Genomic DNA, 57,671 nt, shown 5'->3' with positions numbered 1-57,671 from the left:
TCAGCAAAATGGCCGGCAACCAGCGCGCCAGTGTGCTCCACGCCTTCGGCATTCTCAAGGCGCGCAGCTCGGTGTACGGGTATCTCTTTTACTGGCCGCTGTTTGTCCTGTTCCAGCTCTTTGCCATCGGCTTCAATCTCGGCCTTCTCACGGCAACACTGGTGAAAATTTCCACCAGCGACCTGGCTTTCGGCTGGCAATCGACCCTGCAGTTCAGTGTCGAGGCCATCCACCGCGCCATCATGCTGATCGCTCTGCCCTGGTCCTGGTTTGTCCCCAGCGGCGGTTATCCGACACTTGCCGAGATCGAGGGCAGCCGGATCATCCTCAAGGAGGGTATTTACCACCTGACCACAGAAAATCTCATCGCCTGGTGGCCTTTTCTCGTTTTCTGTCTGCTGTTTTACGGCCTCTTTCTCCGCCTGGCCCTCCTCATTACCGGCAAGGTGATGGAGAGAAAGTCGCTGCAGAAACTCAAGTTCGACACCCCGGCCTGCCTCGATCTGCTCAGGCGCATGCAGACCCCTCTGGTCTCGACCCAGGCCGCACCGGAAGCGCAGCAGCCAAGCCGGAAAAATCACCCCGGACCAAGGCAGCAGCCACTCCCGCCTTCAGCTCGAAGCCAAAGCGAGCAGAGCGCCCAGGCCAGCCAGACCGTCCTTATTCCCGACGATATTGCCGCCCTCTGCCCGACGGACGAGCTCGAGGCGCTGCTGCAGCAGAGGGGCCTGGCCATAGAGGCAGTACACAACTTCATGAGCAGTTACGATGCCGACCGGCAGCTGCTGCAGCGTCTGGCGGAAAAAAAGTGGCAGCCCAGCGAAGGCGTCTTTATTGTCATGGAGGGCTGGATGGTTCCCCTGGTCGATTTCCTCAGCCTGGTCAAAGAGCTGCGGGAAATTTTGCCCAAAAACGCCATCATTCACATCGGGTTGGTGGGGCGGCCGCAGGCGACCGTTTTTACCCCGGTTGCCCCGGAAGATTTTACCATCTGGCAGCAAAAGATCGAGGCCGTCGGCGACCCCTATCTGACCCTCTTTTCTCTCATCTCCTGACAGGAAGATTTCATGACACCTGAATTTGCCATACTGGGCCACCCGAACGAAGGAAAATCCTCCGTTCTCTCCACCCTTGCCGAGGATGATTCGGTACGCGTCAGTCCGACCCCCGGCGAGACCACCGAATGCCGCAGTTTTCCGGTGGTGATCGATGGCCGGGAGGTAGTGCGTTTCACCGATACCCCGGGCTTCCAAAATCCGGGCAGGGTGCTCAGTGAATTACAGAAACGGGCGGAAAATGAAGAGAATCCGCTGAAGACTTTTCGTGAATATGCGGCAACCATCCCTGAACTGCACGATGACCGGGAGCTGCTCGGCCCCGTCGAGAGGGGGGCGGGTATCATCTATGTGGTCGACGGCTCGCGGCCGGTGCGCAACGTCGACAAGGCAGAGATGGAAATCCTCCGCCTTACCGGCAAGCCGAGGATGGCCATCATCAACTGCAAGGAAGATGCAACGGAGCACCTGCCGGCCTGGAAAGCCGAGTTTCGCAAGAATTTTAATTCCAGTCGCCTGTTTAACGCCCACCGGGCCACCTATGCCGAACGAATCCTTCTGCTCGAAGCGCTGAAATCCATCGATCAGGACTGGCACCAGGTTCTCTCCGAGGTGGTCAGCGCCTTCAAAAAAGACTGGGCCGGCCGCAATACCGCCACGGCGGATATTATCACCGGCCTGCTTTCCGCCAGCCTCTCCCTGCAGCTGACCGATGACGTCAGCTCCGAAGGACAGGCAGAGCAGTGCCGGCAAAAACTCTTTGCCCGCTACAGCGAAAAAATCAGCCAGATGGAAAAGGACGCCCACCATCGCATTCGCAACCTGTTCAAGCACAATATCTTTCGTTATGACCTGCCGCCCCATTCGATTCTCAACAGGGATCTCTTTGATGAACAGACCTGGCAGCTCCTTGGGCTGACTCGGCAACAGGTTGTCATTGCCGGCGGACTCGGCGGGGCAGCCATCGGCGCCGGGCTGGAGATGGCCACTTTCGGCCATGGCCTCGGCGTGTTCACCGCCGTGGGCACCATTGCCGGGGCACTGAGCGCGTTTTTCGGCGGAGAGAATATCTCCGACAAGGCCAAATTCCTCGGTCTGCCCCTCGGCGGCAAACGGGTCCAGGTCGGCCCGGCCAAATCCATTGATCTGCTCTTTATCCTGCTCAACCGCTCCCTGCTCTACTACCAGCACACCATCAACTGGGCCCATGGCCGAAGAGACTACGAAAAAGCGTCGCAAGTCCTTCTGCAAACCGACTCGCCGCAGGGATTTACCAAGAACTGGTCGACCGGAAACATAAAAATCTGCCATGACTTCTTCAAAGTCATCCGCGATGAAAAAGGCGACAACGGCAGGAAAGCCACGGAAAAATTTAAGCAGCTGCTGCTGACGACGATGCAGGAGATATCAGAAAGCGAATAATAAGGGATCGGCTGCCACTGGCCAGGCTTCGCTTCCTGCATTAGAATAAGTGCCTGATCAGTTGAACAGCACACGGCAAAAGAGACAGGCAATCAGTGTACGGCGATAAGGAGGAGCGAATGGCTCAGGTTATTAAAGGTGTTTTCCCTGAAAGCAGCAAAAGCGAAACGAAAAAAGACGACAAGCAGGTACCAAGCTATATCCTGCATATTTCCATAGCCTTTTCCGACCCACTCATCTGGCGACGCATCCAGGTGCCGGGAACTTTCACCCTGGCGCAACTGCACGAGGTCATCCAGCTGAGCATGGGCTGGAGTGACTCCCATGTCCATCAGTTCCACGTTGGCAAGATCAGCTACGAACCGACCATAAAAACCAACGCTCCCCGGGAATCGAAGCGTTTCGACGAGCATAAATACCAACTGCACACCCTCGAAGAAGGCATGCGCTTCATGTTTACCTACCTCTATGACGCCGGCGAGGGCTGGGAACATGAGATCCATCTGGAGGAGGTCATTCCACCGACCAGACAGCTCAAACATCCGATCCTTCTGTCGGGAGAAATGGCCTGTCCTCCGGAGACGGTAGGAGATATCCATCACTATCTGCAGCTGGTATCCGCCCTTGAATCCCCCGGCAGCAAGCATCACAACAGCCTTTTTGAACTCAGCGGCCGCGCCGATTTTGATCCAGGCTATTTTGACCTTGAGGCGGCCAAAAAAAGGGTGAACATGGGCCGATAAACGTTACATCTGCAGCAGCACTGCCGGAATGGCGTCTTTCTTGGTGTCGATAGCGGTATCGCAGATCAGTAATCGATTGTGGGCGATATCGTATTTCTCTTTGAGCAGATTCTGTATCGCCTCAGCCCGCTGTTGACCGAGATGCAGTAAGTCGTTCTTTTTTTCCTCATCGACGGCGACTACCTCGCCCTTCACGGCGGTCTTTTTCTTCTCGGTCAAAAACTCCCAGGAGGCAACCCGGGGACAAATCTGCATATCGGTATCGGGACGATCCTGTAAAATTTTGCCGATCCTCTCCAGATATTTGATATGTTCGTCAGTCAAAGTCGTTTCCTGCTGCGCAAACACCACCGGCGGCAGCTTGACCTGCAGCATATTCTCGCCAACCTTCATGCCGACATAGGCCAGTGCCCCATAAGGCCCCAGGGCGTACATGAGATAGCCCGAGGCGGCGGGCACAATTGCCTTACTGAGCGCGGTGATCAGGACATCGGAGATGCCGACATTCAGTTCGCTCACCGGCCCGCTCAAGGGGACATCAAGGGTAATGTTCCGTTTGTTGTCCCTGAGTAATGACAGCGCCGCGTCAAGCGGAATGGGCAACTGATTGTTCAGCTCCGCCGCGAGCTCCGGGGCGATGGTCTTGGTTTCCAGTTTTTTCAACAAAATGTTATTTTTCATCTTCAGTTTGTCGTCGGCGAGGGCAATCGACGATTTTACCTGCAGCTGTCCGCTGGCCAGCGCCGTGCCAACGGACTGGACGGTGTAGGCCGACAGACTGGAAAGCGGATAGTTTTTCAGATCCAGCTTCATATCCACGGCCGGCTTGGCTTTGAACGGGAAAATATGCCCAGTCACTTCCAGAGGCGCGCGTTTTTCCAGCTCCCCCTGAAAGACGATTTCGGTTTTCTCATCGGGCCGACTCGAATCAACACCGGTTACCTCCAGCCGGGTAATATTCAGGTCGGTTTTATAGGGGACCGCCAGGGTATAATCTTCAAAAAGGACCGAACTGTTGCCGGCGACAATAATTTTCTTCAGGGCAAAGGGCGCACTCGGCGATTCTTTGCCGGCAGCTGCGGGTGCCGCCGGCTTGGTTACCGGTGCACCTGACTGAGCCCCCGGTTGCTGCATCTCGACCATTTGCTGACTGATATTGATATTCCCCTGCTTATCCCGCACGACTATTGCCACCAGGTCGTCAAAGTGCAGGGTATCGCCCTGAAATCCTGCATCGCCGCTCCAGCTGACTACATTCAGAGTGGCGTCACGAAAGGACACCGCCGTCTTTTGGGCCGCATCATCTTTGGCAGCGAGAAAGGCAAAGTTCTCCAGCTGCACTTTTTCGGCCTCGAGTCTGGCTGTAGCGTCTATCGCCAGAGTACTAACCGTCAGGTCATCCAAACGGACAAGCTCGGTATCATTATGCACCGCGGTTATAAGAGGATTCTTCACCTGCAGCTCGCTGAGTTTATATGCCGCCAGGTCCTCGGTGAAAAAATCCGCCAGCCTGACCTCGGGGACAGCAATATGCAAGGGGAAATTGCCGGCCACCGCCGCCTGCACCCCGGTAGCAACAAGCTCCTGCCAGGCAATCGTGTTCCCTCCCCGCCCTTCCAGCTCCACCAGGCTCAGCTCATCAAAAGAAAGGCTCGGCTCGCCATTTTTACCTTCGAAAAGGGCAAACTTGGTCAGCCCAAGCGAACTCAGCCCTTGGATATCGAGGGGTTCCCCCAGGGTGATTGCGGTTTTGGATTTCAGTTCCACCTTCTCCTGCGCAAGACGAAGAGCAGGTTCCGGTAGGGTCTGCTGCAAGCCGCCGCCGAGAAGCGTGCCATCGAAGGCCAGGACGGACTTTTTGCCGGAGTCCCGCTGACTGAAATCAACCGCCCCCTGCCAGGAGAGAGACTTGCCTTGCGCGGCAAAAGGAGTCGACGGTTCGCCGCCGTCAACTTGAAACGCAGCGAGGTCAAGTGCACCATCGGCGTGAACCAGCAGCCCCTCCTGCTTATGATTGGAATCGTATTGCACGATGCCCTTATAGGAAAGGCTCTCTTCCACAATGCCATAGGGCGGCGCCTGCAGATCGACATTGTTCAGCAGCAGCCGACCATCATGTTCAAGGAGAATATTTTCCGCAAGGGTCAGGGTGGTCTTGCCACTCACCTCAATGGTTGTTTTTTCGACGACCAGGCCTGACGCCGGATTGCGCAGATTCAGGGCACGGGCCGCGAGCAGACCATCGGTGGTAATTTCCTGCGGGCTCTTTGCCGCTGCGGCATAGTGTATCTTGCCCTTCCAGGTGAAATTCTCCGCCGTGGCAGTGAAGTCACTGTTGCCGAGATCCGGTGCTGTCAGACCGAACGTACCGTCATAGTTGGTCTCAATCCCCGTTTCCGCTCCCTGACTGAAAAGAAGCTTGCCATCGAGGGCCACCTCGCCGGCCAGGGTCGGCAGAACATCACCCAGCAGCTTGGCAATTTCTTTTAATTGAAAGCCGGCAACCGAGATATTGCCGCCAATGCGCAGCTGAGGCACCAGCTGCACCGTATCCAGCTGCAGGGCAATCGGGCCGTCATTGAGTTGCCCCTTAAAGGTAAAACTCCCGGCGGGATGGTCCTGACGAGTGGACAGGCGAGCCAATTCGGCCTCATCGATGACCAGTGTCAGATCGAGTTCAGGGGTTTTCAGGTGGACACGGCTCTCCGATAAAATGACATGGTCGGCGAGAAAGTGCCAGGTGGATGCCATTTCCTTGCCGAGCTCCTCTGCATTCTCCGGCTCCTGCCCTTTCATGGTAAACGAACCAAAACGCCAGCTGCCGTCTTCATACTGTTCAAGATCAATGAATACGTTGTGATATTCCGCTCTTTTCACCTGGACATTGCGCTTAAGGAGCGCGATGAGCCGCATGTCCAGGACCATGCTGGCGTTGTGCATTATTGACTGCCCCCCGCGCTGTACATCCAACCCGCCAAGATATATTTTCCCGGCAAAAGGATTGTATCTGAGCTTTTCGATAGTCACGGCATCGGCACCACTTTTTATGAGAAGGTCGGCAAGATAATACTTGACGCCAAACGGCAGCAGCACCAGGAGCAGAGCCAGGGCGACGACCACCCCGCCCGATATTTTCATCCAGCGTCTGACCCGGAATGGCTTTTTGTTCGTCTCAGTCATTGTTTTCTCGTTCCTCTTTGTTCATCGGCTAATTGATATATCCGCAGGTGCAAAGCTGTCAGGCATCCGGCGGTAAGTATGTGCTACAACAATTGCCCTTCATAGATAACGCATATCTGATGGTACGCCAATTGAAAATTGCCAAATTCATACATATTGACGCAGGGTTGCTGCATGAGTGGCCTTGCATTTTTATTTGGATTGCCAACCTCTTTCTGGCATAGGCAAGGTTAGAAGAGATATTGCTGTGGGGTTCATGGATCGTTTCATCTTGATACCTGACAATGGTCGGTAGATGATGATAAAGAGATGGACAGATGCGCTTCAGCTGTTTCCGGGAATTTTTCCACCGGGGTTAATTATGGTTATAATATAAAATTAACTCATTAGTTCTTCAGTGTTTTTATCCTTGTCGTCCTGTTCAGCAATAGCTATATTCCATACCAATAATATGAACGTTGATACGCGAACGGAGATGGGCATGGAAAGGCTGCAGATGAGCAGGGTATTCACGCTAATAGAACCGGGGCCGGTTGTCTTGGTTACTACGAATGACGGCCAGAAGGACAACGTGATGACTATCTCTTGGACCATGGTATTGGACTTTGCAGCACAGTTTGCCATTACCACCGGACCATGGAATCATTCATACATCGCCCTTCAAGAATCGAGGGAGTGTGTAATTTCCATCCCAACGGTGGACCTCATTGATACCGTTGTTGGAGTGGGAACATGCTCTGGAGCTGATACGGATAAGTTTACAAAATTTAACCTCACTCGTTTGAATGCGAAATACGTTCGGCCACCAATCATCAAGGAGTGCCTGGCAAACATCGAATGCAGGGTCGTCGATATCGTGACCCAATACAACATCGTTGTGCTTGAAGGTGTTGCGGCATACTTTGACAGTACTCGAGAGGAGAAAAAAACTCTCCATGCTGTTGGTGACGGCACATTTATAGTAGATGGACGCAAAATCGACAGAAAGAAGATGATGCAGGCCAAACTGCCAAGCGGAATCTAGCTGTTTGTTAGCTGAAAAATTGGTAGGTAGTGATTGAAAATATGTTCATTTTGGAATCAAAATAAACCTAAAAAAGGAGGATGACAATGGGCATTCTATCTTGGATCGTAATGGGGCTAATCGTAGGTGTGCTCGCAAAATTTATCATGCCGGGCAAAGACCCTGGAGGATTTATCGTTACCATCTTGATAGGAATAGCGGGTGCTTTTGTGGGTGGGTATATTGGATCCTTTTTAGGACTAGGGGCATTTACAGGATTTAATTTTGGGAGTCTCTTGCTAGCTATCGGTGGCGCTATCATCCTTTTGATTCTATATCGTGTGGTAAAAAGATAGCCTCCTTTTTTACCCAGCGAACACAATACCCGAATACCAGCAAGAAAATGCCCTTGGTACATTATGATTCTTCCGGTGTAAAGATACTATTTATTCAATCCAGCTCAAGTCTTGATTGCTTCATTCCGCGCCGGGTATGTCATTCCGGGCTTACCCCTAAATATGCAAGTTATCGGACACATTTGGATTCCGGGTCAAGCACGCAATGACGACATCAAAGTACGCTTTAGCTGGATAAACCGTTTTCTTCTCCTTCTTTTTCACTGCACGTACGCATAAGCCGTTGTCAAAAAATAACATGGCCAAGGGGAATGCTCGGAACGGTCTAAGGTGCCGTAACGAAATGGATATAAATGGCCGGGTTATTTCGCAACGGCTCCTTCATTCGGAAGAATCAATATTTCCGCCTATATCCTGTTCATTTCGTCGAGTTGTTTATCCATAGCCTCTACTTCTTCGTCTCGACCTTTTTCACGAAGCTGCTCGCGGAGTTGGTCGATTTGCCTGCTTAGTTCCGGCAGCACTTCATCTCGAAGGTGATCTCGCACATTCTTTTGCGTCTTGTGAAATTCATCGGCAAATTGTTTGATGGACTCTTCGAGTTGTTTTACTTCCTGGCTATCCGGCACCTGACTCATTTCATTGCTGAAGGTTTGAAATTGCCGGGAAAGATTATCGAGTGCGTCAACCATCTCTTTGTCTAGTTTCAGGGAAGTCGATTTCAGTGATTTTTCCAGCTGTATCATCGCCTGCCGCATTTCAGATTCAATAACAGTGGCATTACGTTTGATACCATTCATCATCTCATCCAGAAATCCGGTTTTAACAGAACCTTGAACCAGTGCCCCTTTTTCCAAAACTTCTCCGCCGGGCTTTTCCTGCAAAATGGTCACAGCTTTGCCTTGCTGCTCGTTTGGATCTAAATCAATGAAAAACTTCGAATCCACCGTAACCGCGTTTTTAAATTCCGAAGAAATTGTAATTTCAACCAGATAATCACCTTGTTGGGTATAAGTGACTTTTTGCACTTTTCCGATATTGTTTTTTTCAAAATATACGGGATCGTCTGGTATTAATCCTAAAACATCGTCATAACGCACCTGAATGTTGAAAGAACTCTCCCCACACCCCCATAACAGCAGGAGTAGTGGAAAAATGATTATACGTGCAATGTGTTCTTGATTCATACATTATTTCCCTGGACAATTGCCTGGTACCTCAAATCCATCTCTCTTACACCTTCCAATGTACACTGACCTTCCTCACTTCCATCATTTTTCCGGCATTTCTCGGGGGATTTTCATCTTGAATACTGCCCCGCCTTTTTCATTTGGTTCGTATAAAAGATCGCCTCCGATGTCGACAAGGGCTTTTTTCCCAGAAGAAAGAGAGAGTCCATAACCGTCGGTTTTCGTGGTAAAAAATACGCTAAACAGCTTTGCTTCATTCTCTTTTGAGACCCCTGGACCGGAATCGGACACTTCAAATAGACAAAAGTCTGCTCTCCGTCTTGATCGCAATAGTATGGATTGGCCTTTCTCTGAAAAATCGATAGCATTGTCAACCAAAGAGTCGATGACCCTGGGGATAGGCTCAGCTATGACCATGGAAGAGCACCCCCCTTCCTGCAAATCGACGACGACGTTTATTCCTTTTGCTGCGGCTTTTTTATTATATTCCGGAAGCCTCTGTTCAAGCAGCTCGTTGAGGTCAGGAGGCAAAGGAAAGTCACCCAGGGTACCCACCGGTGTACTAAATTTAGCCAGGGCCTCAAGAAGTCTTTTCAGACGATCTATTTCAGATATCATATCGTCCTTTGTCGATCCACTTTCACTGACACTTGCCTGCTGTTGTATCTCCTCGATGTGCCTGACGATGTTTTGCACTTCTAGACTGACTGCAGTGGCAGCTTTCCCAAGAGCGGCGGCCCTCTCATTTTTAAACAACATAATCTGATGTTTCCGTTCTCTGTCGGATAACCAGCCGATGAGTAGAGCCACTAAAAAATACAGGCCGCTTTGGGTTAAAATAATCAAATGGCCACTGGCTTCATGGTCGCGAAACACCATGGGAAGCCCATACAGAAGACTTATAACAGTTGCCAGAAGCAATCCTGGTCGCAAACCGAACCAAAAACTGGTGAGAATAAGTGGTATGAAGAACAACTGCTGATGCAGTATATGAAATCCCGGATCGGAACCATGATATAAAACATGTACTGCCGAAATGGATCCAATTAGTAAGGCGATCGTTACTGCTTTTAAAATCATGCGCCCCCTCCTTCTCTTGAAATTGACTGTCATCTTTGCAGATGAAATAAAACCTCAAGCGAATAATTGTGCAATATGCCTTTAATATATTGATTACCTTAAGCGTTACTCCAAAAACTTTGCTTATTCTTCTTCCGGCTCGGGCCATCAATTCAAGCATCAACCGGTTTCTGTTATGCAGTGTCCTGAAGATGCCTCATCAATGGTATCTTTATCAAACTGACCATTGGGAACTACAGATCTTTTCAGTTTGCCAACGAGATACAAACCGCAGTGAAAATACCCCTCTATTTTGACTCGTCGGCGATGCGGGTTTGGTACTTAGCGACTTCAACCAAGGTTTCCAGGCGGACCACTCTTTTATCAACATCAATGACATGAGACTGCAAACGATCAATGTCCGAGTTTAACCGTTTTGTTTCGTCGGTGAGCTTTAAAACATCTATGAGTAATTCTTTCCAACCGGCCATCAATTACCCCTCGCGGCTAATATTTCCAGGGTCGTTTTCAAGCGACTACGTGTTTTCTGGGTATCTGCGATAGCCTCTTTCACTCTTGCTGCAACAAGGTCTAAAAGTTCGGATTCTTTGATGTCCATGGCAGCATCAGGGTTAAAAGCGTCGATAGCGGTTCTCACCATTTCGGCGGCGGATGTATTGTGTTTTTTTGCGAGAAGTTCGATTTTCTTAACCTGTGAGGGGGAAATCAAATATTGTTTTCTCACTAAATTTTCAGCAGCTTGCATATGTATCCCCTTTTGCGCATGGGTTAATCGGTACTAATTCACCTACAAAATATACACATACACAACGCCATACACAAGTTTTTTTCCTTCTTTGCCAGACGGATTATTTTCAGAAGTCAACCTTGCCCCTCTATACCAGGATAGGGTCGGAGGTGGGCTGGTTGTACTTCCCCTTCCCACCCCCCTTCTGCTGGTCGAGAAAACTTTCTAACACATTCTCAGGATACTACGCTCTGATCAGTCTTCTATAGCCAGCAGTACATTCAATTCGTGAATTGCCCAGTAAACTGCTTTTTGTTCGTTGCAGGTACGCAGCCAGTCATTCCTATCGACGCTTCCCGCGTTGATACAGCCATCTACTTTGTCCACGAGACTATCAAGCTGCATCGCAACCGGACGCTCGTGCCCTTTTTCCAGTTGACGCTGCATCAGCGACATCCGTTGCAGCAAAATCGGTCTGGCCGAATCGTTTTTAAATACAGAACTGTCCATGTCACGCAGAATATCCTGCAATGCATTCATCTTTGACAGGATGGTGTCGGTGGGATCAATGGCGCCGTACAAGAGGATTTTTTCTTCATCCACATAATTCCAGCCGGCCTCGAGGATATCGACATCGGTGGTGCCGGCGGGCAATGGTTCGACCTTGATCATCGTGGCCGATCGTGTTGCGTAGCCAGCGTTATGATCGGCATCGTTGTCGAATGGCCAAAGGACATCTTGAGCTTCGGAGGTTGAACTCTGATCTGGAGGACCTGGCACCTTTTGTGGAGGCACCACTCGAAAAGGACCTTCACCATCGAGTTTATTGGATTGTGTAAGCTCGCCCGGTTCAAGATAAAAACCGTCCCGTGCAAAAGCCAGAAGCATCTGCAAACCACCCTGCACTTCAATAGTATCACCATGAGACAGCCCGTCGACGAAGGGTGACGAGTAATTGCACCAGCCGTCTACGTTCAGACTATCATCAGCAGACTCGTCGTAATAAAACGTTGCTTGCGGATAAGAGCCATAGACATGATACAACAGTGGATCGCCAGCCGGATCCAGCGGATGATATTGCGCCCAGCCATCCGGCGCATATACGGTTATCCCGGTCGCCGATAGCAGCATTCCACTGTCGTTGAGCAGATCCGCCATTGGAATGCCTGAGTACTCTGCATAAAAATCACCTGATTTGTGCGTATTCATAAGCATCAACTGGGTGTGCAGCGGCATGGTTTCGAGCTCTTTCAGGCTAACCACCCGATAGGGAGCAACTACCTTGGTTGGATCATCGTTCGCATCGCCAGGATAGCGCAGCGCCGCAAATTCATCGCCGTTGACAAACCCATCACCGTCTGAATCTTCGCCGACAATGGTTGCCAAGGCCGCCGACGTACGACCATTCATTCTATATGACCTGCCGTAATCATTGAGTGTATCGTCGATATCCCCAGTTTCGTCGTAACCATAAGAATAATGACACCACTGACAGCTGCCCAGTTCAACCCACACCCCCTTTTTCTCGTATTGCCCACCGGAATGACACAAGGCACAGCTGTCAAGCTTGGTTCCTTCGATTGCCGGATATACCTGCAAGACAATAACTGAATCTGTATCCGCGCCATGATGATAGGCTGCAAATGCTGCAAAAGGCATCATCAAATAAACTACAAAAAGCAACACTGTTCGTCTCATAATTCCCTCCCCATTGATTAGTAACACAGAACGCCCACCACAGATCTGTACCGAGCAGCACTGACAATTGCCTGTCTGACACTGCATGAGGCAGGTACTAGTAAACCGGTTTTAAATTGTCAATATTGGGTGGAAAAATGAGAAAACTATAACGACGGCAGACAAGTAGTAACCTCATTACCCGAAAGACACCTTTTTCAAATGACTTGAGAAAAAAATTTGCAGAATAGAGAAAATTTTATTTATTTGATGATTAAGGTCTGTCACTACAGCGTATTTGCAAGGCGACAGTAATAAAAGCTATCACAAACTACGGAATTCGCAATGGATCAACCAGCGGAACAAAGAAAGCCCCTCAGGGTTGCTCCCGACCAGAGCAGGACCAGCAAAGCCAACAAAACCTTACTGGTCGGGCTTACAGCAGGAATCATGCTGGTTGCCGCTCTCCTAACTCTTTTCCAGCACCAGGACGCTCAGCTGACAGCTCCCCGGACGGTGAAGGCCGCTGCGGTCGAGAAAATACCCGATCAGACGGTCACTCCATCTGCTCAGCCCCCTGCACCTATTTCTCCATCTTCGGTGAGATCCCCGGCTGAAACATCGGGGGAAGAGTTGTACCAAAAAGGCATGTTCGCCCTCATCGACAGACAATACCAGGAAGCGGTCAACTCCTTTGCCAAACTGCAGACCAGCAATCCGGAGATGCGCGATAAAATCGACTTGCCCTATGCCGAAGCCTTGCTGGGGCTCGGTGACAACCTGCGTAAAAGCGACCCACAACAGTCTATTCGACTTTTAAAAAAGGCTACCCAGCTCGATCCGCACAGTTTCCGAGCTCATTTCCAGCTGGCCATTGCCCTCACCGGGCAAAAAGATTATGCTGCTGCAATAGTAAGTTACCAAAGAGCCATTGAAATAAATCCACAGTCTCCGGACACTTTTTTTAACCTCGGCTTTGTTTATGCCGCATCAAAAAATTATGCTGGAGCGGTAGAAATGTATACACGAACCATAGCGCTCGCCCCGGTTTATGTCGATGAAGCACTTTTCAATCTTGCTCTGGCCCAAAGCAAACAGGGTGAAAAAGAACAAAGCATTGCCAACCTGAAGAAGGCCTTGTCAGTAAATCCGGACAACCAGGCGGCCCAAAAATATCTTCAACAAATACAAGGTAGCTCGGAACAATGAGGGCAGCACAGCGTATACATCTTGTCTATTTTCTCAGCCTGATCACCGCTCTGGTCTGCGCCGGCTGTGTGCCTCAACCCAAGACTGTTACCGATGTGGCGCCGGCACCGACTACGGAACACCCGGTAGAGGAATATTCCGATAGCGCCTATGCAGCAGGCGATGAGGTCTATCCGGCCGGTTATTATATCCATACGGTGAGCGTGCCCAACGAAAATATCTCCATCATCGCCAAATGGTATACTGGGAGTCAGAAAAACTGGGTGGTTCTGGCGGAATGTAATCCGACCATTAAGCCGAACCGCATATTTTTAGGCGATAAGATCAAAATCCCACGCAGTTTAATGACCAGACAAACCGAACTCCCGGCAAAATTTGTCCATCAAACATATTCCCGGGTAAAAAAGAAGAAAACTGCAAAGGCCCCGGTTCGCCAGGTTCAGACTAAAACCCAGGCGGCACCACCGGCGGCGGAAGAACAACCGACCAAACCGGCGAAAGAAGAACCCCTGTTTTTTGGTCCGAAAGGATACTGATGATCAAAATTGCCAAAGCGTTCCCGTAGCAGCCGGGTTTGCACCATACTGATGACTCCTTGATACATTTTCTATTGAAGCCTGCCGATACTATATTTGACAGTACTCCCGCAGACAACAGTTGTATTCGCTTGCGGAGCTTGCTGTGTCAAGACCTGGTCACCTTCTGTACGCACTCCAATCTGAGGAACCAACCCTGCTCTTTGTATCATCGACCGAGCCACATTTTCCGTTTTACCATAAACATCCGGCACTCTACATGTAGCTTGCATGTGCAGCGTTGGAGGCCTGATAACCGGTGGCACGGGTAGCGGCACCGGTACTACGGCAACCGGCTTTTGGGAAATGTCCAGATGGACATTGGTTCCCTGGCGAACAAGCGTGCCCGCATTTGGCGACTGCGAAATAACCGTATCCGCCGCCATATCTGCTCTTGGATGTCTCGTTGGATTGCCGGTGCTTAACCCCGCACCCCGTAAGATTTCCATGGCTTTTCGATAGGGCATCCCTGTAAGATATGGCACCTGTACCCCAGCCTCGGCAATGGTCAGGGAAACCGGGCTAAATTTTCGCACCCGTTCCCCGGGTGGCGGATTTTGACCGACGACGGTTCCGGCTGCTCTATTGGGGACAAGTTGTCGTTGCTGGGAACCGACTTGAAGCCCTGCCCGGCCAAGCAGCTCATGTGCCCGGTCTACCTGAGAGTTCCGCAGGTCAGGCACCACCACCGATTCAGCCTCAACGACAATATCGACCACACTTTCCACCGCCAATAAAATGCAGGCAATTATATGTTTGCTCCGTCAGTTTGTCAAACAGCTGTCCCAGCGTGACATTGCCTTTCAAGTAGCGGACATGCACCTGTTTTAGTACATCCTGCAAGGCTGTATCGAGATGGGCTATTTCTGTTGCCGAATCAAGTTCAGGATAGGGCGATACGCTGTTGGGGATCACCACCAGCATACGCAGGGGTAAGGGTACGGAGAGTTCCGCAATCGGGCCGGCGATTTCCAGATAGCGCACCAGGGGACTGTTTATCGAACTGCCCATGAAACATCTTTTTGCCGGAAAATACATGGCTTCCCAGGGCAGCGCGGCAATTTCCGGCGGCCGGATTTTCAACCGTATGCGCAGCCCGGTATCTTTGCTTGCCAGGGCATGGCCGAAGCTTCGCTGAAAGATGGTGTCGATTTCGCCGGTAAACAGGTAGTGATACAGTTCGGTGCCGAAAGGGACCAGGGTTGCCATGTCCGTCTGACATTCTTCCAGGCGGTGCAACGCTTCGAGAAGAGCAGGATGATCCGGGTCAAGCAGAAGTGTCACCCGGGCTTCACCGAAATATTCCGATTCAGCCCGCACCGGGTAACCGCCGATGCCGCGTTCGTCGATGGCAATATCGAAATTATGATAGAGCATGCAAGAGCCCTACTTTTGTTTTCGCTTTAAAACGAACTAGAATCCAGTCTCAACTCTACATAATTATCAGGTTAGGCAAAGTTTTGCAAATTTTTTTGTCTTGCCTGTTCTGCTCACTGTCTTTTCACCCGGGTCTTTTTTAGACGTTTATCGAGATCGGTGATCAGCACATGCAGGGCCTTCTGGTCGGTCAACCACTCGAACCGGTCAACGCCGAACTGGCGGTGGCACCGGCTATTCAGCTTTTCCATGGCATAACCAAGCTCATTCCACATTGCCAGCACCTTGCGTTGCTGGGCCGCCGTCGGTCCCGGTTTGATAGTGATATACGTCTTTTTGGGCCGTGGTATGTGTTCCGAGGCGGACTTTGGGGCCTGCGGCCGCCAGCCCTTGGCACGAAAGATTTCGAGCAGTTGTGCTGCCTGCCGATTTGTCAGGTCTTTTGCTGATTCTACCTTAAAGTTCACCGCGAGGATGTCTCGATAGATTTCGTCTGTCAGCTGCAGCTCTTTTTTTGCGATATGGATTTTTGCCAGTTGAGCCCTGGTTGGTTTCATAGCAATCTCCTCAGTGGCGATCAACATGAGGCAAGCTAATGCATACCTTGCGCATATCCTGCGCATAAGGCGCATCGCCGCATTTGATCGATCTGATACCTTGCAAACCTCCTTCGCCTGTCGATTAATATAAGTATTATTCTGCCGGCCGGCTCTGCATCTTTTTCCCTTGCAGAGAACTGCAGGATAATTCAGCGCGTACAACCTCCCCCTTGCATAATTCAAACATACGTTTTACATATCGTTTTAATCAAAGGTTTCATACGGGGGAACCATGTCCGAACAGACAATACCAACCAAGGAACGCATACTCCGGTCGGCCGGAATCATCTTCGGCAAGAAGGGTTTCAAGGATGCCACCATCCGCAAAATCGCCGAAGACGCCGAGGTTAATATCGCCGCCATCAATTATCATTTTCAGGGCAAGGAAGGGCTGTATGGCGCGGTTCTCGAGGATGTTTTCCATACCGGTTTCAGCCGTTTTCCGCCAACCCTCGGACTGGGCGAAGATGCCGATCCGCAGCTGCGGCTTCGGGCGTTTATCAGAGCGATGTTTTACCGCCTGCAGAGCCGCGAGGGCTGGGGCGGCATGGCCGGACAGGGGCGGCTTATCGCCCGGGAACTGCTTGACCCCAGCCCGGCCTTTGCAAACCTGCTGAACAGATATATCAAACCGCACAGAGACCTTCTGGCCGGTATTATTGTCGATATCATGCAGATCAACCCAGGACCGGCGAAGCTTATGCCCTGCGCCCTGAGCATTTTCGGCCAGTGTATCTACTACGCCCTGGCTTCCACGGTCATCCGGACAATCAGCGCGGACATCGCTCCGACGGAAGATAATCTCGATCAGCTGGCGGACTCCGTCTGGCTCTTTTCCCTCGGCGGCATCGCCCGGATCAAAGAGGAATTCCTTGCACCATCAAGGGCCTAATTATGAAGAAAAGGTTACGCATCGCCATCCCGCTTCTGCTGCTGCTTTTTGGCACCATCTTTGCTTATAACACCCTCAATCATCGCAATGACGACACATCCCTGCGCTTTTCCGGTAATATCGAAGTCACCGAGAGCCAGATGAGCTTTCGCATCCCCGGCCGTCTCGAGGAGCGGCTGGTGGAAGAAGGAGAGAGTGTCGCCGCCCGGCAGACGCTGGCCAGGCTGGACAAAACCGATCAAATCATTGCCCTCGCCCAGGCAACGGCCAATCTGTCCTATGCCGAAGCGGTCCTGGCCGAGCTTGAGGCAGGCAGCCGCAAAGAGGATATCGACCGGGCCGAGGCCAAGGTCATGCAGGCCCGCCACAGTCTGACGGAGCTGCGCAACGGCACGCGTATCCAGGAAATAAAGAGTGCCAGGGCGGACCTGGACAGTGCCATGGCCGCCGAGCAATCGGCCATCGTCCGGCTGAAACAGGCAAAAATCGATCTCGATCGCTATGTCAATCTGTACAAGGAGAAGAGTGTCAGTAAGAACGCCCTCGAAACCTACCAGATCCTCCAGGAAACATCGGAAAACCAGGTAAAGGAAGCCAGGGCGCGAACCAGGGCGGCAAACCAGAATCTCGAGCTGCTGCAGGCCGGTCCGCGCATCGAACAGATCGACCGGGCGGAGGCGGCCCTGCAGCAGGCGGAAGCGGAATACGCCCTGATCAAGGCCGGCCCGCGCACGGAGACTATCGAGCAGGCGCGCGCCAAGGTCCAGGTCGCAGCGGAAACGGTGAAACAGGCCAGGCAGCAGCTGCACTATACTGAGTTGTCCGCCCCCATGGATAGTGTGGTGCTGAGCACCGCCGCCGAGGCGGGAGAATATCTCAATCCGGCCTCTCCGGTGCTTACCCTCGGCCGGATGGATAAACCGTGGCTGCGCGCTTATATCCACGAATCCGATCTTGGCCGGATTAAGCTCGGCCAAGAGGTCAGCGTGACGACCGATGCCTTTGCCGACAAAAAATATGTCGGACGGGTAAGCTATATCAGCAGCCAGGCCGAATTTACGCCAAAAACGGTGCAGACCTTTGAAGAGCGGGTCAAACTGATGTATCGCATCAAGGTCCTGCTCGACAATCCCGACCATGAACTCAAGCCGGGCATGCCGGCGGACGGGGTCATCGACCTCGGTGCGCAGTAAGATGCAAAAGACACAACAGGCTGCAAACGGGGTAAACCCGGCCATTGCCGCCGAGGGATTGACCAAGAAGTTCGGTCCCCTCACCGCCGTCGATGACTTGCGGTTCACCGTCTTGCCGGGGGAGATTTTCGGCCTGGTTGGCCCGGACGGCGCGGGCAAATCGACCAGTCTGCGCATGCTGGCGACGATCATGGATGGTGACTCGGGCACGGCGCAAATCGCCGGTTGTGATACCGCGAGTGAGGCCGCTGCGGTCAAGGACCATCTCGCCTATATGAGCCAGAAATTCGGCCTGTACCAGGACCTCACCGTCGGCGAAAATATCGATTTTTATGCCGACCTGTACGGCATGAGCCGCAAGGGCCGGCAGGGGCGCGTCGAGGAGCTGCTCGATTTCAGCCATATGCGCCCCTTCATCCGGCGGCGGGCCGGGGACCTCTCCGGCGGCATGAAACAGAAGCTGCAGCTGGTCTGCGCCCTCATCCACACCCCGAAGGTCCTCCTGCTTGACGAACCGACCAACGGCGTCGATCCGGTGAGCCGCCGCGATTTCTGGCGCATCCTCGACAAACTTCGGCAGGAGCAGGTGGCGGTGCTCATCACCACCGCCTATCTCGATGAAGCGGAGCGCTGTGACCGGGTCGGCCTCATCGCTCAGGGCAAACTGATGGCCGTCGGAACGCCAGGTGAAATAAAGGAACTGATGGATGGCCGGATACTGGCGATCAGGTCCAGCCGGGCGAGAAAAATTGTCGACCTGCTGCGCGGCGAACCTTTGAGCAAAAGCGTCAACCTCTTCGGTGATACGGTGCATCTGGTTTGCCAAGACAGCGAAAAGACCAGGGAACAGGTGAGCGGGCTTCTTGACCGCGAAAAAATCGCTTACGGCCAGATTCGCGAGATCCAGCCGTCGCTGGAAGATATCTTCGTCAGCCTGCTGGGCAAAAATACCCAGCAGGTACCGACTCCCCCGGAGACGATGCACCTGGTAGCGGCTCCGGCAGCAACCGCTGATGCCCTGGCCGTACAGGTCGAACATCTGACCCGCCGATTCGGCACCTTCACCGCTGTTGACGATATCAGTTTTCAGGTAAAAAAGGGCGAGATCTTTGGCTTTCTCGGGCCAAACGGCGCCGGGAAGAGCACAACCATCCGCATGCTCTGCGGCCTGCTGCAGCCCAGTTCGGGCAGCGGGACGGTGGCTGGATTTGACATCCTGCGGGAAACCGAACAGATCAAGCTGCATATCGGCTATATGAGCCAGAAATTTTCCCTCTACGAGGATCTCACCGTCAGGGAAAACATCCGTTTTTACGGCGGCATCTACGGCCTGACCGGCAAACGTCTGGACAATCGGCTCAACTGGGCGCTGGCGCTGGCCGGGTTAGAGAAACATCGCTCCTCGCTTACCGCCATTCTCAGCGGCGGCTGGAAACAACGCCTGGCGCTCGCCTGCGCCATCCTGCATGAGCCGCCGATCATCTTCCTCGACGAACCGACCAGCGGCGTCGATCCCTTGAGCCGCCGGCTATTCTGGGATCTCATCTACAGCATGGCGGATCAGGGCATCACCATTTTCGTCACCACCCACTATATGGAAGAGGCCGAGTACTGCGACCGCATCGCCCTCATCTACGACGGCAAGATGATCGCCTCGGGCTCGCCCATGGAACTGAAGACCCGGTTCATGCACGACAAAATCATCGACCTGCGCTGTGCCGAGCCCCAGACACTGATCGGGCCGCTGAAGGCCCTGCCGGAGATCCGCGATGCGGCACTTTTCGGCTCGGGGCTGCATATCGTCACCCCGGATGATGTGGCAGCCACGGCGGCGATCAAGCGTCTGCTGGAAACCCGAGGCCTGAGCCCGGCAGACGTCACCATGGAGACCATCCTGCCGAGTATGGAGGATGTTTTCATCTCGCTTATCGAAGAAGTGGACAGAAAGGCGGCTAGATGATGAATCTCAGACGTCTTCTCGCCGTGGCCCGTAAAGAGACCCTGCACCTGATTCGCGACTGGCGCAGCCTGACCCTGGCCCTGGCCATTCCGCTGATCCTCATCCTGCTTTACGGCTACGCCCTCACCCTCGACCTGCGCCTTGTGCCCACCGTGGTCTGGGACCAGTCACGTACGCCGCAAAGTCGCGAACTGCTCAGTCTCTTCCAGAGTTCACCCTATTTTGCCATCAAGGGCTATCACGACGATTACCGTGGACTGCAAAAGGCCCTCGATAAGGGTCAGGCCATGGTCGCGCTCGTTATCCCCGGCGATTTCGCCGCCAGGGTGCAGGCCAACAAGCCGGTGAAGATCCAGATTATCGGTGACGGCAGCGATGCCAACACCTCCCGGCTGGCCATGGGCTATGCGGCGAATATCGGCGCCATCTACGTCCTGCAGGTCACCTCGGAACAGATGCAGTTCAAGGGGCAAGGAGAGCTGAAGCAGCCGCTTGAACTGGTCCAGCGCGCCTGGTATAACCCCGGTCTGCGCAGCCAGAACGTGCTTATTCCCGGCATCATCGCCCTGGTCATGATCGTCGTCGCCGCCCTGCTCACCAGTACCACGGTGGCCAAGGAATGGGAAACGGGGACCATGGAACAGTTGATCAGTACACCGCTGCGCGGCCCCGAGCTGATTTTCGGCAAAGTCCTGCCCTATTTCTGTATCGGCATGATCGATGTGGCCATGGCGGTGCTTATCGGCAAATGGATTTTCGCTGTGCCGATCGTCGGCAACGCCGGCCTGCTGTTTGCCCTCTCGGCGGTCTTTCTCACCGGCGCCCTGTTTTTCGGCATGACGCTGAGCATCAAACTCAAATCCCAGGTCCTGGCCAATCAACTGGCCATCATTGCCGGTTTTCTGCCGACGCTGATTCTGAGTGGCTTCGTCTTCGCCATCGAAAACATGCCCCTGCCCCTGCAGTTCCTCACCTATATCTTTCCGGCCCGCTACTTCATCGCCATTTTGCGCGGCATCTACCTGAAAGGTATTGGTCTGGAGATCCTCTGGCTGGATGCCCTGTTGTTAGTCATTTACGCGGCCTTGATGATCGTACTGGCCAACCGCAATTTTTCCTTTAAACTGGAGTGAGCGATGCTGCAGCGACTTTTCCGCATGCTCATGAAGGAATTTCTGCAGATGCTCCGTGATCCGCGGATGCGGGTGGTTATTTTCGGCATGCCGGTGATCCAGATGACCATCATGGCCTTTGCCTTAACCACCGATGTGACCAATATCCGCATGGCCGTGCTGGACATGGACAAGACCCCGGCCTCAAGAGAACTGATCAGCGCCTTTACCGCCGGCAACTATTTCCGCATTACCACGTCCCTGCTGTCGCAACAGCAGATCACCCCGCTGCTCGATCGCAGCGAGGTCCGGGCGGTACTGCATATCCCGGCGGGATTTTCCAGGGATATCCTCACCGGGCAGACGGCGCAGGTGCAGCTTCTCACCGACGGCACCGACAGCAACAGCACCTCCATCGTCCTTGGCTATGCCGGATTCATCATCAATGATTATAATGATGCCATGTTACAACAACGACTTGGCAGAAAGGGTATCACCCTCTCCCCGATGCAGATCGACACGGAGAGCCGCGCCTGGTACAACGTCAACCAGGAGAGCCGGTTTTATTATGTTCCCTCGCTCATTGCCACCATGCTCTTTATCTTCAGTCTGCTGCTGACCAGCATCGGCATCGTCCGCGAAAAGGAGATCGGCACCATCGAGCAGGTGATGGTCACTCCGATCCGCGGCATCGAATTCATCCTCGGCAAGACCATTCCCTACATGATCACCGGCTATATCTCGATGTCGGTGATGCTCGTCGTCGCCTTTGTCGTCTTCGGCGTCGAGGTGCGCGGCAGCCTGGCCCTTCTCTACGGCCTGACCGGCATCTATCTCGCCGGCAATATGGGCATTGCCCTGATCATCAGCGGCAGCGCCGCCACCCAGCAACAGGCCCTGCTCACCAGTTTTCTCATCCTCATGCCCTCGGTGATGCTCAGCGGCTTCATGTTTCCGATCAGCAATATGCCCGATCCGGTGCGGTACGCCACTTTCTTGAACCCGATGCGCTGGTATCTTGAAGTGTTGCGGGGAATCGTTATGAAGGATGTCGGTGTTGCCGCCCTCTGGCCGGCCATCCTGGCCCAGATGGTTCTATCGGTCACTTTTCTGACCATCGCCATCGGACGCTTCAAAAAAACCCTGACGTAAGGACCTGGCAAAAAAAAGGGAGAACAGCTGCCATGATTAAGATAATCGATACAGAGAAAAAACCGATTAAACTGTGGCTGGATGATATCGACCAGGATACCCTGGAGCAGGCAAAAAACCTGGCCAACCTGCCATTCGTGCACCATCATGTGGCGATCATGCCGGACGCCCATGTCGGTTACGGCATGCCCATCGGCGGGGTGGCGGCAACGGAAAAGGTGGTCATTCCCAATGCGGTCGGGGTGGATATAGGCTGCGGCGTCTGTGCCGTGCAGACCTCCCTGCACCATCTGCAACAGTCGGAGCTGAAAAAAATACTCCAGACCGTGCGCCAGACGATACCGCTCGGCTTCAAACACCATACCAGAGCGCAGCCGGACAGCAAAATGCCGCAGGTCAGTCGAACTATCACCGCAAAAGAACTGCCGGTGGTCTTTCGGGAATATGAAAATGGCCGGCTGCAGCTCGGCACACTCGGCGGCGGCAACCACTTCATCGAGGTGCAGCTTGGCGACGACGGCTGGATCTGGCTGATGATCCACTCCGGCAGCAGAAATATCGGCTACCAGGTGGCCGGCCATTACCATCGACTGGCGATAGCCTACAACCAGGCGCATGGCGCCAAGGTGCCGGCCAAGTGGCAGCTCGACTATCTGCCTCTGCAGTCGGACACCGGCCAGGCCTATCTCCGGGAAATGCATTACTGTGTGCAGTTCGCCGCTGCCAGCCGGCGGGCGATGATGCAGCGGGTCATGGACATCCTGCACGACTTCGAGCCGGCGGTTACCTTTTCCCCCGCCCTGGATGTGGCCCATAATTATGCCGCACTGGAATTCCATTTCGGCAAGGAGGTGCTGGTGCACCGCAAAGGGGCTACCCGGGCTGAAGCAGGGGCCATAGGGATCATCCCCGGTTCCCAGGGGAGTACCAGTTATATCGTGCAGGGCAAGGGCAATAAGGAGAGTTTCTGTTCCTGTTCACATGGGGCCGGCAGAAGACTCGGCCGGAAGCAGGCGCAGCGACAGCTCGATCTCCAGCAAGAGATTCGCCGCCTCGACCAGCAGGGCATTCTCCACGCCATTCGTCATAAAAAGGATCTTGAGGAGGCCGCGGGGGCCTATAAGGATATCACCGAGGTGATGCACAACCAGCGTGATCTGGTAGAGATACTGACAGCTCTGCAACCGCTGGCGGTAGTGAAGGGCTGAACAGGAGCCTGTCCGAGAATGCCCTTTCGCCCTAACTCTTCGTTGTTTAAGGAAAATAATGCTCGCAGGTAAGCGTAGACTCCGAAATGCCTATTCTCCGACAAGCTCCTGCCGGTACGGCAAAGGCAGCATTGCCGCCGTTGCCGTACCGAATATAAAACTCTCACGGGGCCAGTCGTTCGATGACCCACTCTTTTGCTTCGCCGGTCCTGCTGTAGAGGAAGCGGTCGTGCAGGCGGTTTTTGCGCCCCTGCCAGAACTCGATTTCGACCGGTTCAACGCGGTAGCCGCCCCAGAAAGAGGGCAGCGGTACCTTGCCGGCACCAATCTTTCTCTTCATCTCGTCAAATTTCTGCAACAGCATCTGCCTTGACGACAGGGGATGACTCTGACTTGACACCCAGGCGGCCATCTGGCTTTCCTTTGGTCTGGACATGAAATATTTCGCCGATTCGGTCGCCGATATCTTCGAGGCAATACCGCTGATCCTTATCTGGCGCTCCAGATCAAGCCAGACAAACAGCAGACTGACCCTGGCATTGTCCTGCATCTCTTTTGCCTTCCGGCTTTCATAATTAGTAAAGAAAACAAAGCCTTTCTCATCATAGTACTTTAACAGGACCGTCCTCTGACTGGGTTGGCCATTGCTGCCGACCGTCGCCAGCGTCATGGCCGTTGGGTCGGCTATTTCTGTTTTCTGCGCCTGCTCGAACCACTCGGTAAACTGTTGCATCGGGTCACTGTGCAGATTGGCGCGAGACAGGCCTCCCTTTAAATATTCCCGACGGAACTGACTAAGATCCACATTCCCCTCACTCAAATAAAAACCGCCATCAAACACTGGTAAAAAGCCGGATTTCAAAATGGCTAAGTAAAAAACTTCATATGCGAGGCGTAAGATTTTTATATTATTTCGGCGTACTAGAGTACGTCGTAATGATATAAAAATTGTAACAACGAAGCAGATGAAGATTTTTTACGACGCCATCAAACTTCTTTGATGCCTTCCAGCTTCCAGGCCTCGGTCCCGACCGGCCTTGCCCAGGTCCATTCTTCATTGAACTTGATCGGCGTGGTCATACTTCCATCGACCAGCTCGCCGGTTTTATCGTCGACGGTGTAATCAAGCAGGTTGGCGGAAAACAGCACTGTGACAAAATCTTCCTGGCCGTCACTGCCCGCCTGGACGATCTCCAGGTTGCGAACGGCGATGGATTCCAGCTTATTGATGTGTCCCTTGCTGCGCATTTCGGCAAAATGACCGGCATATTCGCCGGCCAGCTGCTCGCCGAGGAGGTGTTTATAAGAGTCCAGATCCCGTCGCATCCACCCGGCCTGGACCTGAAAAAAGACGTCGGAGGCCACTTCCTTGAAATAAGCGGGATCAAAACTGCTGTCGTTTTCCCGAATCTGCTCAATGCCTTGTTCCAAGAGATTGCCGCCGATAACCGGGGCGGCCGGGGGTGGCTGCGCACTGGTACCGGAACCCCCGCCAAATATATTCGACGGGCTCTGCGACTGGCCATTGTGCTGAGCGGCCTGATAGGCGCTCGGACGAGGCTTGGTCGAAAAGCGCTTGAAGAGGAAATAGGCGACCCCGCCAAGAAGCAACAGCGGCAGAATGCCCATACCCGAACCGCCGGCGCCGAACATCGAACCAAACAGCATGCCGCCAATCGCCCCGCCGAGAAGCCCTCCGGCGAGGCCGCGACCAAAGGTAGAACCACCCGGCTGCTTGGTTGTTGTCGCCGGCGCGACACTCTTGGTTGGGGTCCTCGGCGTCATCTTAAAGGATCTTCCACCACCAAAAGACTTGGCCTCGGTGTATTGAGCCGTCAGCCCGGCCTCAAACAGGGTAAAGGCTATAAAAAACATAAAAATCGGTGCCATTTTTTTACAAAGCATCATCATAAATCACATCCTTTTGAAATTTTTTGATTGATCATCTCCGAACCCGGACTACATTACAGCGCTACATTATAGTACAACTTTGCCAAGAAGCGAGAAAAAGCGAAAATTATTCACAAGTGACTCCAATGCTGATCGTCCACCCACCCCTCACCAAACCCTGCGAGCCGCCGGCGGCCCTGGCCTACCTCTGTGCCGCTCTTGCCGCCCATGGCCAGCCGTGCACGATCTGCGACATGAATATCGAAGGGTTGCAATATCTCTTTGATACGGCTGAACCGGCGGCGGACACCTGGTCAAAAAGGGCCTTCAAGCACCTGCAACAGTCTCTCGCCAACCTGCAGAGCGGCGAAATCTACAGCAATGCGGACAGGTACCGCCGGGCTGTAGCGGATATAAACCGTGTTCTGGAAAGAGCGGGGAAAGGCTATGGCCTGCAGCTGTCGCTGGCCAATTACCAGGATGACACCAGATCTCCGCTGAAAAGCGGCGACCTGCTCCTGGCAGGTAAGGAGTATGCGGCGAATATTTTCTACCCCTATTTCCGCCGCAGGCTGGAGGAACTTCTGGCAATCGATACTTCCGGGCAGATAGGATTTTCCCTGAGCTATCTCAGCCAGGCGCTGTGCACCTTCGCCATGATCGGCTACCTGAGGGCACACCATCCCCAGGTGCGGATTATTCTCGGCGGCGGCCTGGTCACCACCTGGTTGAGCCGGCCGCAGTGGCGTAATCCTTTTGGAGGCCTGGTCGACCACCTCATCGGCGGCCGGGGAGAGGGCCCGCTGCTGGCCTTACTCGGCATACAGCAGAGGATCGAGCAGATACGACCCGACTATGACCAGCTTATGCACAATGGTTATCTCTCGCCCGGCTTGATCCTTCCCTACACCAGCTCCTTTGGCTGTTTCTGGAAGAAATGCAGCTTCTGCCCGGAGACCAGCGAAGACAACCCCTACCAGCATATCGCACCAGCGACAACCATTGCCGATCTGCAGGCGCTGACCGCGGCCATCTCGCCGAGCCTTATCCATCTACTCGACAATGCCGTCAGTCCAGCGACATTAGAGGCCCTGGCCAACACGCCGCCACACGTCCCCTGGTATGGTTTTGCCCGCATCGACCGGCTGCTCGGCGACCGGGAGTTTTGTCGTCGGTTGAAGGATTCCGGTTGCCGCATGCTGAAACTCGGACTCGAATCGGGCGACCAGGGGGTGCTCAACAGCATGCAGAAAGGGATCGATCTCGAGCTTGCCGCACGGGTGCTGGAAAATCTGCATGATGTCGGTATCGCCACCTACATCTATCTGCTGTTCGGCACCCCTGCGGAGGGGTATCAGGAGGCCGAGCGAACGCTTGGCTTTGTCGAGGAGCATCACCAGGCGATCAGCTTTCTCAACCTGGCCATTTTTAACCTGCCCATCTCCAGTCAGGAAACAGCGAGTCTCGAAGTAACTGATTTTTATGCTGGCGACTTATCGATCTACCGGAATTTCACCCACCCCAGAGGCTGGAACCGCCAGGAGGTGCGCCGGTTTCTTGACAACACCTTCAAACGTTCGCCCGGGATTGCCGAGATTCTGCGGCGGGATCCACCGTTTTTTACCTCAAACCACGCACCCTTCATGACCGGCTTGCGGTAAACGTTCACCGGCAGCAAAGCTGCTGTATCAAACCCGCACAACCGGTCGCGGATCACGCCTCGGTCTTTTTTTCTCGGCGATTTCCTTGGACTGTTCATGCTTTTTCTCAGCAGTTTTGCCAAGCAGATCGGCGCAGCTAAAGAAAACATACCAATCACCGCGTACGACTTTTTTGGTGGAATTTCGAGACACCTGACCTCGGTCGGATCGACCCTTCGTCCACCATTTGGCCACCTGTTCGGACGTCCGGCCGACCAGGTGGAGAGCACCCACGCCTATTATGAATTCTGCAAACACGATTGATGGTTCCATAATTCACCTCTTTTGGTAAGGACTCAAATAACGCCATCACTCAGTTTTTACTCATGTGCACCACAACCTTTCCAGCCTGTCAGCTGTTCATTTTCACCACCTGGACCGGACAGGAAGCCAGAGCGGCAACCCGCTCAAAGACGCTGCCTAAAAGAATATCACCCACGCTGGAATATCCTTTTGAGCCTAAGATAATATGCTGCATGCCCTTCTCCTGCGCATAGCCTGTCAGACATTTTTCCGGGGTAGCTTCCTGCAATTCGGTAATTACCTGCACGCCAAGTTGCTCCCCTTGCCGGGCGACAGCTTCCAGGGCCTTGAATCCCTTATGCCGGGCATCTTTTAACACGCCATAGCGAAGGCTCTGGTCTATTGGTACGTCGATTGCGGTTACCGCGTGCACCTCGCCGCCATAACTGAGGGCCAGATCAAAGGCCCGCTGCCCGGCGGCCATGCCGGCAGGGGTGCCGTTTATGCCGACGAGGATTTTTCCGTAACGAATTTCCGACATTTCCGGGACGAGCAGCACATCACAAGGACTGCCGTCAATAATTTTTACCCGTAGCCTGCCGAGCAGCACCTGTTCCATCTTTGACCGCTTGGTGTTGCCGAGAACAATCAGCTCAACCCCTTCTTCCTCAGCTACCCGAACAATCTCCTCACTCGGCTCACCCGTCCGGTGGACCGTTTTGATCGCCAGGCCAAGAGACGCTGCATAGGTTGCAGCGTCCTCGAGGCTTTTACGAAACGGCGCACTCAGCTGCCTGTCGGCATCGTCAATTTCCAGGCGGCTCATATTCCCTTCGTACCTGGGAGTCACGCTGACGGCTACCAGTTTTGCGCGCATCGATGCCGACAAGGCCAAAGCCTGCTTGAAAGCCGAGTGGCTGACGTGGGAATTGTCGACAGCCACCAGTATTGACTCCATCATGGCGCACATGTTCAAGCCTCCGCCTGGGCCGTTATCAGGGCGTTTTCCTCGCTCCTCGCCTTGAACATATTGAAAAGTATGATAAAAGCGCCGGTCAAAAGGGCAAAACACATGATGTAAAAACTCATCTGGCTCATCAGGCGCACACTGCCGGCGGTAAAAGATGTCAATTCCAGCTGATTCAGATACTTCGGTATAGCTAGAAAGCGGCTGACCGCAACGATCAGCATAATGGTCGCCATGACGTATTTGATCATGTAGTCCTTGACATAGGTGGTGCCGATCGCCCCAAGCTGAACGCCGAAAAGGGAGCCGCCGAGGATAAGCAGGGTGAGACGAATATCGACCATGCCGTAAAAGGCCCAGATAAGGGTCCCGCCCAGTCCCATGACAAAGGCGACGACCAGCTCGGTGGCCGAAGCGATGATACTGGTTGCGCCGATGATGTACATGAGTCCCGGAACACCGATGAAGCCACCCACGGCAATGGTCGCCGCGAGCATCCCGGTGGCCAGGGCCACGGGAATAATAAACCAGACGCTGATGCGCAGGTTGGCTCTTTTGAAGGTCATCATCGGCCACAGCTCGATCTGCTGCAGACGAGCGGCAAGGCGCGGTTTCACCCAGCCGTCTCCGCCTGCCTTTCTCAGATTCAGGGCATCGCGCAGGACAAAGGAGCCGACAATGACCAGCACAGCGACAAAACAGAAACTGACATAGAGGTTCGATCCCGCTTCGCCCCAGCGGTCAAGGATATTTTTCTGCACCATAATACCGACCTGAACCCCAATTTCGGCGAAGACACCCATTATCAGTCCCAGCTTGATATCCACCTGGCCATAGCGGTATCTCTTGATCGAGCCGACCAGTGCTTTCGGGAACTTATGGCACATATTACTGGCCACGGCAACGGTACCTGGGACGCCCATGCTCATCATTGCCGGAGTAAGAACAAAGGCGCCGCCTGAGCCAATGAAACCGCTGACCAGGCCGCCGACAAAACCAACGATTATTAAAAAAACGATAGAGGCAAAATTTAAATCAATAAACTGGATCGTTTCAGCTATTGGTCCGTGCATGGTAGACTCCTTCTTTGGTGATGGTTTTATTTCCGGACAGGTCCGTCTTGTCGTTTAATTTCAGGGAGCTTTGATCATCCTGATTATCATCTCACGCATCGGCACGCAGACGTGGTCTGGTATCGGGCCGTTTTTCTTCGGAACGTTTTTCGACAGTTTTCGTTTGTTTTAAGGTTGCACCTTTCGACCCCTCGATGCCAAGAGCCGACCAGAAATTGCTGGTGAACGAACCATGGGCGTAGGAGAAGGCAAAAACCGTCGCGACCGGCAGCAGGGCGAACAATCCACCTCTGGTAAAGTATCTCATGATGAAATCGGAATTACTGAAAACTGCTGCATAAAAAACCGCCGTCATGGCACCGAAAAGAATCGTTTTCAGAAAATGACTTCTCCTGCTTGTTACTTTCATGTGTTTTTCTCCTTTTAAAAGTTTTTTAGCCTGGTGGTTCGGGATCACCCCGCCGGTTCGCGCATCGGTGCAGACGATGTTGAAAACCGGTACCGGGGAAGCCGAAGCCGCTTCTTCAATCCTTATTCCCTGATCAATCAAAACAAACTCAACCCTCTTGACGATGCGACACAACCTGCTGATAACCTGACTTATTCTTCCGGATTCCTGGACAAACTCGAACTCAACCCCTCTGGCTGCCGCTTTTTCCTTGAACGCCGCACCATTGCGCTCAACCGCTGCGGTAAAAAGATCTTCCTGCGTCCCACCCTGCCAAAAGAGCGGCTGGGTATGCACATAGGTGGCCAGAACCTTGCAGTTCATCCGTTCCGCCACATTTATCGTATACTCCATCACCTGTGGCTCAAGCTGACTGTTCGCTGTCACCAGCAAAATGCAGGACGGTTTGGCCAGGCTGCATTGCTGTGCTCTATCGCTGGGCTCTGTCCGCTGCAGAACCGTCAGCTGGGTGACCTTGCCGTGCATTGTTTTTTCCATAAGCCACCTTTTTTCCTTGTCCGATCATCATTGTTTCCCCAGGTATTCTTGCCATTTCAAAAAACAGGCCAGTTTGATTTATCACTCTATCCTATTGTTATTTCTGTTTTTATTTTGCGGAACAACACCCCATCCTGTTGTGCGTTGCAAAGCGCAACGGAACCTGGATTAAATAAGTTGCAAAATGCAACAACTGTTGCGCCTTGCAACCTGGAGGGGTGTTCCGAAGTAAAGATTGCTTTTTTGCCGGATATGGTACAAAACAACCCAGAGATGCACGCCCTTGGTTCCCCCAGAACAGACGAGGATGGAAATCATGTTTTTCAAAAACAATTCGAAAAATAACGACCCGCTCCCTGACAAACCGGACAGGGAGAATTCCCCGCTCGACAAACTGCGCAAACAGATTACCGAGGCAAATCTGCCTCGCCATGCCCTGGATGCAGCCAACAAGGAACTTGATAAACTGGCCACGACCGATGCCGCTGTTGCCGAATATTCCGTCGGTCTCAATTACATCGAACTGATCAGTTCCCTGCCCTGGAATGTATCCACCAAGGGAACCCTGGACATGGCCCGGGTCCAGTCCATACTCGAGGGTCGACACTGCGGGCTGGCCCAGGTCAAACAGCGCATTCTCGAATTTCTCGCCGCCAAAACCCTGCGCGGCAGCGCCAGGCAAAACATCCTCGTGGTCGATGACGAAGAAATTGCCCGATCGAACATGGCCCACGTCCTGCGTAAGGACGGTTATGATTGCAAGAGTGCCGAGAACGGCATCGCGGCCCTGAAAATCCTCGCAGAAGAGGATATCGATCTGATTATCAGCGACCTGAAAATGGATCACATGGATGGGTTTGAACTGCTCGACGAGGTGAATCGCAGCTATCCGGAAATTCCGGTCATCATGGTTACCGGTTTTGCCACGATCAATTCAGCGGTTCAGGCGATGAAAAGCGGTGCGGCCCACTACCTCGGCAAGCCGGTCAATCTTGATGAACTGCGCCGAACGGTGCGGGAAGTGCTGGCGCAGAAACTCACCAGCGAGATGGGCAAAGGACCGATCCTCTGTTTTACCGGACCGCCGGGAACCGGGAAAACGTCGGTGGGCAAAGCCATCGCCGAGGCGCTGCAGCTCGAGTTCATCAGAATCTCCCTTGCCGGCCTGCGCGATGAAGCGGAACTGCGCGGGCACCGACGCACCTACGTCGGTGCCATGCCGGGCCGTATCATCATGGAACTGAAACGCGCGGCGGTGAACAACCCGGTTTTCATGCTCGATGAGATCGATAAAATCGGCCAGGACTTTCGCGGCGATCCGGCCTCGGTGATGCTCGAGGTGCTCGATCCGGAACAGAACGTTAATTTCATGGACCACTACCTGGATATCCCCTTTAATCTGTCGCGAATCATGTTCATCGCCACGGCCAACGATGTCTCGACCCTGCCCGGCCCCCTGCTCGACCGCATGGAACTGATAGAGTTTACCGGCTATACCGAGAAGGAAAAATGCCGCATTGCCCGGGATTTTATTATCCCCCGCCAGCTCAAAGCCGCCGGGCTGAATAATCTAGGCATCGATTTTTCAACCGAGGCCATATCGAGAGTGATCAACGATTACACCAGAGAATCCGGGCTGCGCAACCTGGAAAGGGAGATAGCCAATGTCTGCCGCAAACTGGCGCTGCTCTATCTCGATTCCCAGAAAACGGCGATCGAAACAAAAATTGAGGGCAGCACCATCGCCACCCTTCTCGGCCCGCGCAAGTTTATCAGAAACAGCGCCGAAAGTGCGCCGAAAATAGGTATAACTACAGGGCTGGTCTGGTCAGGAGTCGGGGGGGAAATCATCAGTGTAGAGACTGCATCGATGCGGGGATCGGGCAGGCTGCTGCTCACCGGTTCTCTGGGCGAGGTGCTGCAGGAGTCGGCCCAGGCGGCACTGAGTCTTATCAGGAGCAGATCGGCGGAGTTCGGCATTAAAGAATACTTCTTTCAGGACATGGATATCCATATCCATTTTCCCGCCGGCGGGATTACCAAGGACGGCCCGTCCGCCGGAATAACCATTTTTGCCGCACTGCTCTCCCTGTTGACCGGACGTCCGGCTCGAAGAGACGTCGCCATGACCGGAGAAATGACCCTCAGCGGACGAATTCTGCCCATCGGCGGCATCCGCGAAAAACTGCTGGCCGCGCAGCGGGCGGGGATAAAAACCGTGTTGCTGCCGCTGGCCAATAAGGAGGAGGTGGACATATTATCGGCCGATGTGCTCGCCGATCTTGAAGTGATCCTGGTGGAGAATGCCGATGAAGTGATACCCCGCGTTCTGCTTGCGGCACAGGAGACGGCACCCGGCTGAGACGCCATCAGTTTTGCCCATCATCGAGCCCATAGCGCTTGATTTTTCTCCACAGGGATACCCGGTCGATCTGCAATATTTTTGCCGCTTTCGATCTGTTGCCTGCCGTCTCGTCAAGGACATCGAGAATATAATTTTTTTCATGTTCCTCAAGGGACGGCCAGGAATCCGCAGCGACCCGAGAGGGTGTTGCCGAACTGCCGTGCAGATCCTCGATGAGATGAGCTGACTCAATAACCTCACCATCGCACTGGAGCAGCAGGCGCTGGGCGATATTCTCCAGTTCCCGGACGTTTCCCGGATAGGCATACTGCTTGAGCTGCTGGGCAACTTCCGGGGAGAGCCTCGGCGGTAGTGTCGACGGCGGGGAATGTTTGGCCAGGAAATGGTTGACGAGGATGGGGATGTCTTCCTTGCGGTCAACCAGAGGTGGAACCTTGATGGTCAGGACATCAAGCCGGTAAAAAAGATCCAGCCGGAACGCCCCGTTCTCCGCCTCCTTTTTCAAATCTTTATTGGTTGCGGCGATAATGCGGATATCGACGGGAATCTCCTCCGTGCCGCCGACCCGCATGAGCGTTCGTTCCTGGAGAACCCGCAGCAGCTTTACCTGCATCGGCAGGGACAGTTCGCCCACCTCATCAAAAAATACCGTCCCGCCCTCGGCCAGCTCCAGCAGACCTTTCTTAATCTGCGAGGCCCCGGTAAAAGCGCCCTTTTCATGGCCGAAAAGCTCACTGGTGATCAGCTCCTCGGTAAAGGCGCCACAGTTGAAGGCGACAAAACGTTTCGCCGACCGGGGGCTGAGCTCGTGGATGGTCCGCGCCACCAGTTCCTTGCCGGTGCCGGTTTCTCCCTGAATGAGCACATTGCAGTCCAGCTGGGCAACCTGCACGATACTCTCGCGCAGCAGTTGGATTTTCAGGCTCCTGCCGAGAATCCTGGTGACCCCGGTGGTTGACGAAACCTGTTTTCTGAGCGCGATTACCTCTTGCCGCAAGGCTCTTTTTTCCAGGGCCTTTTGCACCAGGGCGAGCATCTCTTCCTTCTTGACCGGTTTCGCCAGATAATGGTAGGCACCTTTCTGTATGGCCTCCACTGCGGTATCGACACTGGCGTAGCCGGTGACGACAATCACCTCGGTCTGGGGCCACAATCTTTTACAGGCGTCAAGAACCGCCATGCCGTCCTTGCCCTTCATGCGCAGATCGGTCAAAACAAGATCGACTTCCCGGTTCTCCAGCACCCCAATGGCCGCCTGCCCGTCTTCGGCAGTAAAGACCTGGTATCCGCCTTTTTTCAGAATATATGCGACATTGTCCCGGGCAATAGCCTCGTCATCGACCACCAGAAGCTGTTGCGCACTCACGATACATCTCCCTGTTCGGCAACCTGCTCCTGCCGCAGCGGCAGATAAATAAAAAAGGACGCACCGTTGCCTGGCACGCTTTCCACAACTATCCTGCCGTTATGCTTCTGGATGATGCCATAGGCGATAGACAAGCCCAGGCCGGTGCCCTGCCCCTCTTCTTTCGTTGTGTAAAAAGGATCGAAGAGACGATCTTTTATTGCATCAGGGATGCCCGTACCGGTGTCGGTGATCTCGATCACCGCTTCATTGCCGGTTGTATCGAGAGAGGCGGAAAGGGAGATTTTCCCTTCATCGACGATGGCCTGCGACGCATTGATGATCATAATGATCAGCACTTCCTGTATTCTCTGGACATCCATCGGCAGAAACAGATTTTCCGGAACATCGACCAGAATGCTGATTGCCGAGGGCACCTGGCTTTTAACGAGCTGCACCGAACGGTTAACCACATTTTGCAGGTTGGCCGGATGCAGCTGAAATTCCTTACTGCGTGAAAATTCCAGCAGCCCCTGAACGACGTCTCTTGCCCGATATGTTTCCTGTTCGATATTGCGCAGCATCTGTTTAATCAGCTCGGGGTCATCACCATCAAAATCATCGACGGCGATCTGGCAGGAGGTAGATATATTATTCAGGGGATTATTCAACTGGTGGGCGATACCGGCGGTAAGAGTGCCGATAGAAGAAAGTTTCTGTGACTGGACAAGCTGATCCTGCCGGCGTTCCAGCTCTTTTACCATGATATTGAATGCCTCCATGACCTGCTGCATTTCATCTCTGGTGTCGAGCACTTCAATTTTACTGAAACGACCCTGAGCGATATCTTCGGTAGCCTCTTTAATAATGCGCAGCGGGATGAAAATACGAAACGACATGATCACCGGCATAAATATGCCGACGGCTATGGCCACAAGAGACCAGACCATAAGTCGCCTGACCAGTTCGTCTAAAATAATACGGATCTGATTATGTTCAAAGCTGACCAGTTCCTCACTCAGCTCGGTCATCTCCTGCCCCTGATACCGGAGCTCGTCGGCTAATTCGCCATGTGCCACCTGGCTGTTTGTACTCATTTTTTTTGAGAGAAGCTCCATGCCCGTCCGATAGGAGGCGGCAAGATTCTTCAGTTGGGTGAGCATGGAGTGCGCTTTAGGCCTCGCAACCTTGCCAGAGATCTTCTCTACTGTTTCCAGGGCCAGGGCCAGTTGTCTGGTATTTTCCCGCAAAGACTCCTGCGTCCCATAGAGGAAAAAATTCTTCTCGTATCTGCGTACTTCAAGGACGATGTTATTGAGACTGTAGGCCAGTTCAACCACTTCGAGCTTTTCTTTGGCAGTCTGCAGATCCTCCTGGGAAACTATAAACATGACAAGAATACCAAAGACATAACATCCCAGGATAATAAGGATTTTATATCGCAGGCTGAGAGAAAGTATGTTGCGATGCTTCATTGCCTAACTCCAGACATTTCCGCTCCGGACTTCCGTGGCAGGCCCGTCAAGGTGTCGAGTCATCTCTGCCGACTTCCCAGGTGATGTTGTAATTTCCACCATATACCAAGACAATAGCGAACACAACCAAATCCAGACCCTTGCTTGGTGAAGAAATTTTTCTAGGCGACCGTAGGCAGTCGACAAAAAACCGACAAGCCACACTTTATGGGCATATACACATAAATTAGCAGCTGAAGTTGAAAATTCATAACCATTGAAGATCAATTGAAAAAAAAATTTGGCTTAAGCAGTAAAAAAAGATAGGATTAACCAATGCATTTTTCGAGAAAAAAATTAATCACTTCATTCCCCCTTTATACCGAAGAAACATAACCTGAGGATTGCCATGAACAAAATGAGTCACACACCTGCCTTTTATCGACTGGGACCAGTTCTCCTTCTTTGCTCTTTTCTCATTGCTGGATGTGCTGGTTCGCCATCGGAATATCGGTATGACGACAGGGTAGCCACCTCGACAATCGGCCAACATGATAAAACGACAGCCCACTACATCCTCCGACCGGGCAACCGACCTGATATTCAGCCGAGATTAAAACCAGTGACAACGGCTACCGACCAGGCTGGTCTCCCGGTGACCGAGGCAGGCGATCTGCAGATGGTGCTCGAGGTTTCCGACATCCTCTTTGATTTTGACAAGGCGGTCATTAAACAGAGTGTTGTCCCCGAATTGGACCGATGGGCCGATTATTTCCAGACCAATCCCCAGGTAACAGCGGAGATTTATGGGCATGCCGACAGTACCGGTCCAAGCACCTACAACGAGAAGCTTTCCAATAAACGGGCCAAGGCTGTCATCAATTACCTGGTCGGTAAAGGCATTGACGCAAACAGGTTATCAGCCAAAGGCTTTGGCGAGAGCCAACCAGTCGCTCCCAATAGCACAAGTGAAGGGCGGCAGAAAAATCGGCGGGTTGAGTTGAATCTCTAAGTCAGCAACCTCTTTCACTGAACCAAAACCTTCTTCTCGGCCCCTGTTCATTGGCCGAGAAGAAGTACCGGGACTGGCAATCAGCGATACCTGCGAGAACTTGAATGTTTCCTTGCATGTTGTCGGGATAAAAACAGGGCGAGCAAACCTGAAAGCACTATTCCGACAACCAATCCCCCAAAAAACATCCCCCAGCCGCCCCCAGTCGATGCAGCGGTTTCCTTCTTTTCTTCGACGGCCGGAGCGGTCTCGGGTGGTGGAGATGTCGACGCGGCTATTTTCTCCGGAATCGGTTCAGGTTTTTCCACCACTGCTGCAGCCACCGGTTTCGGCGGCACCTGAGCAAATCCCTTCGCCAATAATTCCGATGTCTTGGCATCCCGGATTTTCCGGTCCTTGCTGCCCATGACTATGGCAATAATTCGTACCCCATCCCTTTGGGCGGTAGCCACAACGGAAAATCCCGCAGCCTGAAAATAGCCGGTCTTAAAACCATCGCAGCCATTGACCATCCCCAGCAGATGGTTGTGGTTGCGCATAATAAACTTGCCGTCCCGGAAAGGTCGTTCCCTGGTATTGGTGTACTCAAAAATCGCCGGGCGCTTGGCCAGTTCACGACCTAGTAGAGCAAGATCATAGGCCGTGGTCTGATCCGGTTGCTGTCCCTTTGCAGGCGGCAGACCATGCACCGAATAAAATCTACTATCCTTCATGCCCAGTTCTTCGGCCTTTTGATTCATCAGGGCCACAAAACCCTCAGTCGATCCAGCCACATGGACAGCCAGGGCAACGGCCGCATCATTTGCCGACTGCACCGCCAGGGCATAGAGGAGATCTTCAACGGAAAATTGTTCCTTGGGATCAAGATAGACCTGTGATCCGCCCATCTGCGCCGCTTCCTTGGTCACCTGGACCATCTGGTCCAACCGCACCTTGCCCTGCTCAATCTGGTCAAGAATGACCAGCATGTCCATAATTTTCAAAACGGACGCTGGATAGACCACGGTCCTGGCATTATCTTCAAAGAGGACCTGGCCCGAATCCGCCTCTATGACCAGGGCCGATATGTATGGATCCCGGGCAATATCATTTATTTTGGCACGTTGCGCCCATACGTTCCCGCTGCACAGAATAACAACACACACTACAAGAATAATGCGCTTCATAAGTTTTTTTTGGTCAACCTCACAGAGTTAAAATTTATTAAAATATTACAAAAACATACAATTAGATATTTTTTCCCAGCGATGTTCCGGCTGAACGGAGGTCGTGGCAGGCACGAATGATGCGATCGGCCATGCCACGCTCGGCTTTTTTGCAATAGGAACGAGGATCATAGACTTTTTTATCGCCGACCTCCCCTTCGATCTTCAACATGCCATCGTAGTTTTTCATAACATGGTCGACCATGGGACGGGAAAAGGCATATTGCGTATCTGTATCGATATTCATTTTTACCACGCCGTATTCGAGGGTCTCGTGTATTTTTTCCAGCTCGGAACCGGACCCGCCGTGAAAAACCAGGTCGAGAGAGACCGCCGCACCAAGGGCTTTTGCGACCGCCGCCTGCCCTTTCTGCAGGATCGCCGGGGTCAGTTTGACATTACCGGGTTTGTAGACCCCGTGCACATTGCCAAAGGTGGCAGCCAGGAGAAAGCGTCCCATCGAACCGACCTCTCTGGCGGCCATGACCATGTCTTCAGGGGTGGTATAGAGTTTGTCGGCGGCGACAGCCGAGGTGTCGTAGCCATCTTCTTCCCCGCCAACGATGCCGGTTTCAATCTCCAGGAGAAGATCATTTTCGACACAGACCTGCATGAGTCGTTTTGATTCGGCAATGTTGTCCTTCATCGGCAGGGCCGAACCATCGAACATATGCGAACTGAACAGATTCGGCAGCCCTGCGGCGCGACGTCTCCTGGTCTCCTCAATGAGCGGCAGCAGAAAGCTCTCGACATACTCGGGATGGCAATGGTCGGTATGCAGGGCAACGTTGATATCGTATTCGGCGGCCATAATATGGGTGTAGACCGCCAGGGCGATGGCGCCTTTGCTCATTGAGCCGACACCGATTCCCGAGGCAAATTTTCCGCCGCCGGTAGAGACCTGAATGATACCGTCGGAGTTGGCCTCTTTGAAAGCAAGCAGTGCCGCATTGATGGTTTCGCTCGAGGAAATATTGATGGCCGGATAGGCGAATTTATTCTGCTTGGCATTATCCAGCATGCGACAGTACTGCTGATAGTTGACGACCGGCATGGTATGTATCCTTGCTTTTGAATTTTTCTGGCTATCGCGGAGGCAACCCGATTCCGCAGGGATGATTTTTTTTGTACATCTTTACTCATTCATGCAGATATCTGCAAGAGCTACCATGCACAGCGACGGTCCGCCTTAACCGCATAATTCAGTGAACATAAGACACGTCCGTGTCAGCAATAGAGACAAAGCGAGCATCTGTTCACTTTCGGCCCGGCAAAAGAAAATCGTCTCCCCTGAACGAAAAGAAGTGCAAAGTGGTCATGCTGCAGCTACGTTATGTTTTTTTCAAGGGTCGGACAACTGTATCGGGCCGGCTGCACAACTACGACTATTGGCTCAGCGGCACAACTCGGAAGTAAAGGAAAAAATTATGAATATCGGCGGAGTATTGGCAGCAATCCTGGCTGCTCTGTTCATGGGCACGATGGGCGTTTTTTCTCGAAAAACCGGCCTCGATGCGGAAGTGATCACCTTTTTCAGGCTCTTTCTCGGCGCAGGTTATTTGACGCTCCTCATGGCCTTTACCGGGCGTATCCGCCTCCTGTGGTCCTGGCCCACCTGGCCTGTGCTTATCAATGGACTGATGCTCGCAGGTTTTATTATTTTTTACGTCCAGGCGATGTACCTGACCACCATGGCCAACGCCATCATGATTCTCTATCTTGCGCCGCTGATGGCCTCGATCTTCGCCCATTTCTTTCTTGGCGAAAAGCTCAACCTGATCAGTGTCGGACTCATCTGCAGTGCACTTTTTGGTTTTGCGATGATGATGGAATTTAAAATCGATTTTTCTTCCGGCTCCAATCACGCTCTAGGCCTCGGTTTTGCCGCCCTTTCCCTGTGCTGCTATGCGGCATTCATTCTGATTAACCGAATCATCCGCACCTCGGTGCATGTCTACACGCGTACCTTTTATCAACTGCTCACCGGTGCCCTGTGCATGGTACCTTTTTTCCTTGGCGATTTTCCGGAAATAACTGGAACAACCTGGCTGTGGCTCGCCGGCACGGGCTTTTTCCCCGGATTCCTCGGCATTCTCTTTGCCGTCATTGCCCTGGAAAGACTTCCGGCAGCGACCTTTGGCACCCTGGCCTATTTCGAAGCTATTTTTGTCGTCATCCTCGGCTGGATGATCTTCGGGGAAACACTGAACATTCTACAAATTGCCGGCTGCCTGTTGATTATTGCCAGCGGGGCATGCAAAGGATACCTGACCGCCTACGCTGTGCCTGCCGGCGAGCGGAAAGACCAGTCGCAGGCCTCTCCGCTCAATTCCAACACCTAGGAGGTTGTCAGGGAGTTGCACAGGCAACCAGTTCTATTTCGAAGGTGAGATCCTTTCCGGCAAGGGGGGGATTGGCATCCAGGGTAATATGGGTATCGGTGATTTCCGTCACCACCACGCGCAGGATTTCCCCATTGGCGCCGCCCATTTCCAGCCGCATGCCCAGCTCCGGATGCAGATCGGGCGGAACCTGCTCTATCGGCGCCTGAATAACCATGGCATCGTTACGTTCTCCATAGGCCTTGGCCACGGGGATCTCGACGATCTTTGACTCACCGACTTTCATACCGACAACGCCCTCTTCGAATCCGGCAATAACCTGTCCGCTGCCGACAGCGAATTCCAGCGGTTCACCTCCGGCGGAGCTGTCAAAAACAGTTCCGTCGGTAAGTTTCCCGGTATAGTGCACCTTGACGTTGTCGCCTCTTTTTACTTCAGTCATTTTTTACCTCCAAAGCCACACGGCTCTCTATCTTTTTATTGTTTAGGAACATCAACCTTGATGACCGATTTCAAACTACCATTAAACATCTTCACCGATTTTTCAACCGTAAAACGGGGGGCGAATATTACCAGGCCGTGAGATATCCATTCACCTTCGATTGTCTGTTCATTTGTTCTTTTTCTTTTCTTGGCTCTATAGTAGTGTCAGAACATGAACAAGACAAAAATAATAGCCACCCTCGGTCCGGGCACCGAGAGCGAAGAGAAGATAATCGCATTGATTCGAGCCGGTATGAATGTGGCGAGAATCAACCTGTCCCACGGCGACCGGAACAGTCATGCCCAATTCATCAAACTGGTCAAAGAGGCCAGACGCGTGACCGGCACCGACACAGCGATTCTGCTCGACACCAGGGGACCGGAAATTCGCGTCAACGATCTCGACGCTCCCATTGACCTGCGGGCCGGGCAGACCCTGACCATTACCTCGAATCATGCCTCCTGCTCCGCCGACCGTATCGGCGTTAACTATCCCGGTCTGCTCGACGATATCCAGCCCGGTAACCGGATACTTCTTGACGACGGCAAACTGGTCCTGGTGGTCGAGCGTATCGAAAATGGCAATGCGCTGACCCGGATACTGGTCAGCGGCAGACTGTCCAGTCGCAAACGGGTCAGTTTGCCGGACTGCACCGTCAATCTTCCTTCCCTGTCCGACAAAGATAGAGATGATATCGCTTTTGGCGTACAGCAGGAAGTCGACTTTATCGCCGCCTCCTTTGTCAGAAAAGCTGACGATGTCTGGGCGGTGCGCAAAATACTTGAGGAAAACGGCGGTAACCAGGCGATCATCGCCAAAATTGAGAACAGGCAGGGTGTGGAAAATCTGCAGGAAATTCTCCAGGCGGCGGAAGGCTTGATGGTCGCCCGGGGCGATCTCGGGGTGGAAATGCCCGCCGAGGAGGTGCCGGTCATCCAGAAAAGGATCATTCGCGCCGCCAATCTGGTCGGCAAACCGGTCATCACCGCCACGCAGATGCTCGAATCGATGATTACCAGCCCTTCTCCGACCAGGGCGGAAGCAAGCGATGTCACCAACGCCATCTATGACGGCACCGATGCGGTCATGCTCTCGGCCGAAACCGCAGTCGGCGCCTATCCGACGGAGGCTATCCTTTTTCTCGTCCGCTGCGCAACGATTACCGAAAACTCCCTCGACTACGAGGCGATACTTGCCGCGGGCCTCAAACACAAACGGCAGACCGTCACCGACGCCATCTCCTATGCCTGCTGCGCCACCGCCGCCGATCTTGGCGCGGCGGCAATCATCACCTCGACCACCTCCGGCTCCACCGCCAGGATGGTGGCCAGACACCGGCCAAAAACCCCGATTATTGCCGTCAGTCCCAACCTGGAGAGCCTGAGAAAGCTCCAGCTCATTCGCGGGGTGACGACGATTTTCTCCGAATGCGCCTCGACGATGGACGAACAGCTCGACCGATCGACCAATGCCGCCCGTCAGGCCGGTCTCATCCAGAACGGGGATCTGATCATCATCACCGCCGGTATGCCCATCGGCATGACCGGGAACACCAATATGCTCAAGGTCCGCACGGTCGAGGACCTCTGTTTTACCGGCCAGGGCGCAAGCGGCGCCACCGCCGAAGGCAAAATTCATATTATCAAACAAAAAAGCGACTGGCTCGATCTGCCGGAGGAGGCCATTGTCGTGGTCAACGCCACCGACGAATCAATGCAGGCGTATCTGCGTCAGGTGCGGGGGATTATTACCGAACAGGCGGGGCTCACCTCCCATGCCGCCATTGTCGGCCGAGAGCTGAATATTCCGGTCATCGGCAATGTCCTTGATGCCACCACCCTGTTCAAAAACGGCCAGACGGTGTCCATCGACGGCAGGACCGGGCGTATTTCCTACGGCAGCGTCTCTTCCCGATGAGCCTTGGACGAACGATCGTCATCGGTGGAGGCGCCGCCGGTTTAATGGCCGCAGGCCGGGCCGCCGAAAGAGGCGCCAGGGTGCTCCTGCTGGAAAAAATGAGCCGGACCGGGCGAAAGATCGGCATCAGCGGCAAGGGCCGGTGCAATCTCACCAACACCGCCGCGCTTGACGATTTTATGCGCCGCTTCGGCAAGAACGGCCGCTTCCTGCGCCAGTGTTTCCAGCAATTTTTCACCGAGGAGCTGCTGAGTTTTTTCGAGAGCCGCAACCTGCCCCTGGTCACCGAACGGGGTGGCCGTGTCTTCCCGGCAAGCAGCCGCGCCCTCGATGTCGTGCAGGTGCTGAACAGCTGGCTGCAGGCGGAAGGGGTCGAGGTAAAAAAAACCTCGGCCGTGTCCGCCATCCTGGTCGACCAGGGTCGGGTGACCGGGGTGGTCTGCAATGGCGAAAAGCTGGCCTGCGACAACGTCATCCTGGCCACCGGCGGCAAGTCCTACCCGCGCACCGGCTCGACCGGCGACGGCTACCGCCTCGCCGAAAGCCTCGGCCACACCATCGTCCCCCTGCGACCGGCCCTGGTACCGCTGGTCAGCCGCGACCCAAGGGTCCCCCGGATGGCCGGACTCGAACTGCGCAACGTGCAGGTTCGCCTCTATCTTGACGACAAGCGCAAGGGGCAGGAGTTCGGCGAACTCTCCTTCACCGGATTCGGCCTTACCGGACCGGTCATTTTAACCCTGAGCAGCGGCATCGTCGACGCGCTGAACAACGGCCGACAGGTGTCATTGTCTCTTGACCTCAAACCGGCCCTCGACGAAAAAAAGCTCGACAACCGGCTGATCCGCGATCTTGCCGGTCGCGGCGGCGAGCCGATCGACAGTATCCTCCGTGGCCTTTTGCCGCAGCAGATGGTGCCGATCTGCCTCGAATCCTGCGACATACCCGGGGATATCGACACGAAAAACTTTCCCGGTAAAATGCGCAGACGCCTGGTGCAGTGGCTGAAAGACGTGCGCATCGACATCAGCGGCTACCGCTCCTTTGACGAGGCAATCATCACCGCCGGCGGAGTGAGCCTGAAAGAGATCGATCCCTTGACCATGGAGTCAAAAATCGTCAGAGGGCTGTATCTTGCCGGAGAGCTCCTCGATCTGCAGGCCGACACCGGCGGTTATAATCTCCAGGCGGCCTTTTCCACCGGGTGGCTGGCTGGCTCCTCGGTCTCTTGAGGCTCTTCATCAATACAGAGTCGACCGAAATTCCTCAAAGACCCTTTCGATGGGAATAGCAAAACCGATCCCCTGGGTATCGCGAAGAATCATGGTGTTCACCCCACGGGCAAAGCCGTGTTCATCGATAAGCGGTCCACCGCTGTTGCCGGGATTAATGGCCGCGTCGGTCTGCAGATAGACCTGTCCATTGGTTTCATGCTGCCGGTAACCGGAAAAGATCCCCGCCGTCACCGTATGCCGCAGGCCAACGGGGCTGCCGATGGTGTACACCCTGTCGCCCTGCTGCATGTTGATCATGCCCGGAGGTCGCTCGATATATGCAGAGTCTCCGGCGAAAAGCGACAGCAGCGCCAGGTCGCTGGTCTCGCTCACCAGCAGATAATTGGCGCCATGTTCGCTGCCGTCAGCCAGGATAATTTTGATATCCGACGGCTGGACTTTTCTGTCAAGCCGCGCAAGCTGCCGTTGCCCTTCCTGAAACTGGGGCAATACCCGGTTCAGCTCCTCTTCGCGTCCGGCGATGATTATGGCGAGCTGACTTCGCGACGGACCCTTGGGCATCTGCTGCAAGGTCCTTCTCATCTCAGTAATTTTCTGCTGTTCAAGCTCAATCAATCGCCGGGTCGTTTCGATCTTCTTTTTAAAGTCAGCGAGTTTATTCTCATCAAATTGAACCACGTGTCGATTGGTGACAATATAGTTTTCATTAACGAAAAAGCCTGAGCCGGTACCCCAAGGCGTTTCGATGGACACTGTCGCCTGGCGAGCTCTTTCAATGGCACTTTGCGTGCTCTTGGCTGCTTGCGGAGGTGCCTGCACCTGGGCGTCCACTGGTTGTGGTTCTGCCTGCGTCGGAGTCTGTTGTAACTCCTCTACCGGCAAGGCGGTATCGACAGGTGCGGTGACAGCAATGTGGTCAAGTCTCTTTTGCTGCCGGTAAGCGGTAAAATAATATGTTGTTGCCGCAACCACGACCACCAGCAGGAAGAGCTGAAGAATTTTCAGACTATTACCTGCTTTCTCACCTGCTTTGTCGGCTTTTTCCGCAAGCAGAGCCTCTTCTTGCTTCTTACGCTCAATAACCTGGCGATATTTAGCGAATATCAGCCCGCAGGCTGCACATTCCAGGGCGTTTTTCTGTTCATGCTGGCATTTAGGACAGCGCATTGTTCACCAAATATTTCAATAAATTCGTAAAAACTTCGATTTCCGATGGATAAGTAAACAGCTTCATCCATCTATCTTATCAGGATAAATTGGCCTCTTCAATGCGTTGGCTCTCTTTTTATAAAATTCGCTCTTTTGCCCACAACTGCCTCGGAGCCTGTCCGAGAAGAGGCATTTTTTCTCGGACAACCTCTTAGCGATATTGAACCTCCACAATGGGAACTTCCCACATATCACCATGATATCGTTCCTGGTATCTCTCCTCACTCATGGACCGGTTCCGACGTATCATGGCAACAACTCGCACTCCTCCTACCCTGTCCAGAAGCCGCGACCATCCTTCCCTTGTCGCCCGGGACAGGCGGGCTACTGCAACACCATCATTATTCAGGAGTTCCAGGTTATCATTGAGGAGAGCAAGTTGAAGCAGATCACCGACCTTGAGACGAGCTAATGCCAATCTCGCGGGATGATTTTCTTTTCTTACTCCTGCGAAGTCCAGATAGAGGTCGCCCATTCCGAGCAGAGCGTGTCGTGTTACCGGCTTCTTCAAGTCGCATACAGGGTGCAGTTTACGCTGGACCACACATTCGCCGGAAAGTGTTTCGAGGTATGGGTTCCTGATTCCATCAATCCTGAACAACTGCAGGGTTTCGCGGGCACGGGTCATGGCGACATAGTACAAACGCCGCTCCTCCTCACCTTCAGCCTCAGCTACGTTCTTCCAATGTTCACCGAGCAGGAAGACGTGATCAAACTCGAGCCCCTTCACCGAATGGATAGTGGACAAAAATATGCCTCGCCCCAGGTTGCGGGACCGGCGCTGATCGGCAAAGGCCTCGTAGAGATACTCTTCGATAAGCGGAACGGGTTGCGGGGCATTGCTGGTTTCCTCGATCCAGTCAAATATCAGCCGCCTCAGGTTGGTCTGCCAGAGATTGTCGCTGGACACTTCAACCGGCAGCAACTCCAACAGGGAACTGCCGGTGAGCGAAGTATTTTTCCTTTCCCGCAGATAATCAAGAACCAGTGCGTTCTCCCGTATCCAATGCAGACCTGGAAAGTTACCTCCCCGGCCCCAATGCAGGTTCACGGGTATTGCATTGGCCTCAAACAGAGACCGGATCAAATCAAGTTCTTTCCACTCCCTGGCAAGCACCGCACAGCTGTCAAGATCGAAACCGCCCTCAACTCCCTGCAGTCTCCGCAATTCCTCCAGGACACCACAAGCCTGCTCCTGCACCCCGGCTACCTGCAGGAGCTGCACCTTGCCGCGCGTGAGCGGATCGTTGATCTGACGGTTGCCGCCGGCGGGGAGCATGCGCCGGGCCTCGTTGATTCGGATCGGGTATTCCGTCTTCATCCGGTCGGCATTATGGAGTATCAGTTGATTGGCTGCCGCGATAATATTGGCCGTCGAGCGATAGTTTTCGATGAGATAATGCTTCTCTGCCTGGTAATCTTCATGAAACCTGCGGATAAACCCAACATTGGCCCCCCGAAAACGGTAGATGTTCTGGTCATCATCACCGACGGCAAGAATGGTCAGCTTCTGGTCCTGTTCGGTAATGGTCTTGCCGGCGAGCAGCGACACCAGCTCATACTGCTCTTCATCAATATCCTGATATTCATCAACCAGAATATGACTGAACCTCCCGACCAGTGTTTCGCGTACCGAATCACTGGCAAAGCCAATGGCCTCGGTCTCCCCCTGCAAAAGCTTGACCGCATCGGTGATTACCCTGGAAAAATCGATCTCGCCATCACCTCGCCTCTCTGTCGAAACCGCAACCGATCTCCCCGTCAGACGCAACGCCAGGCCATGGAAGGTCAGGGTTGTCACCCCGTTCATATCGGCACCGACCAGCTCCTGCAGCTTTCTGCGCAGGCTCATGATAGCGCCACGATTGAAGCAGAGTACCAGTATGGCTTCAGGGTTTACCCTCTCCACCCGCAGCAGATAGGCCGCCCGGTGGGTGACAACCCGGGTCTTCCCCGATCCCGGACCGGCAAGCACGAGCATGTTTTTCTCTACAGGAGAGGCGACAATGGCAGCCTGGGCCTTGTTTTTCAGGTCATCGACAATACGGATATAGGACTGCTCGCTGGTGGCTCGCTCCAGCACCTTCTTTCTCCCAGGAAAATAGCGCCCGACAAAGTCCTCCTTGTCATCATTAAAGTAGGACGCCACCAGGCGCATGGCGGTGCTGATTTTCTCCAGCGCCTGTCTTGCGTATTCGTTCATCACATGAATCTGGAAATTGCGCTCGGTGTAGTGGGTCTTGAGCGGCGAAAAATCAGCGGTGGTATACCTGCGGCCACTGATATCGGGCAAGAGCTGCAGGGTCATCGCCTGCCTGAATACCGCCAACCCCTGCTGCAGCTCGATTACCCGCTGCTCATGTATAAAGGTCAAGGCCCGCTCTGCCACAGCCAGCGGTTTTTTCAGCTGGGAAAAGAGGAACAGGTCCCCTTTCAGTCCTTCGACGATGCCCTCCAGGGTAAACTCGACCAGCAGGTTGGCATTGGGCTTCTCTTCCACACTGACGTTTGCCTGGATCACCTGCAAGGCGATGGCGGCAGCCTGCTGCCGTATCCGCATTGTGGCAATAATGGACTCCCAATCTCTCTGCAGGTAGACGACAAAACAGTTATTGCCCCTGGCGGCGAGACCGATTGATCCACTTTGCCCGGCCAGCCCCTTGCCGTCCCTGGCCAAGCCGTACAGAAGCTGTTTCAAGGCATGGGAGGTGCTTTCAGAATACCCCTTATCCACCACCCGCTGATTGACCTGCCGCAGGTCGAGTTCGAGTGGCTCGTTACGTTCCGCATCCGGGGCAAGTTCCCTGAGAACATTGAGGAACTCTTGCTCAAGGGCGCTGATCTGCTGCAATCTGAGAAATGAGTTGTCTTTGACCTTGAAACGAATGTAGGCTGACAGGGTCATCTCTTTCGAGAGAAATCCTTGCTCCGCCATATCGTACAGAGTGCGCAGGACCCGCTGGGACTCCGTCTCATACCTGCCATCCCCTTCCGTGGTAGCAAACGACGACAGTGATGCCAGCTCATCGGCACTGAATCCTGAGGCAGAACCTTCTTTCGACATCAGCGCCTGCAGAATATCAAGCCACCTCTGACGCTGACGCGCCGACAAGCCAAGGTTGGCAATTTTTCGGGCCGCCTCCTCTAAATCCCTGACTAATATCTTGCCCTGGAAAACTTTCGTGTTGTTCTCGTTGCGAAGAAGAAAACCGGCCCGCTCCAGCCAGGCAACGGCGGTCCTCACTCTGGTATCCCCGTCATGAAGATCAGCGTCTATTTCGACATCATCGCGCCTGAGCAGTTCCCCTGCGGTCAGAACCACCTCCCTGTTGCCCCTGGATGCCGACCGGATTCCCCGCAGCATCTGGGCAATCTCTCTTTTGGTCAGGCGTGACATGGAACTGAGTTGGAACTGTTTTTCGATATCCTGCTCATCAAAGACCAGGATGCACTCCGCATCCTGGCGGTCTCGTCCCGCCCGGCCTGCCTCCTGCAGATAATTTTCCAGCGAACCTGGGATATCGGCATGCAGCACCAGGCGCACATCATCTTTGTCTATGCCCATGCCAAAGGCATTGGTGGCACAGATCACCGGTATTTCCCCGGCGATGAATTGCTCAAGGATCCGCTTTTTCAGTGATGAATCCAGCCCGGCATGAAAGGCTTCCGCCGTATACCCGGCATCCTGCAGGAACTCGGCAAGCCGCTCACTATTCTTTTTTGTGGCACAATAGATCACCACACAGCCCTTGCCGGTAAATCGCTCCTGCAAGATGCGCAAAATGGTCGCCCTTTTCTCATGCCGGGTAACCGAAAACACCTCGTAATGCAGGTTGGTCCGTTCATGACCGCCTTCAAACCTGCTCACTCTGAGACCAAGCTCACTCTGGATGGTATCGACAATCTCTGCCTTCACATCCCGTTTGGCGGTGGCGGTGAAACACTGCACCGGCGGGATCTGTGCGCTGTTTCTGGCGGCAAACTCCCGAATGAAACGGATGGCGTAAAAATAATCGGGCCGGAAATCATGACCCCACTTGGAGAGGCAGTGCGCCTCATCAAACACCCAGGCCCCGATCTCGCGCTGGCTGATGGTCTCGACAAAAGATCGGTTGCGGAGCTGCTCTGGTGATGCATACAAAATGCCTATATCCCCCAGCCGTACGCCTTCCATCACTTCACCCCGTTCCGGCATGGTCAGCATGCCATACAGGGCTGCTGCCAGCCTGGTGCCGGTCTGTTTCGAGAAGTTGTCCACCTGATCCTTCATCAGGGCCTGCAGTGGCGACAGCACGATTGTCAGCAGATTACGCCGCTGGTAGCGCATCAGTCCAGGCAGCAGGTAGCAGAGGGATTTACCGCCGCCGGTGGGCAGGACAGCAAAAAGCGTGCCGTTGCGCGCCCCCGCTGTGACGACCTCTTCCTGCAGACTTATGCCCTCGGCAGTGGCAGGCAGGGGCCGAAAATCCTCAAAGCCGAAGAACCGGTGCAAGAAGGTGCGGGGATTATGATGTTCCCGGCAATAGCCGCATTTCGGATCATCGCAGCCATTTTCCCGCAAACCATGAAGTAGCACAGATATATTTGGAAAATGATGGCGCACCCAGGGCGGCAGCACCGAGTTGCCACCGGCCACCGACAACCAGGCAACCACATAGGCCAAAAGCGGCTGCTGAAATCCGGTTGTGCCGTCACAGAGTTGTTCCACCAGTCGATCAACCGCTGTTGCACAGGCATGCTTTTTGGCAAACCAGCCAAAGGCTTCATAGAGATCATCACCCTCAAGCAAGGGCACTCCTATCGCCGCCAAGGCCGCACCGGTTCCGGCCAGCTGCGCGTCAGTCGCAAGGAAACTGCGATAGAGAACTGGAATGTCAGACGATTGCGCAAGTTGTCCGGCAAAGGCCTGCCACTGTTCGGCAAAGACCCGTCCGGCCAATTTGGCATCCTCCACCGGATCACTGACACTGTCGCGAACCAGCTGGTAATCTTTCACCAGCCGATGATAGGGATTGGCCGGATAGGCCAGCGGTGAGAGATAGAGGGTGTCGATAGCCGGTTTGGTGAGAATCCCAAGATCCGGGACCAGCTCTTGCAGCTTCGGGATGTCATGGGAGAGGATATTGTGACCAAGCAGATAGCCCGCATCCCGGCCGAACTCGTTGAGTTCTGCCAGGACACTTTTGCTGATAGGTCGACCGACCGTGGGGCGAAACGTCTTCTCTCCCAGCACCGCGCCGAGGGAATAGACCACCTTTTTCTCGTTGATCTCGATATCAAAGAGGAGGCAGCGGTTGAGAAAATCCGTTATGGCCGTTTCCATCGGTCGTCGCTCAGCCTCCTGGTTTACTCCGCGGCCGTAGTTCTACCTGGCAATGGCTGGTTGACTTGCGATAACAACCAATCATTACCAGGGATCACGTTCAGACAGCTGTTTTTTATGCATTCAACCCGCCCCTGGCCTCGCAATTGGACATAACCTCTATTGGCTCACCTTTGACAAACACTAGACGTTTTCATATCTCATCAAACAAGATGGCCTGTCATCATAACATCTTAGCTATTAACCGCAAGATTTCTTCATGTAACTTGTCAGAGAGGTATGGACAGAAGCGATTCATCCATCTATCTTATCAGGATACATGGGCCTCTTTAATGCGCTGGTTCTCTTTTTATAAAATTCGCTCTTTTGCTCACAAAGACATAAATGGTTCTTCCAATCAGCAATAGTGTCTCTCTTCCCATGCACGAGATTACCCTGACGCCCATCCGGGCTCAGGGTGCCGGAGGCCAGAATGTCAACAAGGTATCGAGTGCCATTCACCTTCGTTTCGACATCCGTGGCTCCTCCCTACCGGAATTTTACAAAGAGCGACTGCTTGCCCTGAACGACAGCCGGATAACCGCCGAAGGGGTTATCGTCATAAAAGCCCAGCAGCACCGAACCCAGGAAAAAAACCGGGAAGACGCCCTGGCGCGACTGGCCCTGCTTATCCGCCGGGCGGTGCATACGCCGAAAAAAAGAAAGCCGACCCGGCCTTCCGATACTGCCCGGCAAAAGCGTGTCGACAAGAAAACCCAGCGGGGAAAAGTCAAGAGCCTGCGAAAAAAGGTCTCCGACTCCTGATCCTGCACTTGCCTCCATCACACTACAAACTATTTACCCGAAAAAAGGACGAAAACAATGAACAAGAGAGACTATCTGCACGACGCGGCCACCATCATGGAATGTATCAAAAAGGGTGCTTTTCTCACCGTCAAGGCCGGGGAGCAGCTCAACACCATGACCATCGGCTGGGCGACCATCGGCTACATCTGGCAACGACCCGTTTTCATGATTGCCGTCAGGGACTCACGGCACACCTTCACCCTGCTCGAACAGACAGATAATTACACTGTGTCCATCCCGGTGGGAGAGGGGTATAAAGAGGCGATCATGTTCTGCGGCACCAAATCCGGCCGCGAATTCGACAAGTTCAGCGAATGTGCCTTAGCCACCAAACCGGCGCAGCAGGTCCAATCGCCGATCATCGACATCCCGGCTATCCATTATGAATGCACAATCATCTACAAATCGACCATGGACCACAATTTCATGGACAACAGTCTCGAAAAACTCTACCCGAAAAAAGATTACCACACCCTCTATTTTGGTGAGATTGTCGCCTGCTACGAAACCGTTTAACGGCCATCCCCACCTTCTGTTTGCCCGGCACACTAGGCAAACAGAAGGTGAGTGGCAAAAGAATGCGCTGTAACACCCTCTTATCGCACATTGTTTTTCTTGCAATATTTTTTTGGACACAGGCCTTGCGCAGGACTTTCCCGACGGATTCCGTGACAAAACCGAAGGGCCTCTTCGATATAAACCTTGCAAAGTGACGACAGTTCTGGTATTTAGCCAGGTTCTTTATAGTTAGTGTCAGACCAGAATATAGATTTTTGGGGAAGTTGCGCAAAACCTGGACGGACACGAACACATCGGCCGCTGAGAACCGCTGCATGGTTTTCATTATTGGGAGGCCGATACTTCTTTCCTGGGCAGGCTTTACACAACAAGTTCTTCTTTTGGAATCAACCCATTTTATCTATAGGTATTTCTATGTCTTCCGAGTATGAATCAACGCCGTTTTCTTTTGCCGATTTTGACCTTGCCGCACCCCTTCTTCAAGCCGTGAACGAGGCCGGGTACGAAACCCCGACACCTATCCAGAAAGAGATGATCCCCCATGTGCTGGCGGGCAGAGATGTCGTCGGCCAGGCGCAGACCGGTACCGGTAAAACCGCTGCCTTTGCCCTGCCGCTTCTGTCCATGCTGCAGCCGACGAAGGACAAGAGCCCGCAGATTCTCGTCCTTGCCCCGACCCGGGAGCTGGCTATCCAGGTGGCGGAATCGTTTACCGACTACGGCAAGCATCTGAAAAATTTCAATGTCCTGGCAATCTTCGGCGGCCAGGATTACAACATCCAGCTGCGCCAACTGCAAAAAGGTGTGCAGGTCGTCGTCGGCACCCCTGGCCGGGTCATGGATCACCTGCGTCGCGGCACACTGAAAGCCACGGCCATCCACAGCCTGGTCCTCGACGAAGCCGACGAGATGCTGCGCATGGGTTTTCTCGACGATGTCGAATGGATCCTCGAACAGCTGCCAAACAGAAAACAGACCGCACTCTTTTCGGCCACCATGCCGCAGAATATCCGCAAGATCGCCCAAAAATATCTGCACGAGCCGGTCGAAATCACCATAAAAAATAAAGCGGTCACCGCCCAGACCATCAACCAGCGCTGCCTGATTACCGCCGGCGGCCTGATGAGCAAGGTCGAGGCCCTGTCACGAATTCTCGAGGCCGAAAGCTTCGACGGCGTCCTGGTTTTCGTGCGCACCAAAATACAGACTGCGGAAATTGCCGAACAGCTCACCGCCCTTGGCTACCTGGCCGCTCCCCTGAACGGCGATATCCAGCAAAGCCAGCGGCTGCGCACCATCGACCAGCTGAAATCGAAAAAAATCGATATCCTCGTCGCCACTGATGTTGCCGCCCGAGGTCTTGACGTTGAGCGGATCAGTCATGTGATCAATTTCGACATTCCTTTTGATACCGAGTCCTACATTCACCGCATCGGCAGAACCGGTCGGGCCGGCCGCAGCGGCGAGGCGATTCTGTTTGTCAATCCGCGTGAACAGTCGATGCTGCGCTCCATTGAACGGGCAACCCGGCAAAAGATCCAGACCATGGCCTTGCCGTCCATCACCGACATCAACAAAAAACGCATCGACAACTTCAAAGAGAAAATGACCGGTGCTCTCCTCGGCGATATCGCCTTTTATGAGAAGCTGATCGAAGAATACCTGCAGGAGACCCAGGCGGATCCGCGCCGACTGGCGGCGGCCCTGGCCATGCTCACCCAGGGCAACACCCCGCTGTTAAAGCCTGAACCGAAGTTCGCCCCCATGGCCACGACGGTAAGTCGGCGCAGCGCCCCGGAAAATCGTCGGGGCATGGCGGAAAACCGCCGCACCAAGGTTGCGGAAAATCGCCCCAGGGCCAGAAAAAACATGGCCGTACAGCTCCCGCCGGAAGAGGGCATGGAGCGTTTTCGTATCGAACTCGGCAACGACCAGGGAGTCAAGCCGGGAAATATTGTCGGGGCCATTGCCAACGAAGCGGATATCAACAGCAAATTTATCGGCCGAATTGCCATCTATGACAGTTACAGCACCGTCGACCTGCCCTTCGGCATGCCCGAGGATATCCTGCGCGTACTGCAGCGGGCCCGTATCGGCAGCAAGGCGATGAAGTTACAGAAGATAAGCGACGACGCATCGATTGCTGCACCGCAAGCCGTCGTGCAAAAGCCGAAAAGAAAAAGTACCGAAACAAGAAAAAAAGACCAGCACAAAGGTGTGTCGGCAAACGCCGCGCTCTAACCACTTATGCTGCAGCACACCTTCTGTCACATTCCCGGCATTGGCATGAAGACCGAAAGAAAGCTCTGGGAGGCGGGCATTACCCAGTGGGCACACTGGCAGACGCCATCTCCAATCCGGTTGCCTGCGGCTGCCCGACTTGATGCGGCCAGGGTGCTTGACGGCTCCCTGGCCGCCCTGGAAAACGACCCGATTTTCTTCACCGGGCGACTTGCCAGCACCGAACCCTGGCGGATTTTTCCGCATTACCGACATCGCACCGCCTACCTGGACATTGAAACCACCGGCCTCGACGATTATGCCGAGGTGACGACCATTGCCCTCTATGACGGCCACGAGGTGTTCACCTATGTCAACGGCAGGAACCTCGATGATTTCGCCGATGATATTCAGCAGTACCAGGTGATCGTCAGCTATAACGGAAAAAGTTTTGATGTCCCTTTTCTCGAGAGATATTTTCGTATCCGGCTGGAGCAGGCGCAGATCGACCTGCGGTATGTGCTGGCCCGGCTGGGCTTTAAAGGCGGTTTGAAGGGCTGTGAAAAACAGCTGGGCTTACACCGGGGCAACCTTGATGGCGTTGATGGCTATTTTGCCGTGCTCCTCTGGCAGCAATACCGGCAAAACAACGACGAACGCGCCCTGGAAACCCTGCTTGCCTACAATATCGAAGATACGGTCAACCTGGAACGGCTGGCCGTTGAGGCGTACAATCGAAATGTTCTCGACACCCCTTTTGCCTCCGAACTGCTGCTGCCCTGCCCCACGCCTCCGCCCAATCCCTTCGTCGCCGATTATGACTGTATTGCCGCGATAAGGCGCAGGCTGCCATCGTATTGGTGAAAATAGGGCTGAACACAGCGATTACAGGTCGATTTCCATCCCTTCCCGGGCATAAAACACCTCGGTGTCGCCGAATTTTCCCGGCTGACAATACATTTTCGCCAACTCATCCAGCTGGGCATCACTTCGGTCCGGATCATGGTGGAACATGGCAAGTTTTTTCACCCCGGCCCGGTTGGCCGCAGCGATAGCATATTCCATCGTCGTGTGCCCCCAGTTGATCCGCCCGCCGTACTCGGCATCGGTATACTGTGCATCGTGGATAAGCAGGTCGGCGCCGGCAAAGAACTGTTCGATCGCCAGGTTCTGCTCCATGGCCACCTCCCTGCCCTCGAAGGCCATGGCCTCGTCGTAGGCCGGATGGTCCGGGTCGGTAATGAAAAGATTGCGAAAGGGTTCGGTATCGTAGCAGGTGCAGACCACACGACCCTCGTATGCAAAGCGATAGCCGAGCGCGGTGATCGGATGGTTAAGCAATTTGGTTGCCAGGCGCAGACCACCGCCCAGATCTCTATCCGGATCCTCCTTGAGCCGGACATATTCGACATCGGAGGCCAGCTCCCCTAGATTTATGGGGAAGTAGCGATATTTCATCTGCCCGCCGACAACCTCTTCTAGAGGATCATCCTCAAAAGACACCGGCCCATACACTTTTAATTGCGTGCCGGGAATATAGATGGGCGTAAAAAAAGGATAGCCCATGATATGGTCCCAGTGGGTATGCGACAAAAAGATCTCCGCCTTGATCGGCCCCTTCGGCAGATCGTTGGCCATGAGGGCGTTGCCGAGCAGGCGAATACCCGACCCGGCATCAATAATGACTATCCTGTTATCCGGCCCGACCCGCAATTCGATACAGGCAGTGTTGCCGCCGTATTTCTGGGTCGTTGACCCTGGACTGGGAATTGACCCCCGGACCCCCCAAAAGCGAATCTTCATTTACGAACCTTCATGTGTGCTCCGGGTTAAATGTTCAGAAAGATCTCGGCTTTTTGTATTTCTTCGACCACCCGGTTCCCTATGCCGCAAAATTCCTCCCAGGAAAGACCGACCTCGGTCAGCAAAGGGCCGATCTCTTCTTCTTTGGGAAAAGGATTGCCGGCAGAGCCATGATCAAGAATATTGGCATAGACATTACCAAGAGCAACGCAGGACAGCTGTTGCCCCAGTTGTCCGGTGAGACCTTTTACCTGATGGTGGCTGCCAATACAGGTACTGATAACCTGATTGAGTTTCCATTTTTCAGCAATCATCAGCCCAACTTCCTGGTGGTCGATGCCCATGACCTCCAGCTCCACTTCATTCAAGGGCAGCTGCTCAAATCTGGCAATGTTCAGCACTTCAATATATTCGTCGCCGAAGGGAACCTTACCGAGATCATGCAGGAGCCCGGCAAGAAACAGCTCTTCCCTTTCCATGACCGGGATGCCTTTTGCTTCGCCAAGCAGTTTGGCACTCACTCCCGCGCCGATGGAATGGGCCCAGAACTTGGTGGTCGGCAAGGCACGGGATTTTTTGACCCCGGCAACACTGCGGATAATGGCGGTACTGAGGGCCATATTTTTCACGGTGTTCATGCCGAGCATAGTAATCGCTCTGGTCAGCGAGGTGACCTTGTTGACCAGGGAGTAATAGGCCGAATTGATCAGTTTCAGTACCTGCCCGGTCAGAACCGGATCAAGGGAGATAACTTTATTCAGTTCATTCGGTGACGCATCGGTGCGGCTGCAGATCTCCATGACCTTGCCGACCGTTGTTGACAGACTGGGCATCTTTTCAATAAATCTGTCAATATCCCTTCTCTGTTTGTCTTTATTTATGGCCATAACTTCAGTGAAAAGAATCGTACCCGTGCACCGGAAAACATGAAAAACAGCACATGCTCCGCACTGCAAGCATTTGCCGGTGCCGCGGACATGCGCGTGATGCGGCGGTCATTACTGCAAAACAGTGTATCGAAAGAAGCCGGCAAGGTCAAGATTCGAACGGACACCACCGTTCTTTGTCAACGTCGTGCTGCTTCCATTTTCCCCCCACGACAATAGGCCACGGCTTGCCTGTAGGTCAGTTGTTTGCCGCCAAATATATCCAGCGCGCTGCCGATAGTGACATCTATTCGATCCTTCCCGGCCTCTTGCACCAGCTGCAGATCGGATAAATCTCTCACTCCCCCGGCGTAGGTAGTCGGCAGAGGACTCCACTCGGCCAGTTTTTCCACCAGCTCGCGGTCGATGCCGGCGCATTTTCCCTCGACATCGGCAGCGTGAATGAGAAATTCATCACAGAATCCGGCCAGTTCGGCCAGAACATCCGCGGCAAGGATCACCTCGGTGAATTTCTGCCACCTGTCGGTGACGATAAAGTAGGCATTACCTTTTTTTCGACAGCTCAGATCGAGGACAAGCCGTTGTCGGCCAACCGTGTCGGCCAGTTTTTTCAGCCGGGCCATATTGATCTTACCGTCTTGAAAGACATAGGAGGTAACAATGACATGCGAAGCACCTTTGTCCAGCCAGGCTCCGGCATTGTCGGCAGTAATGCCTCCACCGAGCTGCAGGCCGTTCGGCCAGGCGGCAAGGGCCTGCTCGGCGGCCAAATTATTGCCTGGTCCAAGCATGATGACATGTCCCCCGGTGAGATTATCCGCCCGATACAGCTGCGCAAACCACGCCGCTGATTTTTCGGCGACAAAATTGGTCTGCACTGCCTCCGGGACGGCATCGTTCAACGTCGAGCCGACAATCTGCTTCACCACGCCGCCGTGGAGATCAATACACGGTCTGAATTTCATAGCGTCACCTT

The 57,671-nt window shown here is 53.7% G+C and carries 49 protein-coding genes (1 of these 49 only partly in view); 24 read left to right on the top strand and 25 right to left on the bottom strand.

The window, feature by feature from the left end; translation table 11 throughout:
* The 3 genes from ACYQ8U_RS14000 to ACYQ8U_RS13990 all read left to right on the top strand — a co-directional run.
* Positions 1–1,055, top strand: partial view of a DUF2868 domain-containing protein gene (locus ACYQ8U_RS14000; protein WP_459946169.1) — the 3' portion only. It extends 517 nt beyond the left edge of the window; 1,055 of the gene's 1,572 nt are visible here — the last part of the coding sequence; its start codon lies beyond the left edge, outside the window; it ends in the stop codon at positions 1,053–1,055.
* 12 nt (positions 1,056–1,067) lie between these two features.
* Entirely contained in the window at positions 1,068–2,477 is a 1,410-nt protein-coding gene (locus tag ACYQ8U_RS13995; RefSeq protein ID WP_459946168.1) for a GTPase/DUF3482 domain-containing protein, read from the top strand.
* Between the two features lie 119 nt (positions 2,478–2,596).
* A complete protein-coding gene (locus ACYQ8U_RS13990) occupies positions 2,597–3,220 on the top strand; it encodes a plasmid pRiA4b ORF-3 family protein (protein WP_459946167.1) in 624 nt (207 codons plus the stop codon).
* 3 nt (positions 3,221–3,223) lie between these two features.
* On the opposite strand, the gene ACYQ8U_RS13985 is transcribed toward ACYQ8U_RS13990, so the two are convergent.
* Positions 3,224–6,400: a DUF748 domain-containing protein gene (locus tag ACYQ8U_RS13985; protein WP_459946166.1), complete on the bottom strand. Its 3,177-nt coding sequence runs from the start codon at positions 6,398–6,400 to the stop codon at positions 3,224–3,226.
* 481 nt (positions 6,401–6,881) lie between these two features.
* On the opposite strand from ACYQ8U_RS13985, the gene ACYQ8U_RS13980 reads away from it, so the two are divergent.
* Both ACYQ8U_RS13980 and ACYQ8U_RS13975 read left to right on the top strand, forming a co-directional pair.
* Positions 6,882–7,424, top strand: a complete 543-nt coding sequence (locus tag ACYQ8U_RS13980; RefSeq protein WP_459946165.1) for a flavin reductase family protein — start codon at positions 6,882–6,884, stop codon at positions 7,422–7,424.
* 86 nt (positions 7,425–7,510) lie between these two features.
* Positions 7,511–7,759 (top strand): GlsB/YeaQ/YmgE family stress response membrane protein, encoded by a 249-nt coding sequence (locus ACYQ8U_RS13975; RefSeq protein WP_459946164.1) that lies wholly within the window; start codon positions 7,511–7,513, stop codon positions 7,757–7,759.
* Between the two features lie 407 nt (positions 7,760–8,166).
* On the opposite strand, the gene ACYQ8U_RS13970 is transcribed toward ACYQ8U_RS13975, so the two are convergent.
* The 5 genes from ACYQ8U_RS13970 to ACYQ8U_RS13950 all read right to left on the bottom strand — a co-directional run bounded on the left by ACYQ8U_RS13970 (position 8,167) and on the right by ACYQ8U_RS13950 (position 12,454).
* Positions 8,167–8,946: an MlaD family protein gene (locus ACYQ8U_RS13970; protein ID WP_459946163.1), complete on the bottom strand. Its 780-nt coding sequence runs from the start codon at positions 8,944–8,946 to the stop codon at positions 8,167–8,169.
* Positions 8,947–9,030: 84 nt separating this feature from the next.
* A complete protein-coding gene (locus tag ACYQ8U_RS13965; RefSeq protein WP_459946162.1) occupies positions 9,031–10,029 on the bottom strand; it encodes an ATP-binding protein in 999 nt (332 codons plus the stop codon).
* 287 nt (positions 10,030–10,316) lie between these two features.
* On the bottom strand, positions 10,317–10,499 hold the full coding sequence (locus ACYQ8U_RS13960) for a hypothetical protein (protein WP_459946161.1): 183 nt from the start codon (positions 10,497–10,499) through the stop codon (positions 10,317–10,319).
* Complete coding sequence (locus ACYQ8U_RS13955; protein WP_459946160.1) at positions 10,499–10,774, bottom strand: hypothetical protein; 276 nt, start codon at positions 10,772–10,774, stop codon at positions 10,499–10,501. Before ACYQ8U_RS13955 ends, ACYQ8U_RS13960 begins: the two co-directional genes overlap by 1 nt.
* Positions 10,775–11,011: 237 nt before the next feature.
* Positions 11,012–12,454 carry a GEGP motif-containing diheme protein gene (locus ACYQ8U_RS13950; RefSeq protein ID WP_459946159.1) on the bottom strand — a complete coding sequence of 481 codons (1,443 nt, stop codon included), beginning with the start codon at positions 12,452–12,454 and terminating at the stop codon, positions 11,012–11,014.
* Positions 12,455–12,778: 324 nt separating this feature from the next.
* On the opposite strand from ACYQ8U_RS13950, the gene ACYQ8U_RS13945 reads away from it, so the two are divergent.
* Positions 12,779–13,642 carry a tetratricopeptide repeat protein gene (locus ACYQ8U_RS13945; protein ID WP_459946158.1) on the top strand — a complete coding sequence of 288 codons (864 nt, stop codon included), beginning with the start codon at positions 12,779–12,781 and terminating at the stop codon, positions 13,640–13,642.
* The gene (locus ACYQ8U_RS13940; protein WP_459946157.1) at positions 13,639–14,178 is read left to right on the top strand and encodes a LysM peptidoglycan-binding domain-containing protein; all 540 of its coding nucleotides are present in this window, start codon (positions 13,639–13,641) and stop codon (positions 14,176–14,178) included. Before ACYQ8U_RS13945 ends, ACYQ8U_RS13940 begins: the two co-directional genes overlap by 4 nt.
* A 71-nt stretch (positions 14,179–14,249) precedes the next feature.
* Here the strand turns inward: ACYQ8U_RS13940 and ACYQ8U_RS13935 are convergent, their stop codons facing one another.
* The 3 genes from ACYQ8U_RS13935 to ACYQ8U_RS13925 all read right to left on the bottom strand — a co-directional run bounded on the left by ACYQ8U_RS13935 (position 14,250) and on the right by ACYQ8U_RS13925 (position 16,151).
* Positions 14,250–14,936: a PASTA domain-containing protein gene (locus ACYQ8U_RS13935; RefSeq protein WP_459946156.1), complete on the bottom strand. Its 687-nt coding sequence runs from the start codon at positions 14,934–14,936 to the stop codon at positions 14,250–14,252.
* Positions 14,917–15,594 (bottom strand): hypothetical protein, encoded by a 678-nt coding sequence (locus ACYQ8U_RS13930; RefSeq protein ID WP_459946155.1) that lies wholly within the window; start codon positions 15,592–15,594, stop codon positions 14,917–14,919. Before ACYQ8U_RS13930 ends, ACYQ8U_RS13935 begins: the two co-directional genes overlap by 20 nt.
* A 113-nt stretch (positions 15,595–15,707) precedes the next feature.
* Positions 15,708–16,151, bottom strand: coding sequence for a regulatory protein GemA (locus tag ACYQ8U_RS13925; RefSeq protein ID WP_459946154.1), 444 nt, complete (start codon positions 16,149–16,151; stop codon positions 15,708–15,710).
* 274 nt (positions 16,152–16,425) lie between these two features.
* On the opposite strand from ACYQ8U_RS13925, the gene ACYQ8U_RS13920 reads away from it, so the two are divergent.
* The 6 genes from ACYQ8U_RS13920 to ACYQ8U_RS13895 are packed head-to-tail and all read left to right on the top strand — an operon-like array spanning position 16,426 to position 23,710.
* Positions 16,426–17,085 carry a TetR/AcrR family transcriptional regulator gene (locus ACYQ8U_RS13920; RefSeq protein ID WP_459946153.1) on the top strand — a complete coding sequence of 220 codons (660 nt, stop codon included), beginning with the start codon at positions 16,426–16,428 and terminating at the stop codon, positions 17,083–17,085.
* A 2-nt stretch (positions 17,086–17,087) separates the two neighbouring features.
* The gene (locus ACYQ8U_RS13915; protein WP_459946152.1) at positions 17,088–18,278 is read left to right on the top strand and encodes a beta-barrel domain-containing protein; all 1,191 of its coding nucleotides are present in this window, start codon (positions 17,088–17,090) and stop codon (positions 18,276–18,278) included.
* A 1-nt stretch (position 18,279) separates the two neighbouring features.
* Positions 18,280–20,238, top strand: coding sequence for an ATP-binding cassette domain-containing protein (locus tag ACYQ8U_RS13910; RefSeq protein WP_459946151.1), 1,959 nt, complete (start codon positions 18,280–18,282; stop codon positions 20,236–20,238).
* Positions 20,235–21,371 (top strand): ABC transporter permease, encoded by a 1,137-nt coding sequence (locus ACYQ8U_RS13905; RefSeq protein ID WP_459946150.1) that lies wholly within the window; start codon positions 20,235–20,237, stop codon positions 21,369–21,371. The genes ACYQ8U_RS13910 and ACYQ8U_RS13905 overlap by 4 nt, the downstream gene beginning before the upstream one ends.
* A 3-nt stretch (positions 21,372–21,374) precedes the next feature.
* A complete protein-coding gene (locus ACYQ8U_RS13900; protein WP_459946149.1) occupies positions 21,375–22,502 on the top strand; it encodes an ABC transporter permease in 1,128 nt (375 codons plus the stop codon).
* A 32-nt stretch (positions 22,503–22,534) separates the two neighbouring features.
* Positions 22,535–23,710, top strand: a complete 1,176-nt coding sequence (locus ACYQ8U_RS13895; protein WP_459946148.1) for an RtcB family protein — start codon at positions 22,535–22,537, stop codon at positions 23,708–23,710.
* Between the two features lie 163 nt (positions 23,711–23,873).
* Here ACYQ8U_RS13895 and pdxH read toward each other — a convergent pair whose 3' ends face one another.
* Together pdxH and ACYQ8U_RS13885 are read right to left on the bottom strand one after the other, a co-directional pair.
* The gene (gene pdxH, locus ACYQ8U_RS13890; RefSeq protein WP_459946147.1) at positions 23,874–24,515 is read right to left on the bottom strand and encodes a pyridoxamine 5'-phosphate oxidase; all 642 of its coding nucleotides are present in this window, start codon (positions 24,513–24,515) and stop codon (positions 23,874–23,876) included.
* Positions 24,516–24,697: 182 nt separating this feature from the next.
* A complete protein-coding gene (locus ACYQ8U_RS13885) occupies positions 24,698–25,621 on the bottom strand; it encodes a Tim44 domain-containing protein (protein WP_459946146.1) in 924 nt (307 codons plus the stop codon).
* A 125-nt stretch (positions 25,622–25,746) separates the two neighbouring features.
* Here ACYQ8U_RS13885 and ACYQ8U_RS13880 point away from each other — a divergent pair, with 125 nt between their 5' ends.
* The gene (locus ACYQ8U_RS13880) at positions 25,747–27,261 is read left to right on the top strand and encodes a B12-binding domain-containing radical SAM protein (protein ID WP_459946145.1); all 1,515 of its coding nucleotides are present in this window, start codon (positions 25,747–25,749) and stop codon (positions 27,259–27,261) included.
* 27 nt (positions 27,262–27,288) lie between these two features.
* Here ACYQ8U_RS13880 and ACYQ8U_RS13875 read toward each other — a convergent pair whose 3' ends face one another.
* The 4 genes from ACYQ8U_RS13875 to ACYQ8U_RS13860 all read right to left on the bottom strand — a co-directional run bounded on the left by ACYQ8U_RS13875 (position 27,289) and on the right by ACYQ8U_RS13860 (position 30,529).
* A complete protein-coding gene (locus ACYQ8U_RS13875) occupies positions 27,289–27,573 on the bottom strand; it encodes a hypothetical protein (RefSeq protein WP_459946144.1) in 285 nt (94 codons plus the stop codon).
* 79 nt (positions 27,574–27,652) lie between these two features.
* Positions 27,653–28,513, bottom strand: coding sequence for a universal stress protein (locus tag ACYQ8U_RS13870; RefSeq protein ID WP_459946143.1), 861 nt, complete (start codon positions 28,511–28,513; stop codon positions 27,653–27,655).
* A 2-nt stretch (positions 28,514–28,515) separates the two neighbouring features.
* Positions 28,516–29,583, bottom strand: a complete 1,068-nt coding sequence (locus ACYQ8U_RS13865) for a sulfite exporter TauE/SafE family protein (RefSeq protein WP_459946142.1) — start codon at positions 29,581–29,583, stop codon at positions 28,516–28,518.
* 91 nt (positions 29,584–29,674) lie between these two features.
* On the bottom strand, positions 29,675–30,529 hold the full coding sequence (locus ACYQ8U_RS13860) for a hypothetical protein (RefSeq protein ID WP_459946141.1): 855 nt from the start codon (positions 30,527–30,529) through the stop codon (positions 29,675–29,677).
* Between the two features lie 48 nt (positions 30,530–30,577).
* Between ACYQ8U_RS13860 and ACYQ8U_RS13855 the strand changes: the two genes are divergently transcribed.
* Both ACYQ8U_RS13855 and lon read left to right on the top strand, forming a co-directional pair.
* Positions 30,578–30,874: a hypothetical protein gene (locus tag ACYQ8U_RS13855; protein ID WP_459946140.1), complete on the top strand. Its 297-nt coding sequence runs from the start codon at positions 30,578–30,580 to the stop codon at positions 30,872–30,874.
* Entirely contained in the window at positions 30,846–32,891 is a 2,046-nt protein-coding gene (gene lon, locus ACYQ8U_RS13850; protein WP_459946139.1) for an endopeptidase La, read from the top strand. The genes ACYQ8U_RS13855 and lon overlap by 29 nt, the downstream gene beginning before the upstream one ends.
* 7 nt (positions 32,892–32,898) lie before the next feature.
* Here the strand turns inward: lon and ACYQ8U_RS13845 are convergent, their stop codons facing one another.
* Both ACYQ8U_RS13845 and ACYQ8U_RS13840 read right to left on the bottom strand, forming a co-directional pair.
* Positions 32,899–34,260: a sigma-54-dependent transcriptional regulator gene (locus ACYQ8U_RS13845; protein WP_459946138.1), complete on the bottom strand. Its 1,362-nt coding sequence runs from the start codon at positions 34,258–34,260 to the stop codon at positions 32,899–32,901.
* Positions 34,257–35,714, bottom strand: a complete 1,458-nt coding sequence (locus ACYQ8U_RS13840; RefSeq protein WP_459946137.1) for a sensor histidine kinase — start codon at positions 35,712–35,714, stop codon at positions 34,257–34,259. The genes ACYQ8U_RS13845 and ACYQ8U_RS13840 overlap by 4 nt, the downstream gene beginning before the upstream one ends.
* Before the next feature lie 388 nt (positions 35,715–36,102).
* Between ACYQ8U_RS13840 and ACYQ8U_RS13835 the strand changes: the two genes are divergently transcribed.
* The gene (locus ACYQ8U_RS13835) at positions 36,103–36,705 is read left to right on the top strand and encodes an OmpA family protein (RefSeq protein ID WP_459946136.1); all 603 of its coding nucleotides are present in this window, start codon (positions 36,103–36,105) and stop codon (positions 36,703–36,705) included.
* A gap of 80 nt (positions 36,706–36,785) precedes the next feature.
* Here ACYQ8U_RS13835 and ACYQ8U_RS13830 read toward each other — a convergent pair whose 3' ends face one another.
* The gene (locus tag ACYQ8U_RS13830; protein ID WP_459946135.1) at positions 36,786–37,871 is read right to left on the bottom strand and encodes a D-alanyl-D-alanine carboxypeptidase family protein; all 1,086 of its coding nucleotides are present in this window, start codon (positions 37,869–37,871) and stop codon (positions 36,786–36,788) included.
* A 61-nt stretch (positions 37,872–37,932) separates the two neighbouring features.
* Positions 37,933–38,964 carry a class II fructose-bisphosphate aldolase gene (gene fbaA / locus ACYQ8U_RS13825; RefSeq protein WP_459946134.1) on the bottom strand — a complete coding sequence of 344 codons (1,032 nt, stop codon included), beginning with the start codon at positions 38,962–38,964 and terminating at the stop codon, positions 37,933–37,935.
* A 373-nt stretch (positions 38,965–39,337) separates the two neighbouring features.
* Between fbaA and ACYQ8U_RS13820 the strand changes: the two genes are divergently transcribed.
* A complete protein-coding gene (locus ACYQ8U_RS13820) occupies positions 39,338–40,252 on the top strand; it encodes a DMT family transporter (protein ID WP_459946133.1) in 915 nt (304 codons plus the stop codon).
* A 7-nt stretch (positions 40,253–40,259) separates the two neighbouring features.
* Here ACYQ8U_RS13820 and ACYQ8U_RS13815 read toward each other — a convergent pair whose 3' ends face one another.
* On the bottom strand, positions 40,260–40,694 hold the full coding sequence (locus ACYQ8U_RS13815) for an FKBP-type peptidyl-prolyl cis-trans isomerase (protein ID WP_459946132.1): 435 nt from the start codon (positions 40,692–40,694) through the stop codon (positions 40,260–40,262).
* Between the two features lie 213 nt (positions 40,695–40,907).
* On the opposite strand from ACYQ8U_RS13815, the gene pyk reads away from it, so the two are divergent.
* A complete protein-coding gene (gene pyk, locus ACYQ8U_RS13810) occupies positions 40,908–42,653 on the top strand; it encodes a pyruvate kinase (RefSeq protein WP_459946131.1) in 1,746 nt (581 codons plus the stop codon).
* Positions 42,650–43,885, top strand: a complete 1,236-nt coding sequence (locus ACYQ8U_RS13805) for a BaiN/RdsA family NAD(P)/FAD-dependent oxidoreductase (RefSeq protein WP_459946130.1) — start codon at positions 42,650–42,652, stop codon at positions 43,883–43,885. The genes pyk and ACYQ8U_RS13805 overlap by 4 nt, the downstream gene beginning before the upstream one ends.
* Before the next feature lie 9 nt (positions 43,886–43,894).
* Here ACYQ8U_RS13805 and ACYQ8U_RS13800 read toward each other — a convergent pair whose 3' ends face one another.
* Complete coding sequence (locus ACYQ8U_RS13800) at positions 43,895–45,055, bottom strand: S1C family serine protease (protein ID WP_459946129.1); 1,161 nt, start codon at positions 45,053–45,055, stop codon at positions 43,895–43,897.
* A gap of 193 nt (positions 45,056–45,248) precedes the next feature.
* Entirely contained in the window at positions 45,249–50,420 is a 5,172-nt protein-coding gene (locus ACYQ8U_RS13795; protein ID WP_459946128.1) for a RecQ family ATP-dependent DNA helicase, read from the bottom strand.
* A 384-nt stretch (positions 50,421–50,804) separates the two neighbouring features.
* Between ACYQ8U_RS13795 and arfB the strand changes: the two genes are divergently transcribed.
* From arfB to ACYQ8U_RS13775, 4 genes are all read left to right on the top strand, one after another.
* Positions 50,805–51,224 (top strand): alternative ribosome rescue aminoacyl-tRNA hydrolase ArfB, encoded by a 420-nt coding sequence (arfB, locus tag ACYQ8U_RS13790; protein WP_459946127.1) that lies wholly within the window; start codon positions 50,805–50,807, stop codon positions 51,222–51,224.
* 57 nt (positions 51,225–51,281) lie between these two features.
* A complete protein-coding gene (locus tag ACYQ8U_RS13785; RefSeq protein WP_459946126.1) occupies positions 51,282–51,782 on the top strand; it encodes a flavin reductase family protein in 501 nt (166 codons plus the stop codon).
* Positions 51,783–52,199: 417 nt separating this feature from the next.
* Positions 52,200–54,026, top strand: coding sequence for a DEAD/DEAH box helicase (locus tag ACYQ8U_RS13780; protein ID WP_459946125.1), 1,827 nt, complete (start codon positions 52,200–52,202; stop codon positions 54,024–54,026).
* Between the two features lie 45 nt (positions 54,027–54,071).
* Positions 54,072–54,869 (top strand): ribonuclease H-like domain-containing protein, encoded by a 798-nt coding sequence (locus ACYQ8U_RS13775; protein ID WP_459946124.1) that lies wholly within the window; start codon positions 54,072–54,074, stop codon positions 54,867–54,869.
* Positions 54,870–54,890: 21 nt separating this feature from the next.
* Here ACYQ8U_RS13775 and ACYQ8U_RS13770 read toward each other — a convergent pair whose 3' ends face one another.
* From ACYQ8U_RS13770 to hisA, 3 genes are all read right to left on the bottom strand, one after another.
* Positions 54,891–55,808, bottom strand: coding sequence for an MBL fold metallo-hydrolase (locus ACYQ8U_RS13770; RefSeq protein ID WP_459946123.1), 918 nt, complete (start codon positions 55,806–55,808; stop codon positions 54,891–54,893).
* Positions 55,809–55,834: 26 nt separating this feature from the next.
* Positions 55,835–56,695 carry an HDOD domain-containing protein gene (locus ACYQ8U_RS13765; RefSeq protein ID WP_459946122.1) on the bottom strand — a complete coding sequence of 287 codons (861 nt, stop codon included), beginning with the start codon at positions 56,693–56,695 and terminating at the stop codon, positions 55,835–55,837.
* A 179-nt stretch (positions 56,696–56,874) separates the two neighbouring features.
* On the bottom strand, positions 56,875–57,660 hold the full coding sequence (hisA, locus tag ACYQ8U_RS13760) for a phosphoribosylformimino-5-aminoimidazole carboxamide ribotide isomerase (protein ID WP_459946121.1): 786 nt from the start codon (positions 57,658–57,660) through the stop codon (positions 56,875–56,877).
* Between the last annotated feature and the right edge of the window lie 11 nt (positions 57,661–57,671).

It is taken from the genome of Desulfocastanea catecholica (assembly GCF_054657295.1).
This window is presented reverse-complemented; position numbering and strand designations above follow the sequence as displayed.

Coding starts and splice junctions, on each gene's coding strand:
- pyk (WP_459946131.1), top strand. CDS start 40,908: ATGAACAAGACAAAAATAATAGCCACCCTCGGTCCGGGCACCGAGAGC.
- ACYQ8U_RS13870 (WP_459946143.1), bottom strand. CDS start 28,513: ATGTGCGCCATGATGGAGTCAATACTGGTGGCTGTCGACAATTCCCAC.
- ACYQ8U_RS13900 (WP_459946149.1), top strand. CDS start 21,375: ATGCTGCAGCGACTTTTCCGCATGCTCATGAAGGAATTTCTGCAGATG.
- ACYQ8U_RS13865 (WP_459946142.1), bottom strand. CDS start 29,583: ATGCACGGACCAATAGCTGAAACGATCCAGTTTATTGATTTAAATTTT.
- ACYQ8U_RS13815 (WP_459946132.1), bottom strand. CDS start 40,694: ATGACTGAAGTAAAAAGAGGCGACAACGTCAAGGTGCACTATACCGGG.
- ACYQ8U_RS13780 (WP_459946125.1), top strand. CDS start 52,200: ATGTCTTCCGAGTATGAATCAACGCCGTTTTCTTTTGCCGATTTTGAC.
- ACYQ8U_RS13830 (WP_459946135.1), bottom strand. CDS start 37,871: ATGAAGCGCATTATTCTTGTAGTGTGTGTTGTTATTCTGTGCAGCGGG.
- ACYQ8U_RS13885 (WP_459946146.1), bottom strand. CDS start 25,621: ATGATGATGCTTTGTAAAAAAATGGCACCGATTTTTATGTTTTTTATA.
- ACYQ8U_RS13915 (WP_459946152.1), top strand. CDS start 17,088: ATGAAGAAAAGGTTACGCATCGCCATCCCGCTTCTGCTGCTGCTTTTT.
- ACYQ8U_RS13925 (WP_459946154.1), bottom strand. CDS start 16,151: ATGAAACCAACCAGGGCTCAACTGGCAAAAATCCATATCGCAAAAAAA.
- ACYQ8U_RS13775 (WP_459946124.1), top strand. CDS start 54,072: ATGAAGACCGAAAGAAAGCTCTGGGAGGCGGGCATTACCCAGTGGGCA.
- ACYQ8U_RS13880 (WP_459946145.1), top strand. CDS start 25,747: ATGCTGATCGTCCACCCACCCCTCACCAAACCCTGCGAGCCGCCGGCG.
- ACYQ8U_RS13945 (WP_459946158.1), top strand. CDS start 12,779: ATGGATCAACCAGCGGAACAAAGAAAGCCCCTCAGGGTTGCTCCCGAC.
- ACYQ8U_RS13940 (WP_459946157.1), top strand. CDS start 13,639: ATGAGGGCAGCACAGCGTATACATCTTGTCTATTTTCTCAGCCTGATC.
- ACYQ8U_RS13835 (WP_459946136.1), top strand. CDS start 36,103: ATGAACAAAATGAGTCACACACCTGCCTTTTATCGACTGGGACCAGTT.
- ACYQ8U_RS13960 (WP_459946161.1), bottom strand. CDS start 10,499: ATGGCCGGTTGGAAAGAATTACTCATAGATGTTTTAAAGCTCACCGAC.
- ACYQ8U_RS13990 (WP_459946167.1), top strand. CDS start 2,597: ATGGCTCAGGTTATTAAAGGTGTTTTCCCTGAAAGCAGCAAAAGCGAA.
- ACYQ8U_RS13965 (WP_459946162.1), bottom strand. CDS start 10,029: ATGATTTTAAAAGCAGTAACGATCGCCTTACTAATTGGATCCATTTCG.
- ACYQ8U_RS13840 (WP_459946137.1), bottom strand. CDS start 35,714: ATGAAGCATCGCAACATACTTTCTCTCAGCCTGCGATATAAAATCCTT.
- ACYQ8U_RS13895 (WP_459946148.1), top strand. CDS start 22,535: ATGATTAAGATAATCGATACAGAGAAAAAACCGATTAAACTGTGGCTG.
- ACYQ8U_RS13820 (WP_459946133.1), top strand. CDS start 39,338: ATGAATATCGGCGGAGTATTGGCAGCAATCCTGGCTGCTCTGTTCATG.
- ACYQ8U_RS13785 (WP_459946126.1), top strand. CDS start 51,282: ATGAACAAGAGAGACTATCTGCACGACGCGGCCACCATCATGGAATGT.
- ACYQ8U_RS13905 (WP_459946150.1), top strand. CDS start 20,235: ATGATGAATCTCAGACGTCTTCTCGCCGTGGCCCGTAAAGAGACCCTG.
- ACYQ8U_RS13955 (WP_459946160.1), bottom strand. CDS start 10,774: ATGCAAGCTGCTGAAAATTTAGTGAGAAAACAATATTTGATTTCCCCC.
- ACYQ8U_RS13795 (WP_459946128.1), bottom strand. CDS start 50,420: ATGGAAACGGCCATAACGGATTTTCTCAACCGCTGCCTCCTCTTTGAT.
- ACYQ8U_RS13975 (WP_459946164.1), top strand. CDS start 7,511: ATGGGCATTCTATCTTGGATCGTAATGGGGCTAATCGTAGGTGTGCTC.
- fbaA (WP_459946134.1), bottom strand. CDS start 38,964: ATGCCGGTCGTCAACTATCAGCAGTACTGTCGCATGCTGGATAATGCC.
- ACYQ8U_RS13995 (WP_459946168.1), top strand. CDS start 1,068: ATGACACCTGAATTTGCCATACTGGGCCACCCGAACGAAGGAAAATCC.
- ACYQ8U_RS13860 (WP_459946141.1), bottom strand. CDS start 30,529: ATGGAAAAAACAATGCACGGCAAGGTCACCCAGCTGACGGTTCTGCAG.
- ACYQ8U_RS13875 (WP_459946144.1), bottom strand. CDS start 27,573: ATGGAACCATCAATCGTGTTTGCAGAATTCATAATAGGCGTGGGTGCT.
- arfB (WP_459946127.1), top strand. CDS start 50,805: ATGGTTCTTCCAATCAGCAATAGTGTCTCTCTTCCCATGCACGAGATT.
- ACYQ8U_RS13970 (WP_459946163.1), bottom strand. CDS start 8,946: ATGAATCAAGAACACATTGCACGTATAATCATTTTTCCACTACTCCTG.
- lon (WP_459946139.1), top strand. CDS start 30,846: ATGTTTTTCAAAAACAATTCGAAAAATAACGACCCGCTCCCTGACAAA.
- ACYQ8U_RS13765 (WP_459946122.1), bottom strand. CDS start 56,695: ATGGCCATAAATAAAGACAAACAGAGAAGGGATATTGACAGATTTATT.
- hisA (WP_459946121.1), bottom strand. CDS start 57,660: ATGAAATTCAGACCGTGTATTGATCTCCACGGCGGCGTGGTGAAGCAG.
- ACYQ8U_RS13770 (WP_459946123.1), bottom strand. CDS start 55,808: ATGAAGATTCGCTTTTGGGGGGTCCGGGGGTCAATTCCCAGTCCAGGG.
- ACYQ8U_RS13800 (WP_459946129.1), bottom strand. CDS start 45,055: ATGCGCTGTCCTAAATGCCAGCATGAACAGAAAAACGCCCTGGAATGT.
- ACYQ8U_RS13985 (WP_459946166.1), bottom strand. CDS start 6,400: ATGACTGAGACGAACAAAAAGCCATTCCGGGTCAGACGCTGGATGAAA.
- ACYQ8U_RS13950 (WP_459946159.1), bottom strand. CDS start 12,454: ATGAGACGAACAGTGTTGCTTTTTGTAGTTTATTTGATGATGCCTTTT.
- ACYQ8U_RS13910 (WP_459946151.1), top strand. CDS start 18,280: ATGCAAAAGACACAACAGGCTGCAAACGGGGTAAACCCGGCCATTGCC.
- ACYQ8U_RS13980 (WP_459946165.1), top strand. CDS start 6,882: ATGGAAAGGCTGCAGATGAGCAGGGTATTCACGCTAATAGAACCGGGG.
- ACYQ8U_RS13920 (WP_459946153.1), top strand. CDS start 16,426: ATGTCCGAACAGACAATACCAACCAAGGAACGCATACTCCGGTCGGCC.
- ACYQ8U_RS13930 (WP_459946155.1), bottom strand. CDS start 15,594: ATGCTCTATCATAATTTCGATATTGCCATCGACGAACGCGGCATCGGC.
- ACYQ8U_RS13805 (WP_459946130.1), top strand. CDS start 42,650: ATGAGCCTTGGACGAACGATCGTCATCGGTGGAGGCGCCGCCGGTTTA.